At 63.0% G+C, this 55,730-nt stretch carries 55 protein-coding genes, 1 pseudogene and 1 riboswitch (1 of these 57 running past the window's edge); of the genes and pseudogenes, 36 read left to right on the forward strand and 20 right to left on the reverse strand.

What is annotated here, in order from left to right:
* The first annotated feature begins 136 nt into the window (after positions 1 to 136).
* The 13 genes and pseudogenes from tpiA (at position 137) to AAF563_15185 (ending at position 12,691) form a co-directional block, all read left to right on the forward strand.
* On the forward strand, positions 137 to 892 hold the full coding sequence (tpiA, locus tag AAF563_15125; GenBank protein ID MEM7122613.1) for a triose-phosphate isomerase: 756 nt from the start codon (positions 137 to 139) through the stop codon (positions 890 to 892).
* A gap of 122 nt (positions 893 to 1,014) precedes the next feature.
* Positions 1,015 to 1,365 carry a preprotein translocase subunit SecG gene (secG, locus tag AAF563_15130; GenBank protein MEM7122614.1) on the forward strand — a complete coding sequence of 117 codons (351 nt, stop codon included), beginning with the start codon at positions 1,015 to 1,017 and terminating at the stop codon, positions 1,363 to 1,365.
* Between the two features lie 95 nt (positions 1,366 to 1,460).
* Positions 1,461 to 3,089 carry a CTP synthase gene (locus tag AAF563_15135; GenBank protein ID MEM7122615.1) on the forward strand — a complete coding sequence of 543 codons (1,629 nt, stop codon included), beginning with the start codon at positions 1,461 to 1,463 and terminating at the stop codon, positions 3,087 to 3,089.
* Positions 3,090 to 3,091: 2 nt separating this feature from the next.
* Positions 3,092 to 3,931 (forward strand): 3-deoxy-8-phosphooctulonate synthase, encoded by an 840-nt coding sequence (kdsA, locus tag AAF563_15140; protein ID MEM7122616.1) that lies wholly within the window; start codon positions 3,092 to 3,094, stop codon positions 3,929 to 3,931.
* A gap of 51 nt (positions 3,932 to 3,982) precedes the next feature.
* The gene (gene eno / locus AAF563_15145) at positions 3,983 to 5,263 is read left to right on the forward strand and encodes a phosphopyruvate hydratase (protein MEM7122617.1); all 1,281 of its coding nucleotides are present in this window, start codon (positions 3,983 to 3,985) and stop codon (positions 5,261 to 5,263) included.
* A gap of 98 nt (positions 5,264 to 5,361) precedes the next feature.
* Complete coding sequence (locus AAF563_15150; protein ID MEM7122618.1) at positions 5,362 to 5,679, forward strand: septum formation initiator family protein; 318 nt, start codon at positions 5,362 to 5,364, stop codon at positions 5,677 to 5,679.
* 155 nt (positions 5,680 to 5,834) lie between these two features.
* Entirely contained in the window at positions 5,835 to 6,878 is a 1,044-nt protein-coding gene (gene pdhA, locus AAF563_15155; protein ID MEM7122619.1) for a pyruvate dehydrogenase (acetyl-transferring) E1 component subunit alpha, read from the forward strand.
* Between the two features lie 15 nt (positions 6,879 to 6,893).
* A pseudogene (locus tag AAF563_15160) lies at positions 6,894 to 7,877 on the forward strand (pyruvate dehydrogenase complex E1 component subunit beta).
* 20 nt (positions 7,878 to 7,897) lie between these two features.
* Positions 7,898 to 9,184 (forward strand): pyruvate dehydrogenase complex dihydrolipoamide acetyltransferase, encoded by a 1,287-nt coding sequence (locus tag AAF563_15165; GenBank protein ID MEM7122620.1) that lies wholly within the window; start codon positions 7,898 to 7,900, stop codon positions 9,182 to 9,184.
* Positions 9,185 to 9,195: 11 nt separating this feature from the next.
* Positions 9,196 to 10,599, forward strand: coding sequence for a dihydrolipoyl dehydrogenase (gene lpdA / locus AAF563_15170; GenBank protein ID MEM7122621.1), 1,404 nt, complete (start codon positions 9,196 to 9,198; stop codon positions 10,597 to 10,599).
* A gap of 39 nt (positions 10,600 to 10,638) precedes the next feature.
* Positions 10,639 to 11,604: a lipoyl synthase gene (lipA, locus tag AAF563_15175; protein MEM7122622.1), complete on the forward strand. Its 966-nt coding sequence runs from the start codon at positions 10,639 to 10,641 to the stop codon at positions 11,602 to 11,604.
* Positions 11,604 to 12,086, forward strand: coding sequence for a type II toxin-antitoxin system RatA family toxin (locus AAF563_15180; protein MEM7122623.1), 483 nt, complete (start codon positions 11,604 to 11,606; stop codon positions 12,084 to 12,086). Before lipA ends, AAF563_15180 begins: the two co-directional genes overlap by 1 nt.
* Before the next feature lie 14 nt (positions 12,087 to 12,100).
* Positions 12,101 to 12,691 (forward strand): urea carboxylase-associated family protein, encoded by a 591-nt coding sequence (locus AAF563_15185; GenBank protein MEM7122624.1) that lies wholly within the window; start codon positions 12,101 to 12,103, stop codon positions 12,689 to 12,691.
* On the opposite strand, the gene AAF563_15190 is transcribed toward AAF563_15185, so the two are convergent.
* The 3 genes from AAF563_15190 to AAF563_15200 are packed head-to-tail and all read right to left on the reverse strand — an operon-like array spanning position 12,688 to position 14,841.
* Positions 12,688 to 13,176 (reverse strand): CinA family protein, encoded by a 489-nt coding sequence (locus AAF563_15190; GenBank protein ID MEM7122625.1) that lies wholly within the window; start codon positions 13,174 to 13,176, stop codon positions 12,688 to 12,690. The two genes, AAF563_15185 and AAF563_15190, sit on opposite strands and share 4 nt — an antisense overlap.
* Entirely contained in the window at positions 13,169 to 13,693 is a 525-nt protein-coding gene (locus AAF563_15195) for a phosphatidylglycerophosphatase A (GenBank protein ID MEM7122626.1), read from the reverse strand. Before AAF563_15195 ends, AAF563_15190 begins: the two co-directional genes overlap by 8 nt.
* A complete protein-coding gene (locus AAF563_15200) occupies positions 13,690 to 14,841 on the reverse strand; it encodes a bifunctional 2-C-methyl-D-erythritol 4-phosphate cytidylyltransferase/2-C-methyl-D-erythritol 2,4-cyclodiphosphate synthase (GenBank protein ID MEM7122627.1) in 1,152 nt (383 codons plus the stop codon). The genes AAF563_15195 and AAF563_15200 overlap by 4 nt, the downstream gene beginning before the upstream one ends.
* Before the next feature lie 101 nt (positions 14,842 to 14,942).
* Between AAF563_15200 and ccsA the strand changes: the two genes are divergently transcribed.
* From ccsA to hflX, 10 genes are all read left to right on the forward strand, one after another.
* Positions 14,943 to 15,740: a cytochrome c biogenesis protein CcsA gene (gene ccsA / locus AAF563_15205; protein MEM7122628.1), complete on the forward strand. Its 798-nt coding sequence runs from the start codon at positions 14,943 to 14,945 to the stop codon at positions 15,738 to 15,740.
* A gap of 104 nt (positions 15,741 to 15,844) precedes the next feature.
* Complete coding sequence (dusB, locus tag AAF563_15210; GenBank protein ID MEM7122629.1) at positions 15,845 to 16,834, forward strand: tRNA dihydrouridine synthase DusB; 990 nt, start codon at positions 15,845 to 15,847, stop codon at positions 16,832 to 16,834.
* The gene (locus AAF563_15215; protein MEM7122630.1) at positions 16,831 to 17,937 is read left to right on the forward strand and encodes an ATP-binding protein; all 1,107 of its coding nucleotides are present in this window, start codon (positions 16,831 to 16,833) and stop codon (positions 17,935 to 17,937) included. The genes dusB and AAF563_15215 overlap by 4 nt, the downstream gene beginning before the upstream one ends.
* Entirely contained in the window at positions 17,934 to 19,382 is a 1,449-nt protein-coding gene (gene ntrC, locus AAF563_15220) for a nitrogen regulation protein NR(I) (protein MEM7122631.1), read from the forward strand. The genes AAF563_15215 and ntrC overlap by 4 nt, the downstream gene beginning before the upstream one ends.
* Positions 19,372 to 21,669 carry a PAS domain-containing sensor histidine kinase gene (locus tag AAF563_15225; GenBank protein MEM7122632.1) on the forward strand — a complete coding sequence of 766 codons (2,298 nt, stop codon included), beginning with the start codon at positions 19,372 to 19,374 and terminating at the stop codon, positions 21,667 to 21,669. The genes ntrC and AAF563_15225 overlap by 11 nt, the downstream gene beginning before the upstream one ends.
* Complete coding sequence (locus AAF563_15230; GenBank protein ID MEM7122633.1) at positions 21,659 to 23,071, forward strand: sigma-54 dependent transcriptional regulator; 1,413 nt, start codon at positions 21,659 to 21,661, stop codon at positions 23,069 to 23,071. The genes AAF563_15225 and AAF563_15230 overlap by 11 nt, the downstream gene beginning before the upstream one ends.
* Positions 23,072 to 23,086: 15 nt before the next feature.
* Positions 23,087 to 24,463, forward strand: a complete 1,377-nt coding sequence (gene trkA, locus AAF563_15235; GenBank protein MEM7122634.1) for a Trk system potassium transporter TrkA — start codon at positions 23,087 to 23,089, stop codon at positions 24,461 to 24,463.
* Between the two features lie 82 nt (positions 24,464 to 24,545).
* Entirely contained in the window at positions 24,546 to 25,415 is an 870-nt protein-coding gene (locus AAF563_15240) for a D-amino-acid transaminase (GenBank protein ID MEM7122635.1), read from the forward strand.
* Positions 25,416 to 25,574: 159 nt separating this feature from the next.
* Positions 25,575 to 25,832: an RNA chaperone Hfq gene (hfq, locus tag AAF563_15245; GenBank protein ID MEM7122636.1), complete on the forward strand. Its 258-nt coding sequence runs from the start codon at positions 25,575 to 25,577 to the stop codon at positions 25,830 to 25,832.
* Between the two features lie 34 nt (positions 25,833 to 25,866).
* A complete protein-coding gene (gene hflX, locus AAF563_15250; protein ID MEM7122637.1) occupies positions 25,867 to 27,126 on the forward strand; it encodes a GTPase HflX in 1,260 nt (419 codons plus the stop codon).
* 3 nt (positions 27,127 to 27,129) lie between these two features.
* Here hflX and mazG read toward each other — a convergent pair whose 3' ends face one another.
* Positions 27,130 to 27,942, reverse strand: a complete 813-nt coding sequence (mazG, locus tag AAF563_15255; GenBank protein MEM7122638.1) for a nucleoside triphosphate pyrophosphohydrolase — start codon at positions 27,940 to 27,942, stop codon at positions 27,130 to 27,132.
* A gap of 217 nt (positions 27,943 to 28,159) precedes the next feature.
* Between mazG and AAF563_15260 the strand changes: the two genes are divergently transcribed.
* The 3 genes from AAF563_15260 (at position 28,160) to AAF563_15270 (ending at position 31,229) form a co-directional block, all read left to right on the forward strand.
* Positions 28,160 to 28,813, forward strand: coding sequence for a CPBP family intramembrane glutamic endopeptidase (locus AAF563_15260; GenBank protein ID MEM7122639.1), 654 nt, complete (start codon positions 28,160 to 28,162; stop codon positions 28,811 to 28,813).
* 106 nt (positions 28,814 to 28,919) lie between these two features.
* Positions 28,920 to 29,609: a ceramidase domain-containing protein gene (locus AAF563_15265; GenBank protein ID MEM7122640.1), complete on the forward strand. Its 690-nt coding sequence runs from the start codon at positions 28,920 to 28,922 to the stop codon at positions 29,607 to 29,609.
* Positions 29,610 to 29,756: 147 nt separating this feature from the next.
* Positions 29,757 to 31,229 (forward strand): aldehyde dehydrogenase family protein, encoded by a 1,473-nt coding sequence (locus tag AAF563_15270; GenBank protein ID MEM7122641.1) that lies wholly within the window; start codon positions 29,757 to 29,759, stop codon positions 31,227 to 31,229.
* A 124-nt stretch (positions 31,230 to 31,353) separates the two neighbouring features.
* On the opposite strand, the gene AAF563_15275 is transcribed toward AAF563_15270, so the two are convergent.
* The 8 genes from AAF563_15275 to AAF563_15310 form a co-directional block, all read right to left on the reverse strand.
* The gene (locus AAF563_15275) at positions 31,354 to 32,133 is read right to left on the reverse strand and encodes an MBL fold metallo-hydrolase (GenBank protein MEM7122642.1); all 780 of its coding nucleotides are present in this window, start codon (positions 32,131 to 32,133) and stop codon (positions 31,354 to 31,356) included.
* Between the two features lies 1 nt (position 32,134).
* The gene (locus AAF563_15280; GenBank protein MEM7122643.1) at positions 32,135 to 32,920 is read right to left on the reverse strand and encodes a TatD family hydrolase; all 786 of its coding nucleotides are present in this window, start codon (positions 32,918 to 32,920) and stop codon (positions 32,135 to 32,137) included.
* Positions 32,920 to 34,479 (reverse strand): methionine--tRNA ligase, encoded by a 1,560-nt coding sequence (metG, locus tag AAF563_15285; GenBank protein MEM7122644.1) that lies wholly within the window; start codon positions 34,477 to 34,479, stop codon positions 32,920 to 32,922. Before metG ends, AAF563_15280 begins: the two co-directional genes overlap by 1 nt.
* 48 nt (positions 34,480 to 34,527) lie before the next feature.
* Positions 34,528 to 35,634 carry a DNA polymerase III subunit delta' gene (locus tag AAF563_15290; protein MEM7122645.1) on the reverse strand — a complete coding sequence of 369 codons (1,107 nt, stop codon included), beginning with the start codon at positions 35,632 to 35,634 and terminating at the stop codon, positions 34,528 to 34,530.
* Entirely contained in the window at positions 35,631 to 36,260 is a 630-nt protein-coding gene (gene tmk, locus AAF563_15295) for a dTMP kinase (protein ID MEM7122646.1), read from the reverse strand. Before tmk ends, AAF563_15290 begins: the two co-directional genes overlap by 4 nt.
* Positions 36,257 to 37,396: a D-alanyl-D-alanine carboxypeptidase family protein gene (locus AAF563_15300; GenBank protein ID MEM7122647.1), complete on the reverse strand. Its 1,140-nt coding sequence runs from the start codon at positions 37,394 to 37,396 to the stop codon at positions 36,257 to 36,259. Before AAF563_15300 ends, tmk begins: the two co-directional genes overlap by 4 nt.
* 72 nt (positions 37,397 to 37,468) lie before the next feature.
* Positions 37,469 to 38,197 carry a septal ring lytic transglycosylase RlpA family protein gene (locus AAF563_15305; GenBank protein MEM7122648.1) on the reverse strand — a complete coding sequence of 243 codons (729 nt, stop codon included), beginning with the start codon at positions 38,195 to 38,197 and terminating at the stop codon, positions 37,469 to 37,471.
* 123 nt (positions 38,198 to 38,320) lie between these two features.
* Entirely contained in the window at positions 38,321 to 39,301 is a 981-nt protein-coding gene (locus AAF563_15310; protein MEM7122649.1) for a lytic murein transglycosylase, read from the reverse strand.
* A gap of 94 nt (positions 39,302 to 39,395) precedes the next feature.
* Here AAF563_15310 and AAF563_15315 point away from each other — a divergent pair, with 94 nt between their 5' ends.
* A complete protein-coding gene (locus AAF563_15315) occupies positions 39,396 to 39,659 on the forward strand; it encodes a hypothetical protein (protein ID MEM7122650.1) in 264 nt (87 codons plus the stop codon).
* A gap of 36 nt (positions 39,660 to 39,695) precedes the next feature.
* Here AAF563_15315 and AAF563_15320 read toward each other — a convergent pair whose 3' ends face one another.
* Complete coding sequence (locus AAF563_15320; protein MEM7122651.1) at positions 39,696 to 39,953, reverse strand: hypothetical protein; 258 nt, start codon at positions 39,951 to 39,953, stop codon at positions 39,696 to 39,698.
* 161 nt (positions 39,954 to 40,114) lie between these two features.
* A riboswitch (cyclic di-GMP riboswitch) is annotated at positions 40,115 to 40,205 on the forward strand.
* Between the two features lie 171 nt (positions 40,206 to 40,376).
* Between AAF563_15320 and AAF563_15325 the strand changes: the two genes are divergently transcribed.
* Both AAF563_15325 and AAF563_15330 read left to right on the forward strand, forming a co-directional pair.
* Positions 40,377 to 41,135, forward strand: coding sequence for a ParA family protein (locus tag AAF563_15325; GenBank protein ID MEM7122652.1), 759 nt, complete (start codon positions 40,377 to 40,379; stop codon positions 41,133 to 41,135).
* Between the two features lie 19 nt (positions 41,136 to 41,154).
* Positions 41,155 to 41,619 (forward strand): hypothetical protein, encoded by a 465-nt coding sequence (locus AAF563_15330; GenBank protein ID MEM7122653.1) that lies wholly within the window; start codon positions 41,155 to 41,157, stop codon positions 41,617 to 41,619.
* A gap of 152 nt (positions 41,620 to 41,771) precedes the next feature.
* Here the strand turns inward: AAF563_15330 and AAF563_15335 are convergent, their stop codons facing one another.
* From AAF563_15335 to AAF563_15350, 4 genes are all read right to left on the reverse strand, one after another.
* The gene (locus AAF563_15335) at positions 41,772 to 42,662 is read right to left on the reverse strand and encodes an alpha/beta hydrolase (GenBank protein ID MEM7122654.1); all 891 of its coding nucleotides are present in this window, start codon (positions 42,660 to 42,662) and stop codon (positions 41,772 to 41,774) included.
* A gap of 2 nt (positions 42,663 to 42,664) precedes the next feature.
* Positions 42,665 to 43,564, reverse strand: a complete 900-nt coding sequence (locus tag AAF563_15340) for an alpha/beta hydrolase (GenBank protein ID MEM7122655.1) — start codon at positions 43,562 to 43,564, stop codon at positions 42,665 to 42,667.
* A 63-nt stretch (positions 43,565 to 43,627) separates the two neighbouring features.
* Complete coding sequence (locus AAF563_15345) at positions 43,628 to 43,978, reverse strand: hypothetical protein (GenBank protein ID MEM7122656.1); 351 nt, start codon at positions 43,976 to 43,978, stop codon at positions 43,628 to 43,630.
* A 1-nt stretch (position 43,979) separates the two neighbouring features.
* Positions 43,980 to 44,645, reverse strand: a complete 666-nt coding sequence (locus AAF563_15350) for an aspartate/glutamate racemase family protein (GenBank protein MEM7122657.1) — start codon at positions 44,643 to 44,645, stop codon at positions 43,980 to 43,982.
* 85 nt (positions 44,646 to 44,730) lie between these two features.
* Between AAF563_15350 and AAF563_15355 the strand changes: the two genes are divergently transcribed.
* Complete coding sequence (locus AAF563_15355; protein MEM7122658.1) at positions 44,731 to 45,669, forward strand: N-carbamoyl-D-amino-acid hydrolase; 939 nt, start codon at positions 44,731 to 44,733, stop codon at positions 45,667 to 45,669.
* A 28-nt stretch (positions 45,670 to 45,697) separates the two neighbouring features.
* Here AAF563_15355 and AAF563_15360 read toward each other — a convergent pair whose 3' ends face one another.
* Complete coding sequence (locus AAF563_15360) at positions 45,698 to 47,011, reverse strand: serine hydrolase (protein MEM7122659.1); 1,314 nt, start codon at positions 47,009 to 47,011, stop codon at positions 45,698 to 45,700.
* Between the two features lie 191 nt (positions 47,012 to 47,202).
* On the reverse strand, positions 47,203 to 48,642 hold the full coding sequence (lysA, locus tag AAF563_15365; GenBank protein ID MEM7122660.1) for a diaminopimelate decarboxylase: 1,440 nt from the start codon (positions 48,640 to 48,642) through the stop codon (positions 47,203 to 47,205).
* Between the two features lie 59 nt (positions 48,643 to 48,701).
* On the opposite strand from lysA, the gene hydA reads away from it, so the two are divergent.
* Genes hydA through AAF563_15385 form a run of 4 tightly spaced genes read left to right on the forward strand, consistent with a single transcriptional unit; the run spans position 48,702 to position 52,651 of the window.
* Positions 48,702 to 50,135, forward strand: a complete 1,434-nt coding sequence (gene hydA / locus AAF563_15370) for a dihydropyrimidinase (protein MEM7122661.1) — start codon at positions 48,702 to 48,704, stop codon at positions 50,133 to 50,135.
* Between the two features lie 57 nt (positions 50,136 to 50,192).
* Positions 50,193 to 50,939: a FecR domain-containing protein gene (locus AAF563_15375; GenBank protein MEM7122662.1), complete on the forward strand. Its 747-nt coding sequence runs from the start codon at positions 50,193 to 50,195 to the stop codon at positions 50,937 to 50,939.
* Positions 50,940 to 50,984: 45 nt separating this feature from the next.
* Positions 50,985 to 51,764 carry a creatininase family protein gene (locus AAF563_15380; GenBank protein ID MEM7122663.1) on the forward strand — a complete coding sequence of 260 codons (780 nt, stop codon included), beginning with the start codon at positions 50,985 to 50,987 and terminating at the stop codon, positions 51,762 to 51,764.
* Positions 51,761 to 52,651, forward strand: coding sequence for an alpha/beta hydrolase (locus AAF563_15385; protein ID MEM7122664.1), 891 nt, complete (start codon positions 51,761 to 51,763; stop codon positions 52,649 to 52,651). The genes AAF563_15380 and AAF563_15385 overlap by 4 nt, the downstream gene beginning before the upstream one ends.
* Here the strand turns inward: AAF563_15385 and AAF563_15390 are convergent.
* A complete protein-coding gene (locus AAF563_15390; GenBank protein ID MEM7122665.1) occupies positions 52,639 to 53,232 on the reverse strand; it encodes a TetR/AcrR family transcriptional regulator in 594 nt (197 codons plus the stop codon). The two genes, AAF563_15385 and AAF563_15390, sit on opposite strands and share 13 nt — an antisense overlap.
* 94 nt (positions 53,233 to 53,326) lie before the next feature.
* Here AAF563_15390 and AAF563_15395 point away from each other — a divergent pair, with 94 nt between their 5' ends.
* Both AAF563_15395 and AAF563_15400 read left to right on the forward strand, forming a co-directional pair.
* The gene (locus AAF563_15395) at positions 53,327 to 54,490 is read left to right on the forward strand and encodes an acyl-CoA dehydrogenase family protein (GenBank protein MEM7122666.1); all 1,164 of its coding nucleotides are present in this window, start codon (positions 53,327 to 53,329) and stop codon (positions 54,488 to 54,490) included.
* An 88-nt stretch (positions 54,491 to 54,578) separates the two neighbouring features.
* Positions 54,579 to 55,730: the 5' portion of an acyl-CoA dehydrogenase family protein gene (locus tag AAF563_15400; protein MEM7122667.1), read on the forward strand. It continues 21 nt past the right edge of the window; only the first 1,152 of its 1,173 coding nucleotides appear in the window; the start codon lies at positions 54,579 to 54,581; its stop codon lies beyond the right edge, outside the window.

Raw genomic sequence — 55,730 nt, forward strand, 5'->3', positions numbered from 1 at the left:
GAACAGGCTGAAGGAAACGCATCTTAATGGACTGCCGCCGTGATCGGCAAACAGGCATGCGGCCCTTCACGAACGGTGCTTTTTCCTCCGTCGGCACCGTGTTAGCAAGGCAAAATCTGTTCATCAGGGGAGCACCATGAGACGTCACCTCGTTGCCGGGAACTGGAAAATGAATGGCCAGGTGGCCGATGGCGTGGCCCGTGTCGAGGAGCTGGCAAGCCTGGCCTCATCGCAGCCTGCCGCGTGTGACGTGCTGATCTGCCCGCCGGCGACATTGATCGTGCCGCTCAGGGGCTATGTCAGCGCTGGCGGTATGGCGCTGGGTGGTCAGGACTGCCACCACGAGGATAGTGGCGCCTTCACCGGCGATGTTGCTGCGCCGATGTTGGCGGATATTGGCTGCAGTCACGTCATTGTTGGCCATTCCGAGCGTCGCCGGGACCACGGCGAAACCAACGAACTCGTGGCGGCCAAGGCGTCGGCGGCCCATCGTGCTGGGCTGCAGGCCATCATTTGCGTCGGCGAAACCAAGGCGGAGCGCGACGCCGGTGACGCCATCGGCGTTGTCACGCGACAGGTGCGCGAGAGCGTGCCGGGCGGGGCCGGCGCGGAGAACACGGTCATCGCCTATGAGCCGGTTTGGGCCATCGGCACCGGCGATACCGCCATGCCGGCCGATGTCGAGGCGATGCACGGCACGATCCGCAGCACCCTGGCAGAGATGATCGGCGCGGACTCCGAACGCCTGCGGCTTCTCTATGGTGGCTCGGTCAAGCCGGACAACGCCGTCGAACTCATGGCGATCGACGATGTCGATGGTGCGCTGGTCGGCGGTGCCAGCCTGAAGCCCGCCGACTTCTGGGCCATTGTCCAGGCTTGCCCACGCGCCTGATCGAACCCACATAAGGGCTCGACTTTCTGCGCTGGCATAGGTCTGGCAGCTATGATAAACGCTGCCGCGCTGTGCCGGGCACAGCGATCCGGTCCCTTGTTTAACGAATAGGTCCTGGTGTCATGGAGACGGTACTCGTCCTCCTGCATGTGTGTTTTGCCATTGCGATCGTTGCCTTGGTGCTGCTGCAGCGCAGCGAGGGCGGCGGTCTAGGCCTTGGCGGTGGTGGCGGCGGCGGTGGCGGCGCCGGGTCGATGGGCGGCCTGATGTCGTCGCGCGGCACCGCTAACCTCTTGACCCGCGCGACGGCGATTGTCGCGGCGCTGTTCTTCGCCACCAGCATGGCGCTGAGCATTTGGGTCGCCAATACCAGCGGACCGACATCGATCGTCGATGACATTCCCGCATCGACCGGCACCACGGCGCCGGCCGAAGACGAGACCGGCGTGCCGAGCGTGCCGGTCGGCGAATGATCTCGTCGGGCGTTTCGAAATCATCCACACTTCATAGTCGACGTGCCTTCGAAGCCCTCTTGGGCAGCGATGCTCTTGTGATAGGGTGATCGCCCATGGCCCGGTACATATTTGTCACCGGCGGCGTGGTCTCCTCCCTTGGTAAGGGCCTGACAACGGCCGCATTAGGCGCGTTGCTGCAAGCGCGGGGTTACCGCGTGCGGCTGCGCAAGTTCGACCCGTATCTGAACGTCGATCCCGGCACCATGAGCCCCTATCAGCATGGTGAGGTCTACGTCACCGACGACGGTGCGGAGACCGATCTGGACCTCGGCCACTATGAAAGGTTCACCGGTGTACCGGCGCGCCAAAGCGACACGGTGACCAGCGGCAAAGTATACTCAGACGTCATCACCCACGAGCGGCGCGGCGACTATCTGGGCGGCACGGTCCAGGTCATTCCCCATGTGACCGATGCCATCAAGGACTATGTCGGCGCGCAGACCGACGACGCCGACTTTGTGCTGTGCGAGATCGGCGGCACCATCGGTGACATTGAAAGCCTGCCGTTCCTGGAAGCGATCCGCCAGATGGCGCAGGAGATGCCGCACCGTCACGCGATCTTCATCCATCATACCCTGGTGCCGTATCTGAAGGCGGCCGGCGAACTGAAGACCAAGCCGACCCAGCACTCGGTCAAGGAAATGCGCTCGATTGGCCTGCAGCCCGACATCCTGGTGTGCCGCAGCGAGCATCCGATTCCCGACAGCGAGCGGCGCAAGATCGCCCAGTTCTGCAACGTTCCGGTCGCCGCCGTGATCCCGGCGCTGGACGTTGACACGATCTATCAGGTGCCGATCAGCTATCATGACGCCGGCCTGGACCGCGAAGTGCTGCAGGCCTTCGGCATCACAGACCAACGCGGCCCCGATCTGTCGTCGTGGCGGCGCATTGTCAGCGATGTGCGCCAGCCCGATGGCGAGGTCTCAATCGCCGTGGTCGGCAAGTACACCGGCCTGAAAGACGCCTATAAGTCGCTCTCCGAAGCGCTGACCCATGGCGGCATCGCCAACAAGGTCTCGGTCAAGCTGACATGGATCGATTCGGAGATCTTCGAGCAGGAAGACGCGGTCAATCGTTTGGACGATGTCGATGGTATCCTGGTGCCCGGCGGATTTGGCGAGCGTGGCGCCGAGGGCAAGATTGCCGCCGCCACCTTCGCGCGCCAGCACAAGGTGCCGTACTTCGGCATCTGCTTCGGCATGCAGATGGCCGTGATCGAAGCGGCCCGCAGCCTGGTTGGTTTGCCGGGCGCGTCGTCGACGGAGTTCGGGCCCTGCGAAGACGCGGTCGTCGGCCTTTTGACCGAGTGGTCACGCGGCAACACGGTCGAGCGACGCGAGGCCGACGGCGACATGGGCGGCACCATGCGGCTGGGCGCCTATGACTGCGACCTCATTGCGAACACAAAGGTTGCCGATATCTACGGCCAGAGCCACATCTCGGAACGTCATCGGCACCGCTACGAGGTCAACATCAACTACCGCGATCGCCTGGAGAAAGCCGGCATGGTGTTTTCCGGTCTGTCGCCCGACGGGGCGCTGCCGGAGATCATTGAGTTGGCGGATCACCCCTGGTTTGTCGGCGTACAGTTCCACCCGGAGCTGAAGTCCAAGCCGTTTGAGCCGCATCCGCTGTTCGCCTCGTTCATCCGCGCCGCGGTCGAGCAATCAAGGTTGGTCTAACCATGACGCCCAAACACGTCCAGATTGGGCCGGTCAGTGTCGGCAACGATCTCGGTCTCACCATCATCGCCGGGCCGTGTGCCATCGAAGGCCGCGACCACGCGCTCAAGACGGCTGAGCGGCTGGTCAGAATCACCGAGCAGGCCGGTGTCGGTTTCATCTACAAGAGCTCGTTCGACAAGGCCAATCGCACCAGCATCGACAGTGGCCGGGGCATTGGCATGGAGGAGGGGCTCCAGGTCCTGGCCGATGTCAGGGAAAATCACGGGTGTCCGGTGCTGACCGATGTCCACGAACGCGAGCAGTGCGCGCCGGCGGCTGATGCGGTCGATGTTCTTCAGATACCGGCCTACCTCTGCCGCCAGACCGATCTTTTGGTTGCCGCCGGCAAGACCGGCAAGGCCGTCAACGTCAAGAAGGGCCAGTTCCTGGCGCCGTGGGATATGAAGCACGTGGCGGCCAAGGTCGCTTCGACGGGCAATGAGAACATCCTGTTGACCGAGCGTGGCGCCAGCTTTGGCTACAACACCCTGGTCTCCGACATGCGCGCGCTGCCGATCATGGCCGAAGAGGGCTATCCATTAGTCTTTGACGCCACTCATTCCGTCCAGCAGCCCGGCGGCCAGGGCGGCACGAGCGGCGGTCAGCGAGAGTTTGTGCCGGTTCTGGCCCGCGCCGCTGTCGCGGTCGGAACGGCGGCTGTCTTCATGGAAACCCATGAGGATCCCGACAGCGCGCCCAGCGACGGCCCCAACATGGTGCCGCTGGACGACATGCCGGAACTGCTGGCGACGCTTGTCGCCCTTGACGGCTTGGTCAAGAAACGGGCAAACACCGCCTGACCTCGCGCTTCTCGCGCACTCGTCATCACAAGAACCAAGGGGGAGGCGGCCATGTCGGCCATCCTGGACATTCATGCGCGTGAAATTCTCGACAGCCGTGGCAACCCCACGGTCGAGGTCGAGGTGCTTCTTGAATCCGGTGCCCACGGATTGGCCGCCGTGCCTTCGGGCGCATCGACCGGCGCCCACGAGGCGGTCGAACGGCGTGATGGCGATGCGGCGCGCTACGGCGGCAAAGGCGTGTTGGGCGCGATCGGTGCCGTTGATGGCGAGATATTCGATGCGCTCTCCGGCATGGACGCCACCGATCAGGAATCGATTGACCGCACGCTGATCGACCTCGACGGCACGCCCAACAAGAGTCGTCTGGGTGCCAACGCGACACTGGGTGTCAGCCTGGCGATCGCACGCGCCGCCGCCGAGGATTGCGTGATGCCGCTCTACCGTTACATCGGCGGTACGCTCGCGCACACCCTGCCTGTGCCGATGATGAACGTGATCAACGGCGGTGCGCATGCGGATAATGCTCTTGATTTCCAGGAGCTTATGATCGTTCCCGTAGGTGCCTCAAGTTTTGCTGAAGGTTTGCGCGCGGGCGCCGAAGTGTTCCAGGCGCTTAAGAAAAACCTGTCGGACCAAGGGCTCAGCACGAATGTCGGCGACGAGGGCGGTTTTGCGCCGGATATTGCCGATGCCAACGCCGCCCTAGACCTGCTGCTTCGCGCAATCGAGGCGACCGGTCGCACGCCCGGCGACGACGTCGCGCTCGCCCTTGATGCGGCCTCGACCGAGTTCTTTGCTGACGGCGTTTACACCGTGGCTGAAGTTGGGCGCGATTCGGATGCCATGATCGAGGTTTACGTCGGCATGCTGGATTCCTATCCGATCGTTTCCATCGAAGACGGTCTGGCCGAAGACGATTGGGCGGGCTGGGCGAAGCTGACCGAAGCGCTTGGCGACCGGGTGCAGCTTGTCGGTGACGATCTCTTCGTCACCAACGTCGAGCGTGTCCGCATGGGGCTCGATCAGGCCGCGGCCAACGCGGTGCTGGTCAAGGTCAACCAGATCGGCACCTTGAGCGAAACCCTTGAAACCGTTCAGCTTTCCCACCGCGGCGGTTTCGCGACGGTGATGTCCCATCGCTCCGGCGAGACCGAGGATACGACCATTGCGGACCTCGCGGTCGCGGCGGCCTGCGGTCAGATCAAGACCGGGTCTTTGTCGCGCTCGGACCGGACGGCCAAGTACAACCGGCTGCTCAGAATCGAAGAGGAACTGGGCGATAGCGCAGTCTACCCAGGTCGTCGTGCCTTCCATCAACTGAACGGTTAGCCGTCGTTGCTGCCTTCCGGCCTTCGAAAGTCGGGGCAAATTGCTGATTTACAGCGTTTTTTCTTGACCTCTTAAGAGGCCGGTGATTCACTGCGCCCATGGTTCGACTTCGCGAACGTCTTCGCCGCTCTGCTAAGCACCTGCCGGGTCTGGTTGGCATGTGCGCCGTCGTCTACTTCGGCTACCACGCCATCCAGGGCGATCGCGGCCTGCTGACCCTGATCACGCTCGACAACCGGGTCGCCTCGGTGAGCCATCAGGTTGACGTTGTCAAAAGCGAGCAGATGGTGTTGGCGCAGCGTGTTTCCCTGATGCGTCCGGCGAGCCTCGACCGTGACATGCTGGAAGAGCAGGTTCGTCTGGTCCTGAACTACACCCACCCCAACGACGTCGTCATCCAGGTCGACGAGCGCTAAGGCGTAGCTGGAAAAATCCCCCGAGGGGGATAAATCCATCGACTTTCATGCATTTGTAACGGTGCGGTGCTTGCAAGCGGGCCGGCGCGTCCCTAGTTTGCTGCTAAGCGAACGGCGCAATCGTTCGCGCGAGGCGCTTTCATCTAGGGGGACGCATGGCCCGCACCACAGCGAGCAAGACCCGAGCCGGTGGACGCAAAGCAGCGCCGGCCAAAGCAGCAGACAGTCAAATTCCCGGTGACGAACTCCTGAACTGCTACCAGCAGATGCTGCTGGTGCGCCGTTTCGAGGAAAAGGTCGGCCAGATGTACGGCATGGGCCTGATCGGCGGTTTTTGCCACCTCTATATCGGTCAGGAAGCCGTCGTCGTCGGGATGGATCATGCATGCCGGCCCGACGATACGGTGATCACCAGCTATCGTTGCCATGCCCACGCGCTGATCCGGGGCGTCCCTGCCAAGACCGTCATGGCCGAACTGACCGGCCGCGCCGCCGGTATCTCGAGAGGCAAGGGCGGCTCGATGCACATGTTCGACCGTTCGCTCGGTTTTTATGGCGGTCACGGCATTGTCGCGGCCCAGGTTCCGCTTGGCGCCGGCATCGCGTTCGCCATGAAGTACCGCGAGCAGGATACGGTCTCGCTCGACTACTTCGGCGAAGGCGCGGCCAACCAGGGCCAGGTCTATGAAACCTTCAACATGGCGAGCCTGTGGAAGCTGCCGGTCGTCTTCATTGTCGAAAACAATCAATACGCCATGGGCACGTCGATCGAGCGGTCAAAAGCGGGCACGGAACTCTACCGCCGTGGCGAGGCGTTCGGCATCCCCGGCATCGAGGTCGACGGCATGGATGTCGAGGCGGTGTGCAAGGGCGGTGCTGAGGCGATCGCTCACTGCCGGGCCGGTGAGGGACCGATCCTGGTCGAGATGAAGACCTATCGCTATCGCGGCCACTCCATGTCAGACCCCGCGAAGTACCGGTCAAAGGACGAGGTCAAGAAGATGCGCGCCGAGCACGACCCGATCGATCACATCCGCGCCGTCTTGATCGAGCGTGGCGAGGCCGATGACGACAAGCTGAAAGAGATCGACCGGGAGGTGAAGTCGGAGGTCGCCGAGGCCGCCGAATTCGCCCAGAACGCGTCCGAGCCCGAGCTCGAGGAGCTCTACACCGACGTCTACGCCGAAACAGCGGCTTAAGGGGGCGCGCAGATGGTCGAGATTACCGTACGCGATGCGTTGCGCGATGCCATGGCCGAGGAGATGCGCCGCGATCCCGATGTTTTCCTGATCGGCGAAGAGGTCGCGGAGTATCAGGGCGCCTACAAGGTGAGCCAGGGATTGCTTGAGGAGTTCGGCGCGCGCCGGGTCGTGGATACGCCGATTACCGAACACGGGTTCGCCGGGCTGAGTGTCGGCGCGGCCTTCGCAGGCCTCAGGCCGATCACCGAGTTCATGACCTTTAACTTCGCGATGCAGGCGATGGACCACCTGATCAATTCAGCGGCCAAGACCCTCTATATGTCGGCTGGCCAGATCAACGTGCCCATTGTGTTTCGCGGGCCCAATGGGGCGGCCGCGCGCGTGGCGGCCCAGCACTCGCAAAGCTACGCGAGCTGGTATAGCCATGTGCCCGGCTTGAAGGTCGTCGCGCCGTACTCCGCTGAGGATGCGAAAGGCCTTTTGAAGTCGGCCATCCGCGATCCCAATCCGGTCGTCGTTTTGGAGAACGAACTGCTCTATGGCGAGACCTTCGACCTGCCCGACGATGACGAGCTTCTGGTGCCGATTGGCAAGGCGAAGATCGAACGCGAAGGCAGCGACGTGACGATCGTGTCGTTCTCGATTGTTCTGGGTCAGGCCCTGCAGGCCGCCGAGATCCTGGCCGGCGAGGGTATCGAGGCGGAGGTGATCAACTTGCGAAGCCTGCGGCCTATGGATACCGACGCCATTCTGACATCGCTCGCCAAAACCAACCGTCTGGTGTGCGCCGAGGAAGGCTGGCCGCAGTCCGGCATTGGCGCGGAAGTCGCGGCCGTTTGCATGGAGCAGGGTTTCGACCTGTTGGATGCTCCGGTCAGGCGCGTCTGCGGCGCCGACGTGCCGTTGCCTTATGCCGCCAACCTCGAGCATGCGGCCCATCCGCAAGCCGAGCAGATTGTCGAGGCGGCCCGGGCCGTCTGCTACGCGGACGAATGAGCGAATAGGGGAAAGCCGAGATGACCATCAACATCACCATGCCCCAACTGTCGCCGACCATGACCGACGGCACGCTCTCGAAGTGGCTCGTCAAGGAAGGCGATAGCGTGACCTCCGGCGACGTGCTGGCGGAGATCGAGACCGACAAGGCGACGATGGAGGTCGAGTCGATCGACGAAGGCACCGTCGGCAAGATCCTTGTCGCCGAAGGCACCGACAACGTGCCGGTCAACAATGTCATCGCCGTGCTGTTGGAGGAGGGCGAAGACGCCTCCGCGCTTGACGGAGTTGATACTGCGCCGGCCGCGCCTGCGCCGGCGGCGGAGCCTGCGGCTGCTGAACCTGCCGCGCCTGAAGCTGAGGCACCAGCTGCTGCGGCGCCGGCACCGCAGCCGGCGGCAGCGCCCGCGCCCGCGCCCGCTGGCGGCGGCGAGCGGGTTAAGGCGAGCCCGTTGGCGCGTAGCATGGCCAAACAGGCCGGCATCGATCTGACCCAGTTGACCGGCAGTGGTCCCCATGGCCGTATCGTCAAGCGCGATGTCGAGGCCGCGGCGGCCGGCGGGGTCGCCACGGCGGCGTCACCGATCACAGCGACCATAGCGGCACCGGTGATGGCGCCCGGCGCGGCCTATGAGGACGTGAAACTCTCGAACATGCGGAAGGTCATCGCCGAACGTCTGCAGGAAGCCAAGCAGACGATCCCGCACTTTTATCTGACCGTCGATTGCGAACTCGACCGGTTGCTCGAGTTGCGCAAGGAGCTGAATGGCCGCTCCGATGACTACAAGCTCAGCGTCAATGACTTCGTCATCAAGGCGCTTGGCGTCGCGCTGCGCAAGGTGCCTGACGCCAACGCGGCTTGGGGCGGCGATGTCTTGCGCCGGTTCACGACGGTCGACGTCTCGGTTGCCGTGGCGATCGATGGCGGCCTGATCACGCCGATTATCCGCAACGCCGACGCCAAGGGCCTGGTCGAGATTTCCGAGGAGATGAAGGAACTCGCCGGGCGCGCGCGCGAAGGCAAGCTGATGCCCGAGGAGTATCAGGGCGGCACCTTCAGCCTCTCTAATCTCGGCATGTTCGGCATCAAGCAGTTCGACGCCGTCATCAACCCGCCACAGGCCGGCATCATTGCGGTCGGCGCGGGCGAGCAGCGGCCGGTGGTGAAGGACGGCGCGCTCAGTGTCGCCACCGTCATGAGCTGCACGTTGAGCTGCGATCACCGTGTCATCGACGGCGCCGTCGGTGCGCGTCTGCTGACCGCCTTCAAGGGGCTGATCGAAGAACCGCTGACCATGCTTCTCTAAAGGAGAACACGATGGCCGAAACCAAGTTCGACCTTGTCGTCGTCGGCGGTGGGCCCGGTGGCTATGTCGCCGCCATTCGCGCCGCTCAGCTCGGCATGAAGGTCGCCTGCGTCGAGCGCGAGCACCTGGGCGGCATCTGCCTCAACTGGGGCTGCATCCCGACCAAGGCGTTGCTGCGTTCGTCGGAGATCTTTCATCACCTGAACAACGCCGGCGACTTCGGCCTGACCGTCGGCGATGTCGGTTACGACGCCGGCAAGATCGTCGAGCGCAGCCGTCAGGTTGCCGGGCGTCTCTCAAAAGGTGTCGGGTTCCTCTTGAAGAAGAACAAGGTCACGGTGTTCGACGGCGAGGGCAAGCTGGCCGGCAAGGGCAAGCTGGCGGTCACCAAAGATGGCAAGGATGTCGCGACCCTGGAGGCTAAGCACATCATCCTGGCGACCGGCGCGCGCGCGCGCGATCTGCCGGACATCAAGGCCGACGGCAAGCTGATCTGGTCCTACAAGGAAGCCATGGTCCCGGACGCCATGCCGAAGTCTGTGCTGGTCATCGGTTCAGGCGCGATCGGTATCGAGTTCGCCAGCTTCTATCACGACATGGGTGCCGAAGTGACCGTGGTCGAAGTCGTCGACCGCATCCTGCCCGCCGAGGACGAGGAGATTTCAGACCTCGCGCTGAAGGCGTTCCAGAAGCAGGGTCTGACCATCCACACCGGCGCCAAGGTCAAGGGCGCCAAGCCAGCCCAGAAGACGGTTGCCGTGACCTTTGAGACGTCAGACGGCAAGGAGCAGAAGAAAACCGTCGACCGGGTCGTGCTGGCCGTCGGCATCACCGGCAATGTCGAAGACATCGGGCTGGACGGCACCAAGGTTCAGGTCGACCGTGGCCACATCGTCGTTGATGAGTGGCTGGCGACCGGCGAACCCGGCGTCTATGCCATCGGCGACGTCGTCGGACCGCCGTGGCTGGCGCACAAGGCAAGCCACGAAGGCGTCATCTGCGTCGAGAAGATCGCTGGCGTCGAGCACGTTCAGCCGATGATCAAGACCAATATTCCCGGCTGCACCTATTGCCGGCCCCAGGTTGCCAGCGTTGGCCTGACCGAGGCGGCCGCCAAGGAGCAGGGTCACAAGCTGAAAGTCGGCCGCTTCCCGTTCATCGGCAACGGCAAGGCGATCGCACTGGGTGACGATCAGGGTTTGGTGAAGACCATCTTCGATGCCGATACGGGCGAGCTTCTGGGCGCCCACATGATCGGTGCCGAGGTGACCGAGCTGATTCAGGGTTTCTGCATCGCCAAGACGCTCGAAACGACCGAGGTCGAGCTGATGGAGACCATTTTCCCGCATCCCACGCTGTCTGAGATGATGCACGAGTCGGTCCTTGCGGCTTATGACCGCGTCATCCACATATAGGCGCGGGAACGTGCGGCGCTTAGGAGAGCCAGCCGAACCATGACCAAGATCGCCCTTGTCGAGCGGCCGGCGGCGGAAACGCAACGGCCGCGCCATCCGGAAAAGGCCTGGAAACCGGCCAAGCCGGTGTCGCGCAAGCCGCCGTGGATCCGGGTCAAGGCACCGACATCGCCGGCCTTCAACGAGACCCGCAAGCTGATCCGCGAGAACGGTCTGACGACCGTGTGCGAGGAGGCCGCGTGCCCCAACATCGGCGAGTGCTGGGCCAACCAGCACGCGACCGTGATGATCCTGGGTGGCACCTGCACGCGCGCCTGCGCCTTCTGCAACGTGGCAACGGGTAAGCCGCTGGCGGTCGATCACGAAGAGCCGGCGAAACTGGCGCGCGCGGTCCAGGGGCTCGGCCTGAAGCATGTCGTCATTACCTCGGTCGACCGCGACGACCTGGCCGATGGCGGCGCCGATCAATTTGTCCAGTGCATCCTGGCGCTGCGCGATGCGACACCGGATACGACCATCGAGATCCTGACGCCCGACTTCCTGCGCAAGGAGGGCGCCATCGAGGCGGTGGTGGCGGCCAGGCCCGATGTCTACAACCACAATCTGGAGACCGTGCCGCGGCTCTATCACAGCGTGCGGCCTGGCTCGCGCTACTTTGCCTCGCTGAACCTCTTGTGGCGGGTGAAGCTGAATGATCCGACGATCTTCACCAAGTCCGGCCTGATGGTCGGGCTCGGCGAAAGCCGCGATGAGGTTCAGCAAGTCATGGACGATCTGCGCGAGGCCGATGTCGACTTTCTTACCATCGGCCAATACCTGCAGCCGACGCCCCATCACCACGCCGTCGACCGCTTCTGGACGCCCGAAGAGTTCGCCGAGCTCGAGAAGATCGCCTATGCCAAGGGCTTTCTTATGGTGTCGGCGAGCCCGCTGACCCGCTCGTCCTATCACGCCGACGCGGACTTCGCGCAGATGCGCGAGAACCGTTTGAAGGCGCTTGGCTAATGCCGACGCACGCCGAACAGCGACCGCTGCCCTATACGCCGGAGCAGATGTTTGAGCTGGTTGGCGCTGTCGAACGTTACCCTGAATTCCTGCCCTGGTGTACGGCGACGCGCATCAAGCGGCGTCAGGACAATATCCTGTGGGCCGATCTTGCTGTCGGCTTCAAGGTGTTCCGGGAGACCTTCACGTCCAAGGTGACGCTGGACCGCCCAGACCGTATCGATGTCGAGTATCTGGACGGGCCGTTTCGGTATCTGAACAATCACTGGAAGTTCCTGCGCCAGCCCGACAACTCGACCGTGGTCGATTTCTATGTCGACTTCGAGTTCCGCTCGCGGATTCTGCAGAAGGCAATCGGCGTGCTGTTCGAGGAGGCTGTCAGGCGCATGGTTGCGGCCTTCGAGAGCCGTGCGCGGCAGCTCTATGGCACCGATGTGGCTTCGGCACAGCCGGCTGAAACGCTGCCATCCAGTTCGCGTTGATCATGGTGTCGGGAGTGCCAAAACGAACTGTCGATGTGCCGGCCTATGCGGGCGCGTGGATCAATGTCGCGGCGGGCGAGGCCGTGCGCCTGATCGACATCGAGGGTTGTCAGGTCGGTGATCTCTTCGCAGTGGCGAGCGATGACCACAACGAGTTCCTGAGTCCCTCGGTGACCCGTCTGAACAACGGCAACATCTTCCCTCGGATTGGCGAGGGGTTCTTCTCCTGCGCCGACCGGCCCATCCTGACCTTTCTGGAGGATACGTCGCCGGGTCAGCACGACATGCTCTACGCCTCCTGCAATGACGCGTGGTATCAAAGCCGGGGCATGCCCGACCACAAGAACTGCCGCGACAACTACTTCGCGGCGGCGCGCGACGCCGGCATCAATCACTTCATTCAGCCCGACCCCGTCAACATCTTCCAGAACACGCCGCCGAAACCGGACGGTTCGTTCTTCGTCGGCGTGACGTTGAGCGGTCCGGGTGACTACGTGACAATGCGCGCGGAACTGGATTGCATCGTTATCGTCACGGCCTGCTCGTCGGACCGCATTCTGGGCGGCAAGTCGACGCCGATGCGCCTTGAGGTCTACGACAGCTAATCTTGCGTCGCGTCGAGCGCCAATTTGAGCGCCTCGACGACAGAGCGCCGCCGCACTTCCGTGCGGCCGATATCACCGAACTGATGGACCCGATGGGTGAGGCCGCTGTCGCGCGCGGCAGCCATGTGCACAAGCCCCGCCGGTTTGGCCTGGCTGTCGCTGCCCGGGCCGGCGACGCCGGTGATCGCCAGACTAACGTGATTGGGTGAGAGCAGGGCGCCCTCGGCCATCGCGCGCGCGACTGGTTCGCTCACGGCGCCGTGCTCCTCGATCATCGCCTCGGGTACGCCGAGCAGGGCCGTCTTGGCGGCGTAGGAATAGGTCACGAAACCGCGGTCGACCACATCGGAGGAGCCGGCGATGGCGGTGAGCGCGCCAGCGACGAGGCCGCCAGTGCACGACTCCGCGGTAACGATCATCAGGCGACGTTCTCGGCAGCGTTCCAATGTCTGCCGCGCCATGTCCAGGACTTCCTGATCAAACATAGTTCTGTATCAGAAACGCAACGATCCACACCGCGATGGCTGCAAACAGCCCGGCAAGAACATCGTCGAGCATAACTCCCCAGGCGCCGGGGATGCGCCGATCGATCCAGCCTATCGGCCATGGCTTGATGATGTCGAACAGACGGAAGAAGGCAAAACCCAGAACGAAGAGGAACGGACTAACTCCAGCCGTTGTAAGGGCCAGGAGCTGTCCTGCGACTTCGTCGACCACGATCGAGGGCTGATCGTCGCTCTCCGTCTCGTCGGTCATGCCACCGATCATGCGGTGACTGGCCCATAACCCGGCGACAAACACCAAAACGGCGCCGGCGAGTACCAGATAGGTCCCGCCGACGAGGGCAAGCACCAGACCAATCGGCACTGCCGCCATCGATCCCCAGGTCCCCGGTGCCGGGCGGATCAGTCCGACATGGAACCACGTGGCGACAAGCGTTGAGAGCGCGTTGCGCTCGACGCCGGCCGGTAGGCTGGCGCGGCGGCTCTGTTTTTCGGTCATGGGGCCGGCAGATCCATGGTGACGACCGCGCTACCGGCAATGCCTTCGCCGCGTCCGGCAAAACCCAATCCGTCGGTCGATGTTACTTTCACATTGATGCGCGACAGCGGGGCGTCCAGAAGACTGGCAACCCGTTCGCGCATGACCGGTTGATGACGCGCCAATCGCGGTCGTTCGCAGATCAGCGTGATGTCGGCGTTGATCAGGCGGGCATCGCGTTCTTTCATCATGGCAACCGCGACGGCAAGCAGGTCGCTTGATGGCCGGCCATGCCACGTGGTGTCGTTCGGCGGGAAATGGGTGCCCAGATCGCCTGTACCGAGCGCGCCGAAGATCGCGTCGATCAGGACGTGGAGCCCGACATCCGCGTCCGAGTTACCGGCGAGGCCGTGGGTATGGGGCACGTCGATGCCGCAAAGCGTCACGTGGGCGCCGTCCGTGAAGGCATGAACATCGAACCCCATACCGGTTCGGATCTCGCGCCGTCCAAGCGATGACCGGGCGCGTTCGAGGTCATCCGGTGTGGTGATCTTTGTGTTGTCCACGGCTCCCTCGATCATGCGTACGGTCATGCCCGCCGCCTCGGCAACCGCCGCATCGTCGGTCAAAGCCTGCCCTGTGGCTTGGCGGTGCGCCTCAAGAATGGCATCGAAGTGAAATCCCTGGGGGGTCTGGGCGGCCCAAAGGCCGTCACGCGGTTCCGTCGCAACGACGATGCCGGTCTCGCATCGCTTCAGGGTGTCGGGCACCGCGAGGCCCGGCAACACGGCACGATCGGTCGCCAGAGCGTCGACAACGCGTTGAATGAGGTTCGCCGATACGAACGGGCGGGCCGCGTCGTGGATCAGGACGTTACCGGGGGCATGGTCGGTCAGCGCCTCAAGGCCGGCGGCGACCGACGCTTGCCTCGTCGCGCCGCCATCGATGGGCGGACCCAGGTCAAGGCCGTCGACCGCACGGTCATACTGGTCCCGCCACGCGGGATCGATCACGACACGCACACCGTCAATCGCCGGGTGGTCGTGGAAGGCACCCAGCGTCCAGGAAAGCAGCGGTTTGCCGGCGATGTCGGCGTACTGTTTCGGCAGATCGGATCCCGCCCGTTCGCCGCGGCCGGCAGCGACAATCAGGGCAACAGTTGACGGCATGGCAGCGCTGTAGCGGTTGCGAAAATCGAGGCAGGCGACTTTAGGCCAAGCGCCGGATGGCGTCGATGGAAACGCATGCCCGGAACGGTTAGGTTGCCGCCATGACCACATTCACCGTCTACAACCTCGTGGCGCTGGTGTCGCTGCTGTCGGCCGCGCTGGTGCCGTGGCGTCGCAGTCAGGCGCCTGATACTTGCTTTTGGGCGGCGCTGGGTCTGGCGTTGCTCGTGTGCATGGCCTGGGCCGTCTTCCAGGTCGAGCCGGCATGGAGCACGGGGTTCGCGACGGCGCTGTGGCTGACGATCGCCGCCACGCTGTTTGCCTTTGTCATTCTGGTTCTGCTGGTCCACGATGCCTGGCGCTTGGCGCCGCTTCTGTTGCCCTACCTGCTTCTGCTGGGCCTGATTGCAACCTTGTGGAGCCAGACGGCGTCGGCATCGGTGCCGTCGGAGACGCCGTTCGGCTGGTTCGCCGTCCATGTCGCGGTCTCACTGGCAACCTATGTGCTGGTTACGTTGGCGGCGGTTGCCGGCGCGGCGGTCTTGGTGCAGGAAAGGGCGCTGAAACGTCGCGCGCCGGGCCGCGTTAGCCGCAGCCTACCGTCCATTGCCGATGCCGAGCGCCTGGAACACCGCCTCTTGATTGCCGCTGAAATCATCCTGGGCTTGGGGATCGTGACGGGCATGGCGGCCCAGTTCGCGGCCGACGGCAGCCTGATCAACATCGACCATAAGACCACCTTCGCGCTTGCCGCCTTCGTGGTGCTGGGCGGCCTGCTGATTGCCCAGCGTTTGTGGGGCCTGCGGGGCAGGCGCGCGGCCCGTTACGTGCTGGTCGTCTACCTGTTGCTGACGCTCGCCTATCCGGGCGTGAAGTTCGTGACCGACGTGATTCTCTAGATATGTGTGGGCGCCATGGCAGGCGCGTGTATGACATTGCCATACCGTCGGCGGACCGCTATAACCTGCCCAACTTTTAGGCAGGCGAGCCGCGTGCACGAAAAATGAGCATTCGCATTGGTCCCGTGACGCTGGACAATTCGGTCCTGCTGGCTCCCATGTCGGGGGTCACGGACAAGCCGTTTCGCCGTCTGGCCCGCCGCCTGGGCGCGGGGCTCGTGATGTCGGAAATGGTCGTCAGCCACGAGCTGATCACCGGTTCAAGGGAAGTCCTGCGGCGTATCGACCACGACAGTGACGCAGAAGCGCCGGTTGTCATCCAGCTTGCCGGAAACGATGCCGGCCTGATGGCCGAAGGCGCCCGTATTGCCGCCGACAAGGGCGCCGACATCGTCGACATCAACATGGGCTGCCCGGCCAAGAAAGTGTGTGGCGGTTTCGCTGGATCCGCGCTCATGAAAGACCTTAGGAAAGCGACTGATATTATTGAAAGAACTGTAAAATCAGTCGACGTTCCAGTGACACTCAAGATGCGGGCCGGCTGGGACGACAACAACCGCAACGCGCCGGAACTGGCGCGCGCCGCCGAAGATCTCGGCATCGCCATGGTGACGGTTCACGGTCGCACGCGCTGCCAGTTCTACAAGGGGCGGGCGGACTGGCGGTTTATCGGCGAGGTGAAGGAAGCCGTCAGCATTCCGGTCGTGGCGAATGGCGACGTCACGGGCTTTGATGAGGCCGAGGCGATCAAGGTGCAGTCGGGCGCCGACGGCATCATGGTCGGGCGTGCGTGCTACGGCCGGCCCTGGCTGCCTGGCAACCTGGCGGCCTTCATGGCGAGCGGGGAGCGCCGAGCCGAACCCAATCTGGATGCTCGCCAGGCGATTGTTTTGGAACACTTCGACGGCATGATCGACCACCATGGACCTGTCTACGGCGTCCGGTGCTTTCGCAAGCACTTCGCCTGGTATGCCTCGGACCTGCCTGACGGGGCGGTGTGGCGTTCCAAGGTCAACCGGTTGGACGAGGAAGACGCCGTTCGCCAGATCATCGTCGAAGCCTTCAACTCGGCGCAGGAGCGCCTGGCCGCATGAATGTCGTCCAGGCCAGCCTGCCGCGCCAAGCCGAGCAGTCTGTCGGCTATGACGCGCTTCTGGAACTGCTACCGGACGCCGTCGTCGCGGTTGATGGCGACGACGTCATCAGGTTCGCCAACAGCGCGGCTGAGCAATTCTTTGGCGTCAGCCGCCGGCACCTCCAAGGTGCGGCGCTGGTCGGCCTGTTGGACGCGGATGCCCCGGTTCTGCTGATGGCCGCGACAGCGCGTGAGCAACGCGGCATCGTCAGCGAGCGTGAAATGCAGGTCTCCGCCCGCAATGGTCAGCTGCGCCAGACTTGCGATGTCCAATGCGCAGCCGATCCCGATAACAGTGGCCTTGTGGTTATCACCTTCAGGCCTCAGCTTCTCTCCGATCAGCTGCGCCGCACCAGTCATACACGCGGCGCCGTACGGTCGGTCGCCGGCCTGGCGGCATCGCTGGCGCATGAGGTCAAGAACCCGCTTTCCGGTATCCGCGGGGCCGCGCAACTCCTGGAGCGCAATGTCGATGAGGCCGACCGAAGCCTGACGCGCCTGATTGCCGAGGAAGTCGACCGGGTCTGCGGCCTGCTGGATCGCATGGAGGTGTTTTCCGAGAACCACCCGATGCCGCGTCGCTTGGTCAATCTGCACGAAGTGCTCGATCACGTCGCCCAGCTCGCGCGCGCCGGGTTTGCCGAGAACTGCACTATCGTCGAGGATTACGATCCGTCGCTGCCGGCGGTCATGGCGAACCGCGACTCCATGATCCAGGTTGTCTTAAACCTGGTGAAGAATGCCGCTGAAGCTGGCGCCAACACCATCCGGTTGCGCACGGCCTACGACAGAAGCCTGCGCGCGGGCGAGGGTGCGTCGAACGGGGGCTCCTCCCTGCCGTTCACGCTGAACGTGGAGGATGACGGACCGGGCATCGCAAAGGATGTCGCCGATCATGTATTCGAGCCCTTTGTCACCAATCGGGTTGACGGTTCCGGCCTTGGATTGGCCCTGGTCGCCAAAATCGTCGACGACCACGGCGGCTTGGTGACCTTTGAAACCGAGCCCGGGAAGACCTGTTTCTCCATCGCCCTGCCGCTGGCGCCGGTCGAAGAGGCATGATGGACACCGGCAGCACCATTCTTGTGGCCGATGACGACCGCGCCATGCGCGCGGTGCTTGTCCAGGCGCTCGAACGCGAAGGCCACAACGTGCGTGCCACCGACAAGGCCGAAACCCTGTCGGATTGGGTTGCCGCCGGTGACGGCGATCTCGTGATCACCGACGTGGTGATGCCCGACGGCAACGGGCTTGACCTCTTGCCACGCATGCGCCAGCGCCGGCCCGAGCTGCCGGTGATCGTTATGAGCGCCCATGCGACGCTTCTGACGGCGGTCAAGGCGGCGCGCAGTGGCGCATACGACTACCTGGCCAAACCGTTCGATCTGGACAAGTTGATGACGCTGGTCGGGCGCGCCCTGACCGCACCTGAACCATCGGATGCTGCCACAGACGACGATGGCGACGCGCCGCTTCTGGTCGGTAACTCGCCGGCCATGCAGGAGATCTATCGGGCGATCGGGCGCCTGGCGATGACCGACCTGACGGTCACGATCGTCGGCGAGTCAGGGTCGGGCAAGGAGCTGGTGGCCCGCGCGCTCCATGAGTACGGCAACCGGCGCGATGGACCCTTTGTCGCCGTCAACGTGGCGGCCATACCGCGCGACCTGATCGAAAGCGAATTGTTCGGTCACGCGCGCGGCGCTTTCACCGGCGCCCATACCCGCCGTCAGGGCCGTTTTGAGCAGGCACAAGGCGGGACGCTGTTCCTGGACGAGATCGGCGATATGCCGGCCGATGCGCAAACGCGGCTGTTGCGGGTTCTCCAGGAGGGCGAGTTCAGCGCCGTCGGCAGCCAGACGCCGGTCCACAGCGACGTCCGGGTGATCGCGGCGACCCATCGCGACCTCAGGCAGTTGATCGATCAGGGCCGGTTCCGCGAGGACCTCTATTACCGTCTGAACGTCGTGCCGCTGCGGCTGCCGCCGTTGCGTGAGCGTCGCCAGGACATTCCAGTCCTGGCGCGCCATTTCCTGAAGACGGCGATCGATAACGGCCTGCCGCGCAAGACGTTCGACGAAGACGCCATCGATGCGCTGGTGGCGCATACCTGGCCCGGCAATGTGCGGGAACTCGAAAACGTCATCCGCCGGCTGGCGGTCCTGGTCGCCGACGACACCATTGGCGCGGCGGACATTCGCGCCCAGTTGGAGGATGCGTCGGCGCTAAAGCCAGTGGCGGGGTCTAACGGGCTTTCGGAAAGCGTCGAACAACATCTGCAGACTTACTTTGACGCCCATGGCGACGGCTTGCCGATCGCCGGCCTCTATGATCGCATCCTGCGGGAGGTCGAACGGCCGCTCATCTCCCTGACCCTGGCGGCAACCAACGGCAATCAGCTCCGCGCTGCCGACGTTTTGGGTATCAACCGCAACACGTTGCGCAAGAAGATCCGCGATCTCGACATCACGGTGGCGCGCGGTCACGGGGCCCAGGATGGCCGATAGCGCCGCGCGGGAGCCAAGCCGGTCATTCCTGGCCGCACCCTGGCTGTGGGTCCGCCGTCAGGCGCTGACCGGACGGCTGGCGTTCGCCCTGGTTATCGCCGCGGTGATTTCCGGTTTTGCGACCTATGGCGCCTTGACCCAGTCTGGACCGTTCGGGCCCGATATCGAAACCGTCATCATCCTGCTCAACATCGACCTGGTCATCCTGCTTCTGCTGGGTGTCGTGGTCGCGCGCCGCCTGGTTGCGCTATGGGCCGAAAGGCGACGAGGCAGCGCCGGGTCGAAGCTGCACTCGCGACTGGTCGCCATGTTCTCGATCGCGGCGATCACGCCGGCGATCCTGGTCGGTGTCTTCTCGGCGCTGTTCTTCACTTTGGGCCTGGAGGCCTGGTTCAGCGAACGGGTAAAGACGGCGCTGGACGACTCTCTTGAAGTCGCGGAGGCCTATTCCGAAGAGCATCGCGGCAACATTCGCGCCCATGTTCTCGCCATGGCGCGCGACCTGGACCTGGCCGGCCCCAATGTCTTATGGGATCAGCGCCAACTCAGTTTCTTCCTTGATGCCCAGGCGGCGCTGCGCGAGCTCTCCGAAGCGGTGGTCGTGCGCGGTGACGGCCGCGTGCTCGGGCAGACCAGGCTCAGCTTCTCGCTCGCGCTGCAGCCTCTCGACAGCGAACTCATCAACCTCGTTTCGCCGAACGAGGTTGTGATCATGACCAGCGATAGTGGCGACCGCGTCCGCGCCTTGACCGAACTGGACGCGTTGCCCGACACCTATCTGGTCGTCGGCCGTCTCGTTGACCCGCGGGTGACCGGCCATATCGACGAGGTCGTGCAGGCCGTCGGTGAATTCCAGGTGCTGGAAGGGCGGCGGTCGGATCTGCAGATCGTCTTCGCGCTCGTCTATGTCGTCTCGGCACTGCTGTTGCTGTTCGCCGCGATCTGGTTCGCGCTCAACTTCGCGACCCGGCTGGTTCGCCCCGTGATCGCGCTGGTCGCCGCGGCCGAGCGAGTCCGGGCCGGCGATCTGACCGCGCGGGTGCCCGATGCCGGTGCGTCCGATGAGCTGGGGACACTGAGCCGCGCTTTTAACCGGATGACCGGCCAGCTTTCGGCCCAGCGGCGGGATTTGATCGAGGCCAACCGCCAGATCGACTCAAGGCGCCGGTTCACCGAATCCGTGCTGTCGGGCGTCAGCGCCGGTGTGATCGGCCTGGATGCTGACGGCAATATCGAACTCCCCAACCGCTCATCGACCGATTTTTTGGGTCTGTCGCCCGATGAGATGATCGGTCGTTCGCTGGCAGAAGTACTGCCCGAGGTCGGCGGCTTGCTCGATGCGGTAATGCGCGATCACCTGTCGCGCGTTGACGGCGACGTTGAAATCGAACGACTGGGCATGACGCGCAACCTGACCGTCAGGATCACCGCGGAGTCGACGATCGATCAGGTCGGGGAGGGCGGCACGGAAGAGATTGAGCGCATGGGGTATGTCGTCACCTTCGACGACATCACGCCATTGATCGCCGCGCAGCGCAAGGCGGCCTGGGCCGATGTGGCGCGCCGGATCGCGCATGAAATCAAGAACCCGCTGACCCCGATCCAGTTGTCGGCCGAGCGGCTTAAGCGCAAGTACATGAGCGAAGTCAAAACGGACCCCGATGTCTTTGCCGCGTGCACCGATACCATCGTGCGTCAGGTCGGCGATCTCCGGCACATCGTCAACGAATTCTCGAACTTCGCGCGCATGCCGACGCCGGAGTTCGCGTCTGAAGACATGGTGCGGCTAATGGATAATGCCGTGACGTTGCAGGAAGTCGGCGACACCGGTATTACGTTCGTCAGAGAGCTGCCCGACGGACCCGTCGCGGTGCAGTGTGATGCCCGGCAGTTTGGGCAGGTCTTCAACAACTTGATCCAGAACGCGATCGATGCGATCGAAGCGCGCCAGGAAAAAGATCCTGCGGCGCCGGCCGGTCGGATCAGGGTCAAGGTTGCCGAAGACAACGACCACTGTATCATCGAGGTCCACGACAACGGCCGCGGCCTGCCAGCCGGATCGCGCGATAAACTGTTCGAGCCTTATGTGACGCACCGAGAAAAAGGTACTGGCCTGGGATTGGCGATCGCCCAACGCATTGTTGCCGAACATGGCGGCACGTTGACGCTCGGTGACAGCCCTGAAGGTGGCGCATGCGCGCGAATCAGTCTGTTGTCCCAGCGCGGCGATGCGCAGCGTTCACCGCAAGGCTCCGCGCTGCGGGAGGTGGCTGGCCATGGCGCATGACATTCTGATCGTCGACGACGAGGCCGATATCCGCACCGCGCTGGGCGGCCTGTTGGACGACGAAGGGTTTGTCACGCGCGGGGCCGCCGACAGCACGTCGGCTCTGGAGGCCCTCGCAGCCCGTCGTCCGTCGCTTCTGATCCTGGACATCTGGCTGCAGGGCAGCGAGATGGACGGGTTGGAGCTGCTCGATGTGGTCGTCGAGGAGTATCCCGGCCTACCGGTCATCATGATCAGCGGTCATGGCAATATCGAAACGGCTGTTTCGGCTATCAAAAAGGGTGCTTACGACTTCATCGAGAAGCCGTTTCAGGTCGACCGATTGCTGCTGGTGGTCGAACGGGCGATCGAAGCGGCTCGGCTGAAGCGCGAGGTCGCGGAGCTGCGGCAGCGCGCGGGAACCGAATTTGACCTGGTCGGCGATTCCGGCGAACTCAATCAGGTCCGTGCCGCAGTCAAGCGGGTGGCGCCCACAGGCAGCCGCGTCTTGATCACCGGTCCCGCCGGTTCCGGCAAGGAAGTCGTGGCGCGGTTACTGCATCGCCAGTCGACCCGCAGCGAGGGGCCTTTTGTCGTCATCAACGCGGCGACCATGGCGCCCGATCGCATGGAGATGGAACTGTTCGGTGTAGAACAGGGTGCGCTGGGCCCGGAGACGCCGAGCACGACCGGCACGTTTGAGCTGGCGCATGGCGGCACCTTGTTCCTGGATCAGGTCTCCGACATGCCGTTGGAAACCCAGGGCAAGATCCTGCGCGTTCTCCAGGAACAGACGTTTATGCGCGTCGGCGGCGGCGCACCGATCGAGGTCGATGTTCGCGTTATCGCTGCCTCGAACCGGGACCTGACGGCGGAGATCACGGCCGGGACGTTCCGCGAAGATCTTTATTACCGCCTCAATGTCGTGCCGCTTCGTGTGCCCGCGCTGACCGAACGGCGCGAGGATATTCCCCATCTCGCGCGCTATTTCCTGGAGCGCGCGGCCGAGAACCATGGGTTGCCGGTGCGCGAGATATCCGAGGACGCGATGGCTGCGCTTCGGGCAGCCGACTGGCCCGGTAATGTCCGGCAGCTGCGCAATGTCATGGACTGGCTCTTGATCATGGCGCCGGAAGATGAGCGTGGCCGGATCACCGCCGACATGCTGCCGCCGGAGATCGCGGCGGGATCGCCTCTCCCGATGCGCACCGAAGATGACGCGGAATTGATGACCATGCCGCTGCGCGAGGCGCGTGAGGTCTTCGAGCGGCAGTATCTCAACGCGCAGCTCGTTCGCTTCGGCGGCAACATTTCGCGGACCGCGACCTTTGTCGGCATGGAGCGGTCGGCCCTGCACCGTAAGCTCAAGGCGCTTGGCGTTGGTGATGAGCCGCGTGCCGTGGCTCAGTCGAACCGCGCCTGAAAGTAGGCAACGACCATGCAAGTTATCGTTTGCGGCGCCGGCCAGGTCGGCTTGAACATCGCGCGTTACCTGGCGAGCGAGGCCAACGACGTCACCGTCATCGACATGGACCCGAGCCGGGTTAAGAGCGTGACGGATACCATCGACGTCAAGGGGCTGGTCGGCTTTGCCTCTCATCCGCCGGTCTTGCAAGAGGCTGGCGCCGACGATGCCGACATGCTGATCGCCGTTACCCACGCGGACGAGGTCAACATGGTTGCCTGCCAGGTAGCCCATTCGCAGTTCAACGTGCCGACCAAGATCGCCCGGGTGCGCCATCAGTCCTATCTGGACCCGGCGTGGCGCAACATGTTCAGCCGCGACCACATGCCGATCGACGTCATCATCTCTCCGGAGGTCGAGGTGGCGCGGGCCATTATTCGCCGCCTGGAGGTGCCGGGCGCGCTGGATGTGATCCCGATGGCCGGCGACAAGGTGCGCGCGATCGCCGTGCGCTGCATGCCCGACTGCCCGGTGGTCGATACCCCGCTCTATGAGCTCACCGAACTCTTCCCGGATCTGCATATCTTCGTCGTCGGCATCATTCGCGACGACGAACTGATCGTGCCGCGTCCGGAAATGGAGATGCGCGAGGGCGATGAGGTCTATTTTGTCGCCGATACCGAACACGTGCGCCGCGGCATGGTGGCGTTCGGCCATGACGAACCGGAAGCGCGGCGCGTCATCATTGTCGGTGGCGGCAACATTGGGCTTTTCGTGGCCAGAGAGTTGGAAGACGGACATGGCGATGTCCGCGCCAAACTGATCGAGGTCGACGAGCACCGCGCGCGGAGCGTTGCCGACGCGCTTAACCGCACCACGGTCCTGTTGGGCGACGCGCTGGAACAGGAGATTCTGAGCGAAGCCAATGTCAGCCAGTCGGAAGCAGTGGTCGCCGTCTCGAACGACGACGAGGTGAACATTCTCTCGTCCCTTTTGGCCAAACGACTTGGCGCCGATTGGGCCATCACCCTGGTCAACAGCATGAGTTACGGGCCGCTGGTCGGCAATCTGGGTATCGACGTTGTCGTCAACCCGCGCGGCTCTACGGTGTCGACCATTCTGCAGCACGTGCGCCGAGGCCGTATCCGTGGCGTCCACAGCGTGCGCGAGGGCGCGGGCGAGTTTATCGAGGCCGAGGCCTTGGATACGTCAAGCATCGCCGGCAAGCGCATCCGGGATATCAAACTGCCCAAAGGTATTCTGATTGGCTCTATCGTGCGCGGTAGCGAGGTCATCATTCCGCGCGGCGACACCACTATCATGGCCAAGGACCGCGTTGTGCTGTTCACCAATGCCGATCTGGTGCGTAAGGTCGAAAAGCTCTTCTCGGTCGGATTGGAGTTCTTCTGATCCCGTCCGACCTCGGGTATAAAGGGGGTGGGGCTAGGCTCGGCATCAAGCAGAATCAAAACGAGCGAAGTGCGAGGACACAATGTCACGTGTGGCTTATGTGAATGGGCGGTATGTGCCGCACAACAAGGCGCAGGTCAGCATCGACGACCGCGGCCATGTGTTCGCCGATGGCGTCTATGAGGTGACGCTGGTCGTTGGCGGCCGCATGATCGACCTAGAAGGGCATGTGGTTCGGCTGGAGCGGTCATTGCGCGAGTTGGACATGCCCCAGCCGATGTCGAGCCGTGCGCTGATTCACATCATGAATCAGACGATCAAGCGGAACCGTGTGAAGGACGGCATGGTCTACTTGCAGGTGAACCGGGGCACGGCGCCGCGCAACCACGTCTATGACAACGGCGACCTGGAGCCTTCCGTCGTCTGCACGGCAAAGTCCGTCCCGCTTCCGAGCGACGCTGACGCGGTCGACGGGGTCAAGGTCATTTCCCAACCCGACATCCGCTGGGGCCGGGTCGACATCAAGACCGTGTCGCTGCTGCCCAACGCGCTCGCCAAGACCGCCGCTGCCAAAGAAGGGGCCTATGAAGCCTTCCTGGTCGATGATGACGGCTATGTCACCGAGTGTAGCGCGTCGAACGCCTGGATTGTTGACAAGGATGGCCGCGTCGTGACGCGACCGCTCAGCAACGAGATCCTGCCGGGCATCACTCGCGATCGTGTGATCAAGCTGGCAAAGGAACACGGGATCGAGGTTGTCGAACGTCCGTTCACCCTGGCCGAGGCCAAGAGCGCGCGCGAGGCGTTCTTGACCAGCACCACGTCGTTTGTGAAACCGGTCACACAGATCGATGACGTCACCATCGGCAACGGCCATCCGGGCACCGTGACAAGGACACTGTTGGGCGCGTATCTCAATTTCATTCGCGAAATCAGACAACCGGCAACTTAACCGTTGGATTCTCGGGTATTCGCAACCATGTGTTTTGGGGGGTTGTACGGATCGGGGTCCCCGGCCTAGGCTAGCCCGCCAACGATAGATCGGTCCGAAGGCAACGCAGCCAACAACAACATCGGAACCGACAAAAAAAAGAGGGGGAGGTGGCACGGCATGTCAAACGACAAGCCTCAGAATTTGCAAGACACGTTTCTCAACAACGTACGCAAGAACAAGCTGCCGGTGACGATTTTCCTCGTCAACGGTGTCAAGCTTCAGGGTGTGATCACCTGGTTCGATAACTTCTGTATGCTGCTGCGCCGCGACGGCCATTCGCAGTTGGTCTACAAACACGCGGTCTCGACCGTCATGCCTTCAGCACCGGTTCGCCTGTTCGATCAGGAAGAGGCCGAGGAGACCGCCAACGCCTGAGTCCAACCAGCCGAAGCAAGCGGCCACCCGCACGCTGATCCTGTGCCCGCTGCTGCCTGGCAACCAGCGCAGCGAGACCCAGCGATTGGAGGAGGCCGCCGGACTGGCGCGCGCCATCGACCTTGAGGTTGTTGAGGCGCGCGCTGTTGCCGTGCGCACGCCCAAGCCCGGCACCTTGTTCGGCAAGGGACAGGTCGAGGGACTGGCTGGTGACATCGCAGCCGATGAAATCGGTCTGGTCGTGGTGGACTGGTCACTGTCGCCGGTTCAGCAACGCAATCTGGAAAAGGCCTGGAACGCCAAGGTCATCGACCGAACCGGGCTGATTCTGGATATCTTCGGCGAGCGCGCGCGCACCAAGGAAGGCGTGCTGCAGGTCGAAATGGCGGCGCTCAGCTATCAGCGCAGCCGCCTGGTCCGCTCATGGACTCATTTGGAGCGCCAACGCGGCGGGTTGGGTTTTGTCGGCGGCCCCGGCGAATCCCAGCTTGAGGTCGACCGGCGCCTGATTGATGAACGTTTGGCGCGGATCCGGCGCGAACTGGAGACGGTCGTGCGCACCCGCGAACAGCACCGCCAGGCGCGCCGCAAGGTGCCGTACCCGATCGTCGCCCTGGTCGGCTACACCAATGCCGGCAAGTCGACTCTGTTCAACCGTCTGACCGGCGCGACCGTCTATGCCGACGACCAAGTCTTCGCGACGCTTGATCCGACCATGCGCGGTATCACGCTGCCGTCCGGCCGCAAGGTCATCGCCTCCGACACCGTCGGGTTCATTTCGGATCTGCCGACCATGCTGGTTGCCGCGTTCCGCGCGACCCTTGAGGAGGTCATCGAGGCCGACGTGATTGTGCATGTGCGCGATATCAGCGACCCCGACACGGAAGCCCAGAAACAGGACGTGCTTGATGTCATGTCCCAGTTGGGTCTGGACGATAAAATTCAGGCTGACGGCTTGGTCGAGGTGCAGAACAAGATCGACCTGTTGGATGCGGAAGAGCGCGAGCGCGTCGACGCCGTGGTGCGCCGTCGCTCGGACACGGTGGCGATATCGGCGGTCACAGGTGAGGGGACCGAGCACCTGATGGCGGTCCTCGACGAGCGGTTGATTGACGGGCGCCGGGTTGTCGATCTGGTCGTGCCGGTCGAGGATGGCCGCGCGATGGCGTTTCTCTACAGCCACGGCGAGGTCTTGGAGCGGCGCGACGACGAAGCCGCCATCCGCGTGAAGGTTGGCCTCGACCCAAAGGACCTGGCCCGCTACGAGCGAATGGTTGCCGGCCGAGACGGTTAGGCGTTACTCGGCCGCCTGGTGCTCGGCGTCCTTGGCCTCGTGCCAAAGCTGGTCCATCTCCTCCAGCGTGCTCGTTTCTGGAGCACGACCATCGGCCTCCAGGCGTGACTCAACATAGCGGAAGCGGCGCTGAAACTTGGCGTTGGTGCGCCTCAGTGCAGCCTCGGCGTCGACCTCCAGATGCCGCGCCAGGTTGACGATGGTGAAGAGCAGGTCGCCCAACTCGTCCTCGAGCCTGTCGTTGGGTGCCGTGGCGGCGATCTCTTCCTTTAGCTCATCGAGTTCCTCGTCGACGTCGACAAGAACGCGCGTTGCGTCGGGCCAGTCGAAGCCGACGCGGGCGACGCGTTTCTGGATCTTCTCGGCCCGCGTCAGAGCGGGTAGGGCGGCGCTCACGCCATCCAGCACGCTGGCGCGCCGGCCGTCGCGTTCGGCGCGTTCGGCGCGCTCTGCCGCCTTCATGTCTTCCCAGGCGGCGGTCTGCTGATCCGCGCCGTCGATGCTCGTCTTGTCACCGAAGACATGAGGGTGGCGGCGCACCATCTTGTCGCTGATTTCGGTGACGACATCGCCGAAGTCGAAGTGGCCGGCCTCTTCGGCCATGCGCGCGTGAAACACGACCTGGAACAGCAGGTCGCCCAGCTCGCCCCGAAGCGCCACCCAATCCTCGTTCTCGATCGCCTCGGCGACCTCATAGGATTCCTCGATCGTATAGGGAGCAATGGTGCGGAAGTCCTGGGCGACATCCCAGGGGCATCCGCCATCGGGGTTGCGCAGGCTTGCCATGATATCAAGTAGGCGTTGGATGTCGCTCATGCGGTGACGTTTCCGTCGCTGGGGGAAGGGAGGTTCCGTGCTTTTGCTACAGCGATGTGTGCGCTATGACCAGCCCGTGTATCATGACGACACACTGGGGTCTTTGAACCGGCGCGCGCATCACCACGTATAGGGCCCAGCGGGCCGATAGTTTCTGGTAAATCTATCCAAGAAGGGCATTCCCATAAAATCTCGTAGTGAAGGCCAGGCGGTTGCCATGGCGCCGCCGACGGGCAGAAATCTGCGGCTTTGGGCCGAGTTGCTGCTGCTGTTCATAGCCGCGCCAGTCATCATGGCAACTGAGCTGCCCAGCAGCTTCATGTGGCCCGCCCTGGCCACGGTCGCCGTCATCGGTATTGTGCTGCTCAGCATCACGCCCGGGTTTCGCTGGCGCGATCTGGTGTCGCGCCGGGGGCTGCGCATCGACTGGGTCGTGGTGGCGGTCTTTGTCGTCATCGCGATCGCCGTCTGTATTGCGCTGACGGTCTGGCTGGTGCCGGAGCGGTTGTTCGGCTTTCCCCAGGGCAAGACAAAGATGTGGCTTGTCGTGATGGTCGCCTATCCGCTGGTCTCGGCGATCCCCCAGGAGCTCGTCTTTCGGGTGTTGTTCTTTGAGCGCTACGGCCATCTGTTCCCCAACATCGGCGTTGCGATCGCGTTGAACGCCGGTCTCTTCGGCCTGGCGCATCTGTTCTACTGGAACTGGCCCGCGGTCGTGCTGACGACGGCCGCCGGCGCCATCTTCGCCTGGGCCTATGCCAGCCGGCAGTCATTCGGCATGGCCTGCCTGCTGCACGCCTTGGGCGGCCAGATCGTCTTCACTGTCGGCATGGGGATCTACTTCTTCCACGGCGCCGTCGGGCGCGTTTAGGGCGGATCATGGTTATGAGTCGAGCAGATTCACCTGCCTTGACGGAATCGCGAAGCGATTCCATCAAAACATGATCTGCTCTAGCGCAGGGAGCCGGTAGCGCGCCATGGACGACAAGATCTTTAACTATTGCGAGCGTGGCCTGGATCCGGGCTTCTGGGCCGAGCCGATCAACGCGGTCACCAACGCGGCCTTTGTCATCGCCGGGTTGGCCGCATTTTACCTCTTGGCGCGCCAGCCGGCCGGCAGTCGGCGCCTGGTCGACTATTGGCTGGCGGCGCTGGTCTGTATCATCGGCATCGGCAGCTTCCTGTTCCACACCTACGCGACACCTTGGGCGGGTCTGGCCGACGTCCTGCCGATCGCCATCATGATGCTTAGCTATCTGACTGTCGCGCTGCGCCGGTATCTGGGCGCCACCTGGCTGTGGACCGGTGTCGGGCTCGTCGTCTTCGTCGTGGCCTATGTGCTCGCCGGCCAAATCCTGTGCGACGGCGAACGCTGTCTGAACGGGTCGCTCGGCTACTTCCCGGCGTTCATCGCGCTGATGTTGATCGGTGGCTGGCTGGTCGCGCGCGGCGACAAGCCAACCGGTTGGGGTTTGTTGGCCGCGGCCGGCGTGTTCGCGGTCTCTCTGGCGTTCCGCAGCGTCGACTTCCACGTCTGCGACCACACCCATGTCGGCCATGACCACGGGCCGCTGGGCACGCACTTCATGTGGCACGTGCTGAACGCCGTCATGCTCTACATCCTGGTGCGTGTGGCGATCCGTTTCGAGCGGCCGAAAACCGCTTAACGGCGTCGCGTACGCCTTAGCACGGCAAAGCAAAGCAAAAACCGTCATCGGCCTTGTCGACAAGGCCGGTATCGCTAGGATGTGCCCGGCAAAGGGGCGTCTCGAACACGATGATCAAGGGGGAGGGACGAGACTTTGCGCACGGACATGCTGATTGAGAACACCTGGAAAGGTGCCGCGACCGGTCGGACCATCGACTGCACCAACCCGGCCGATGAGTCGGTCATAGCGTCGATTCCTGCGGCAAACGCCGAGGACGTCGAACAGGCGGTCGATGCGGCGCGGCGCGCCTTCGACGGCGGCTGGAAACAGACGGACGGCAAGACGCGTGCCGCGCATCTGCGCCGGTTCGCCGAGGGCATCAAGTCTCGCCGCGACGACCTCGCTCAACTGGAGACCAAGGACAACGGCAAGCCGCTGCCGGAATCCTATTTCGACGTGGATACGGCCACCCAGATTTACGAAATGTATGCCGACCTTGCCGATCAGCTCGATGAGAACGGTGAGGAAGCAGTCGATCTGCCGGACGATTTTCTGCGCACGACCGTCGCCTATCGCCCGGTTGGCGCCATCGGCATGATCACGCCGTGGAACTATCCGATTGAGCAGTTCACGTGGAAGGTCGCCGCAGCCATCGCCGCCGGCTGCACCTGTGTCGTCAAGCCTTCGGAGTTCACCTCACTGACGGCTCTGATGCTGGGTGAGATTGCTGTCGATGCCGGCATGCCCGCCGGTGTCATCAACATTGTCACGGGAACCGGCCCGGACGCCGGCGAGGCGCTCGTTACCAATCCCGGCATCGACAAGATTTCGTTTACCGGCAGCACGGTGACGGGACGGCGCGTCATGGCAATGGCGGCTGCGGACCTGAAGCGGGTCAGTCTTGAGCTGGGCGGCAAGAACCCAATCATCGTCTTCGACGACGTCGACCTTGATCGCGCCGTCGAATGGACCGCCTTCGGCGCGTTCGTCAATCAAGGGCAGGTCTGCACATCGACATCGCGCTTGCTGATCCAAGACAGGATTGCCGACGATTTTCTCGGACGGCTCAAGTCGCTTGCCGGATCGATCGTCGTCGGCGATGGCACGCGCGATGGCGTGCAGATGGGCCCCTTGGTTAATGCCGCGCAGTACGACAAGGTGACAGGGTACGTCGCAGCCGCGCAAACGGAAGGCGCCACGGTGTTCGCGGGCGGCGGCCGGCCCGACGGCCTGAACACCGGCTATTTCCTGCAGCCGACAATACTGACCGACGTGACACCGGATATGTCGGTATGGCGCGAGGAGATCTTCGGTCCCGTTCTGAGCGTCATGGCGTTCTCCGACGAGGACGAGGCCGTCAGGCTCGCCAACGACACGCCTTACGGTCTGGCGGCGACCGTTCTTTCAGAGGACACGGAGCGCGCCGAACGCGTCGCCGATCAGCTGGACGCCGGGATTACCTGGCAAAACTGCAATCAGGTGGTCGTCATTCAAGCGCCTTGGGGTGGTGTCAAGAAGAGCGGCATGGGCCGCGAGCTCGGCAAATGGGGCATGCAGAACTTCCTGGAGCCAAAGCAGAAGACGCGCTGGCTGCCCGACGCTGGGATCGGATGGTACGACCCGTCAACGGCGGCCTGACAACACCGAGGGCAGTACGTTCGAGAGGCGATGTTTTCAGCGCGGGGACACCGTCAGACATCGCACATATAAGTCGCATAATATATATTATGGAAAATAGAGGGTGTGTTAAAGCCAGCCTTGCTTAGAGGCTGATCTCCAACCCGTCATAACCCGGCTGTACGTGCCCTGGCGTCAGGCCGTCCACCGTCGCGTAGTCGATGTCGTCGGACATGTGACTGAGCACTGCGCGGCGTGGTTTGGCGCGCTCGATCCAGGCAAGCGTGCGCTTGAGGTCGGAATGGATCGGGTTTTCTTCCATGTTCTGGCAGTCGACGACCCACAGGTCGACGCCGTTGATGATGTCGAACGCCGCATCGTCCAGGTGCTTGAGGTCAATGGAATACGCTGCGCTTTGACCGTCTGCATCAAAGCGGAAACCCAGGGTCTCCATGACAACGTGGTCCTGTGCGAATGGCGTGACGCGGATCGGCCCGATATCAAATGGTTCGGTCGTGATCACGTTTTCCAGCAAATGCGGCTTGTACCAGCCAAAATTGGCGTTCATCGGCTCAAATATGTAGCCGAACCGCTCCTTCAGCGCGCTCATCGCCTGGCGGTTGCCATAGGCAGGCAGAGCTTTGTCGGCCGACCGGCACACGCGTTTCAGGTCATCGATGCCGTGACTATGGTCGGCGTGGGCATGGGTGTAGAGAACCGCGTCGACGCTTGTGACGCCTTGGCGCAGCAACTGTTGGCGAAGATCCGGCGACGTGTCGACGAGGATTCGCGTTCCCGCGTGTTCAATCAGGAGTGACGACCGGGTCCTGTGATTACGCGGATCCGCCAGATAAGCATCGTCATACACCGCGCCGATCTGCGGTACACCCGCCGATGGACCGCAGCCCAAGATTATTACTTTCATATCAAAGGCGTGGATCAGACGCTTTAGAGAACAGATTAAAGAAATTATCGGTCGTCGCCGTTGCCAACGCGTCTTCCGATACGCCTTTTAATTCTGCCAGTAACGATGCGGTTTTATTGATATAAGACGGCTCGTTACGTTTGCCGCGATAAGGCATTGGCGCCAGGTACGGCGCATCGGTCTCGACCAGCAGCCGGTCGAGTGGCACGGCCTGTGCGGTCTCGCGCAGCTCCTCGGCCTTCTTGAAGGTCAGGATCCCGGACAGCGAAATGGAGAGCCCGATGGCCAAGCTCCTCTCGGCCAGTTCGCGTGAGGTGCTGAAGCAGTGGATGAGGCCGCGATAGGCACCCTTCCCCATTTCGTCTTCCAGGATCGCCATGGTGTCGTCGTCGGCATCGCGCGTGTGCACGATCAGCGGCAGGCCGGTCTCGCGCGCCGCGGCAATATGAGCGCGGAAACTCTCACGCTGTTCCTCACGCGGGCTGTGGTCATAGAAGTAGTCGAGGCCGGTCTCGCCGATGCCGATAACCTTAGGATGGTCGGCCAGGCTGATGATGGTCTCGGGGTCTGCGATGCCTTCGCTTTCGACGTTGTGCGGATGGACGCCAACTGAGCACCACATATTGTCGTAACGCTCAGCAATGGCGCGGACCTGCTCGAACTTGGTCAGCCGCGTGCAGATCGTCTGCATCACGCCGACGCCGGTTTCGTGAGCGCGTGCCACGATGGCGTCGAGCTCGTCGGCGAAATCGGGAAAATCCAGATGGCAGTGGCTGTCGACCAGCATCAGGCGGCGCCCTCCTCCGGCTCCACGTAACGCGGGAAAACGGGCTCCGGTTTGGGCAGGACCGTGCCCGGCACCAGGCGATGGTGGGGGCTGAGCGCGATGAAGCCGCGCCTGTCGTCAGACACGCCCAACTGGTCGAGCATGCGCGACGCGGCATCCGGCACGAAGGGCTGGGTCAGGAGCGCCAGGTGGCGGATCGTCTCTGAGAGCACGTAGAGCACGGTCGCCATACGCGCAGGATCGGTCTTGCGCAGTGCCCACGGCGCCTGTTCGTCGACATAGCGGTTGGCCTCGCCGACCACCTTCCAAATCGCCGTCAGCGCCAGGTGGAAGGCCTGGACGTCCAGGTGGCCGCGCACCTCGTCCAACAACCCGTCGGCGGCCCCCAGCAGCGCGGTGTCGTCGTCGCTGTAGTCGCCGGGGTCGGGCACCGAGCCGCCGCAGTTTTTGGCGACCATGGAAAGCACGCGTTGGGCCAGATTGCCGAAGTCGTTGGCCAGGTCGCCGTTGGCGCGATGGATCATGGCGGCGTGGGAAAAGTCGCCGTCATTGCCGAACGGCACCTCGCGCAGCAGGAAGTAGCGGACCTGGTCGAGGCCGTACTCCTCGACGATCTGGTGCGGGTCGATGATGTTGCCCAGCGACTTCGAGATCTTCTGGCCCTCGTTGGTCCACCAGCCGTGGGCATAGATGCGCTTGGGCGGTTCGATGCCGGCGGCCATCAGAAAGGCCGGCCAGTAAACCGCGTGAAAACGCAGGATGTCCTTACCCACCATGTGCACGTCGGCGGGCCAGAACTTTTTGAAGAGCGCGCTTTCCTCATCGGGAAAACCGACGGCGGTGATGTAGTTGGTCAGGGCGTCGAGCCAGACATACATAACGTGGTCGTCGTCGTCGGGCACCGGGATGCCCCACTTGAAGCTGGTTCGGCTGACCGAGAGATCCTGAAGTCCGCCTTTAACGAAGCTGATGACCTCGTTGCGACGCGTCGCCGGCAGGATCATGTCGGGATGGGCGTCATAGAGTGCGAGCAACCGGTCCTGCCACTCAGAAAGCTTGAAGAAGTAGCTGGGCTCCTCGACCCATTCGACCGGAGCGCCCGACGGGGCGATCTTCCCGCCGTCGGGACCGTCAACGAGCTCGCTTTCCGTATAGAACGCCTCGTCGCGCACCGAATACCAGCCCGCATACTTGCCCAGATAGATTTCGCCGGCATCTAACAGACGCGTCCACAGCGCCTGGACCGAGGCCTTGTGGCGCGGCTCGGTCGTGCGGATGAAGTCATCGTTGGTGTAACCGAACAAATGTTCGAGGTCGCGGAAGCGCTGAGACACGCGGTCGCAAAACGCCTGCGGGTCGACGCCGGCGTCATGGGCCGACTTCTCGACCTTCTGGCCATGCTCGTCGGTGCCGGTCAGAAACATCACGTCATAGCCGTCCAGCCGCTTGAACCGCGCCATGACATCGCAGGCCAGTGTCGTATAGGCGTGGCCGATATGCGGGTTGTCGTTGACGTAATAGATCGGCGTCGTGATGTAGTAGCTGCGGTCCCCGGTCATCCGAGACTCCCGTGCTGGCGTTTGTTCTTCCGGCAAAACATAGGGCGGTTAAGAGCGGGCGGCCTGTTCCATCGCGTCAAACGTGCTCAGAACAACCTGTTTACGGTCCAGATTGACGCTGATGGCCCGCTCCTGGAGCCGGCCCACCTTTTCCCACACGTCTATCCAGCGTTCAAGACCGTGGGACGCGTTCAACCGGGCCATCAACTCCCGTTCGCCGTCGGGTACCGCGGCCGCGTTCTCACCGCTGGCGCCGAAGCGGACGAGGTTCGCCAGCCACCAACGCAAGAGATCGAGCGTGGTGCGGAAGGCCAGATCATTGGTCGGGCGACCCAGTCGGTCGGCCAGGCCGTGCACGTCGAGAGCACGCGGCTTCGGCAGCTGGGCGAGCAGGCCCAGCAGGTCCCGGTAAAGACCGAGCCCGCCAAGGTCGGCCAGTCTGAGTGCCCTGCCCGGGCTGCCGTCCGCCAGACGGGAAAGCGGCGCCAGGTCAGCGGCATCAAGGTCAGGGCGATAACGTTCCAGCAACAGGGCGACCTGTTCGGTCTTCAACGGTTTCAGAGCGACGGAACGGCAGCGCGAGCGGATGGTCGGCAACAACCGCGCGGGTGCGTGGCTGACCAGAAGGACCAATGACTTGGCCGGTGGTTCCTCGATCATCTTCAACGCCGCGTTGGCTGCGCTGGCGTTCATCAGTTCAGCGCCGTCAATGACGGAAATGCGCCAACCCCCCTCGCCCGCCGACGTCCGGAAGAACGGCGTCATGCGGCGGACATCGTCGACCACGATTTCACTGCGCATCCGGCCGGTTTTCGGGTTGGGTACGCGCTCAACGGTCAAGAGATCGCTGTGGCCTTCGGCGGCGACGCGCTGGAACACCGGGTCATCTGCCTCGATGTTCAGGCTTTCCGGTGTCCCGAAGAGATCCTGACCGGCGCCGTCAGCCAGCACGAAACGCGCCAGCCGATAGGCCAAGGTTGCCTTGCCAATACCTTCCGGACCGGTCAGCAGCCAGGCGCCGGCAAGCGTGTTGGCCATTACGGCATCCAGGAACAGGCGTTCGGCGTCCTGGTGGCCGATCAGCTCGGCATTGGCCCGGGGCGACGGCGCCAGGTCGTCGTCGACGTTGGTGTCGGTTTTTGGCGGCTTGCTCATGGCAGGTCGAATTTGGCGGCGACCTCGCCCAAGATCAACGCCGCGACGTCATCCTCGCTGCCGGTGGCGTCGATCAGGCGGCAGCGGTCGGGATTGTCGGCGACGATATCCAGGAACGCCTGGCGCAGGCGCTCATGATAGGCCGGGCCCATGCGCTCGTAGCGATCGGCGCCGCCCCGCTCGGCCGCCCGCGCCAAGCCGGTCTCGACGGGCAGGTCCAGTACCAGGGTGAGGTCGGGACGAAGGTCGCCGACGGCAATGGCGTAGAGCCGGTCGACGATGTCGGGCCCGGCGCCCTGCACGATGCCTTGATAGGCCATGGTCGAATCGGCGAAGCGATCGCAAATCACGCAGGCACCGCGTTCAAGCGCCGGCAGAATCGTCGCTGCCAAGTGATCGCGCCGCGCGGCGAAGTGCAACAATGCCTCGGTGACCGCGTCCCAGCGGTCGACATCGCCATCGACCAGGATGGCGCGGATGGCTTCAGCGCCCGGCGCGCCGCCGGGCTCGCGCGTTGTGACGATCTCGTCGGCGTGGCTACTCAGCGCCTCGGCAAGGCGGCGCACCTGTGTCGACTTGCCAGCCCCCTCGCCGCCCTCAAGCGTGATGAAGCGGCCGCCGATCACGATCCCGACGGACCAAACACCAGATAGCTGATCGCCGCACCCAATCGGCTGAACATGGAGAGCTCGCCGACATCGGCACCGGCGATGAGGGGCACCTCAATCGTTTCCATGTTGGGTGCTTCCAACACCAGCGTCGCAATCGGTGAGCCCGCGACGATGGGTGCGGGAATCGGGCCTTCGAAAACGGCCTTTGCGGTCATTTCACGGCGCGCCTCGCGCGACATGGTGATAACCAGATCTTCTTCGATGACCAGTGGCACGGTGTTCTCGTCGCCCAGCCAGACCTCGGCATCGGTCACGGTCTCGCCGGCCTCCAAGAGCGCATAGGCATCGAACTCGCGAAAGCCCCACTCGATCAGGCGCTCGGCTTCTCGGGCGCGCTCGGCGGAGCTTTCGACGCCGTTGATCACCAGAACGAGCCGGCGACCGTCACGTTCGGCAGAGGCCGTCAGCCCGTAGCCTGCGGCCTCTGTATGGCCGGTCTTCAGGCCGTCAGCACCGGAGGCCGTATAGAGCAGTGGGTTGCGGTTGCTCTGTTCGATGTCGCTGAACGTGAACGTCGTCTCGGCGTAGTACGGGTAGTACTCGGGAAAGTCCTCGATCGTCCTGATCGCCAGCGTCGCGAGGTCTCGTACGGTGGTAACGTGCTCAGGGTCGGGCCAGCCCGAGGCATTGCGGAAGTTTGAGCTTGTCATGCCCATCTCGTTGGCCTGGTCGGTCATGTCGATGGCAAAAGCCTCTTCCGATCCTGAAATGCCTTCGGCCAGGACGATGGTGGCGTCATTGCCTGATTGGATGACCACGCCGCGGATCAGGTCCTCGACCACGACGCGGGTGTCGACCTCGACAAACATCTTCGAACCGCCCATGCGCCAAGCCTTCTCGCTGACCGGCAGGGTCGCATCGAGACTAAGCCCGCCTTCGGCGAGTTTTTTGAAGACCAGATACATCGTCATCATTTTGGTCATGGACGACGGATAGGTCGGCTCGTCCGCGTTCTTCTGGAACAACACCGTGCCGGTCGACATGTCGATCAGAATCGCTTCGCGCGCCGAGGTCTCATTGGCGTATGCCGACGACCAGGTAACAAAAGCGGCAAGGGCAACAATCAGGCTGGCAAGGACACGACGGGGCATGGCGAGGTCACTATCCGTGGACGATTGGTGTTGCCGACGCTTAGCCGCCGAGTGGGGCAGAATTGCGCCGGGTTAGTCGATGACGATACGCGCTTCTTGATAGCCGGCCGCCATGACACGGTAGCGCATGTCGCCGGCCTGATCGAGATCGGCATAGGGGCCCAGGCGCACCCGGTAAAACGGCACGCCGTTCGACACCACGCGGTAAATCTGAACGTAGTCGAGCATGGCGAGCTGTCGGCCGACCTTTTGGGCGTTGTCGGCTTCGGTAAACGCGCCGATTTGGACATAGATCGCCCGGTCAGGTTCCTCGGAGATCAGGTCGATGGCGGCCGTCGTCACCTCGGGCTCTGGCGGCGCCTCGGGGTCCTGCGCGGCGTAGGCGGTGCCGGTGTCGGGATCGACGACTTGGACCCGGACCTGGGCCGTGCCGGCCGTCTCAAAGCCCAGAAGCTGGGCCGAGCGCCGTGAGACGTCGATGATGCGGCCGTGGGCGAACGGCCCCCGGTCGTTCACCTTCAGGACCAGCGAGCGGCCGTTGTCCAGATTGGTAACCCGGACATAGACCGGCATCGGCAGCGTCTTGTGGGCCGCTGTCAGCAGGTTCATGTCGTAAACTTCGCCGTTGGCCGTGCGCCTGCCGTGGAACGGCTCGCCGTACCAGGAGGCAATGCCGACCTCGTCGTAGTACGGATCTTCGGCCGGGTAATACCATTGCCCGTTGATCTGATAGGGGTTGCCGACCTTATAGGTGCCGCCGCTATCGGCGTCGCGCTGGGCTTCTTTGCTCAGCGTCGCCAAAAGCTCGGTTTCGGCACATCCCGCGACCAGCACGGCTACAAGAAACGATGAGAAAACTAGGACAAAACCGCGATATACGCCAAACACGCCAAGCCTGCCCGCTAGATCTAGTGGTGGCGAACTCTAACGGGTGACGATCTCGTCGGCAAGACGCACGACCGACATGGCGAAATAGTCTGACCGATTCCAGCGCAAAATGACCCGATAATTGCTGAAGACGAGGAAGGCCGGACCACCCTCGCCGGCCGGCATGGCGAGCGTGGTCGGTTCGTCCGCTGCGACCGCCGGACGTGCGCCGACAAAGGTCACGCCTTCGTCGAGCCAGGCCTGCAGTGGGCGCGGTGAATCGTGTCCGGATTGCGCGGCGCCCATGCCGGCCGGCAGGTTCACCGCCGCGCCCCACGGCTCGTCAAGCTCCCAGCCATAGCTAGAAAGGTAGTTGGAGGCCGATGCAAAGACGTCACCGCGCGTGGTCCAGATGTCGCGCCGGCCGTCCTTGTCCCAGTCGACGGCGTAACCCATGAAGCTTGACGGCATGAACTGGCTCTGGCCCATGGCACCGGCCCACGAACCAACCATTTTTTCTTTTGTTATATGGCCTTCATCCAAAATCTTGAGAGCGTGCATGAGCTCGCGACGAAAGAAATCGCTGCGTCTGGGGTCCCAGGCCAGGGTGGCCAGAGCGGCAATCACGTCAAAGCCGCCGGTATAGGTGCCGAAACGGGTTTCGTGGCCCCACAGCGCGATGACGGCTTCGGGGTCGACGCCATAGACGTCACTGACCGAGATCAGCAGCGGTAGATGTTCGTCGTAATTGCGGCGCGCCTCGGCGATCAACGCGGGCGGCATGCGGCTTGCCATGTATTCGGCGAACGTGACGGTCCCTTCCGGCTGCCGCCGGTCCAGCTCGATCACCCGGTCGATGGGCTCGATGCCGTTGAGCGCCACGTCGAGCGTCGCCTGGCTGACGCCTTGGCTCGACGCCTCGGCGCGGACGCTGTCGATGAAGCTGTTCCAGTCCGGCTGTGTCTCGGCCTGTGCCGGGACAATGAACGAGAGCAGGACAACGAGTTGAACGAGAATGCCGTGGGTTTTTGGGCGCATTGTTGGACACCGTCTCCCTTTTGTTCGTGTGTGTGGCACAGCCCGGCCAATCGTGCAATGGTCCGGGCAGCCTAAATGGCCGCGACCAGGAACCATGCGTATCGATAAAAAAGATGTCAGACGCTTCGCCGTCGTTGCGGCGGGGCTCTATGTCGCGGTTGGTCTCGCCGCGCTGGTCGCGCCCGGTCTGGGGCTGGCGCTCGTGATTGCGTTAAGCGCGCTCCTGGCACTGGTCGTCGTGCTGGTGCTGTTCCTGCGTGCGTGGCACTGGTTCATCAGCGAGAGCTTCAGCTTGATCGAAGAGCGCTCGCGCGAATTGCGGGAGCGCCCGCCCGGGCATCGCAACAATCGGCGCTAGGGTGGCTGTTCTCTCTCGTTTTGGTCGAGCCGCGTTCTATCCCCTCGTCTCGTCGTCCTCGGCCGTGTCGGTGCCGCCGCTGGCGCGATCGTCGTGGCCGTGCTGGTGGCTGTAATAGGACAGCCTCATCAAACCGACACCTAAACCCGTTACGAAGATCACGCACAAGACGATGGCGATGATACCGTGGACGCTCATCTCGACACCCTCGAGCGACAGCCAGACATCGACCGCATAATAGAGGGTGCCGCCGAGGATCATGAGGAGCACTATGGTGACGAGAGCGGTCTTCATTCCTGTATCGCTCCGGTGTTGTCGGCAGGGTGCATGACGCGTGCTCCAGAATCGTAGTGAGGACCGTCACAGATCGCGCGGGTCCGCTTGATTCCTCTGCGCAAGGTCTTAACATTGCGCGCATCGGCTGGAAACGCCGATATGGGCAGCCGGTAACGGCTCCCAGATAAAGGCAAACCGGTGGAAACACCGGGACGCAAAGCCACCGGCCTTCACCTCGGCAAGCGAGGATAAGGTAGCGGGGTTACCAAAGGGAAGTCGTACCATGTGTTGTGACAAGACAAAGCCGTCCGCTGCCATCTGGAAGACCTCAGGTCTCCCCACAACCGATAGCGCCTCCCCTTGTGCGGCCATCTTGGCGACACCGGGTTTTCTGCGCTGTCAATCCACTGTCGCCACGCGGGGTCCTTCATGCTGAGTTCCATGCGCGTTCTTGTTGTCGCCTCGCAAAAGGGCGGCTCCGGCAAGACGACCTTGTCTGGTCATCTTGGCGTCGAGGCCGAACGCGCGGGCCACGGTCCGGTCGCTCTGATCGACACCGATCCCCAGGGCAGCCTTTCTCAGTGGTGGAATGCCCGCGAGGCCGATACCCCGGCTTTCGTTCAGTCGAGCGGACAGACGCTGCGCGACGATTTGATGGCTCTCAGAGAACAAGGTTTCAAGCTGGTCGTCATCGATACGCCGCCTGCCGCGACACGCGAAATCTCTGAAGTCGCCGCGTTCGCCGATCTCGTCATTCTGCCGACCCGCCCGAGCCCCCATGACCTGCGCGCCGTCGCTTCGACGATCGAGATCCTGGAGCAGCGCGGCAAAGCCATGGTCTTCGTGCTCAATTCCGCGACCGCGCGGGCGCGCATCACCGGCGAGGCCGCCATTGCCCTGTCGCAGCACGGCACCGTCGCCCCGGTCACGGTTCATCACCGGGTCAATTTCGCCTCCAGCATGATCGACGGCCGCACGGTGGCCGAGATCGATGAGGAGAGCGCCTCGGCCAAGGAAGTGTCCGAACTGTGGGCCTATCTGTCCGATCGCATCAGCCGTAAGCACATGGTCGCCCTGCCCGGCGGCGTCGAAAAGGTCGAGCAGCCGACGCCTGCGGTTGCTCACCCCGTCGCACCGGAAGGCCTGAGGCCGAACCAGCCTTTCGGCCGGCGCGGTCGCGACGAAATCCACCTGACATGACCAAGGACGATAGAGCGTCATGAGCAAAGGCAAGGTAGCGGTTCTGCATAGCGGCCTGTTGGCACGCAAGGGCGAAGCCCGTCCGATGGCGGTGTTTGCCGCGCCGCCGCCGGCCGCGCCTGAAACGGTCGCGCCTGAAATGGCTTCATCGCCAACGCCGGCCGCGCCAACCGCCGAGGTTTATCCACAGGTGGCCAAATCCGGCCACAGCTCGGACACAATGGAGCCGCAGCCTGGCATCTCAAGTTCGGGCATCAAGCTGCCGCCTGAGTTAGAGCGCAACGGCAAGAAATCGAAATCAGGTCCGCGCACGGAACTTCACGCGCGATTGGCCAACGCGTCGCACAGGCGACTGAAGGTTGCGTCGGCCCGTCTCGGTCGTTCGCAGCAGGAGATCGTCTCCGCCGCGATCGACGTCTACCTCGACTACATCGAGGACGAAGTGCTGAAAGGTTGCCGCTGCATGAGGAACGCCCGGGGCTAGGGACTTACGCGCTCGACCCCTTGCCCTGGCGTCGCGGGCCGGTGAGATTCCAAGCATCTCACCGGCCCGCAACTTTTTTGGCCGCTAGCTAGAGCATTTTCCGTTATCTCGGAATCTGTGCCGGCCCGCTCCCCCTCCTGGCCGCTAATGCTCTAACCAGCATGCTGCGTGATGAACGCGCCGGCGCGTGTCAGTGCCGCGTTGGCTTCCGGCACCTCCGGTGCCAGATGATGCCAAACGTGTGGCGCCCCCTCTTCGATCTCCAGGACGACCGTGCCGCCGGCGGTCGTCATGCCGTTCGCCAGAGCGTGCGAGTCGTCTAGCAGCAACTCGGTATCGCCGACCTGGATCAAGACAGGCGGCAGACCTGAGAGATCGCCGTAATGGGGGGCGACATGAGGATGACGCAGGTTCTCGCCATTGAGATACGTCTCGACGAATGCCTCCAGCTCCTCGACGCTCAAGAAGACATCGCGATTGGGATCGCCGGCACGCCACGTGCCCTGACCTTCCATGTCACACCAAGGCGATATGGCGACCGCGCACGCGGGCAGCGGCAGGCCTTCATCGCGCAGACGCAACATGACGGCGAAGACCAGGCCCCCACCGGCCGAATCACCGGCGACGGCGATGCGTACGCTCTCGCCCACCTCCTGCGAGAGCGCACGGTAGGCCTCGACGCAGTCGTCGATAGCGGCGGGAAACAGGTGTTCCGGCGCCAGGCGGTACTCCGGGAAGTGGAGCCGGCATCCCGCCGCCGCAGCCAGGCGCGTGACGATCATGATGTGGCTCTTCGTCGAGCCCATGGCATAGCCGCCGCCGTGGAAATAAAGAATGGCGCGTTCGGGATCGGCGTTGGGTGGATCGAACCGCCACCCGGGCACGCCGCCCAGCGCTGCGCGCTCGGCCGCCACGGTTTCGTCGCCCGGGAAAGCGTCGCCCAGTTCGTCGTAAGACGCCCTTCGCTCGGCCATGGTCGCATCCTCCGGCAGCACAGCCTCGGCCAGGATCTTCTTGTAGCGTTCGAGTTCAGCGCTCGGCATAGTCAATCGTCCGTGTGTTGTTGAACAAAGGTGCCGATCCGGTCGATGGCCGCCATGGCTTCCGGCAGCAAGGGAACGGCGTGGTGCCAGACGTGAGGGGCGCCATCCTCGATTTCCAAGGTCGTGTCGACGCCGGCTGCCGTGGCGCGATCGGCGAGCCTTGTCGCATCGCTGAGCAGAATTTCCAGACTGCCAACCTGGATCAGGAGCGGCGGCAGGCCTGTCAGGTCGCCCAAGATGGGTGACGCCAGTGGGTTATGCAGATCACCACCTTTGACATAGTCGGCAGCGAAATCGCTCAGCGCCGCGGCATCGCAGATTGGATCGCAAGCTGGGTCGGCTTGGCGCCACGCGCCGCTGCCATCAAGGTCGACCCACGGCGAGATCGGAATGGCGCAAGCCGGTTGCGGCAAGCCTTCGCGGCGTAGCGCCAACAACAAGGCGACCGTCAGTCCGCCGCCCGCGGAGTCTCCCGCTACGGCAAGACGGCTGGTGTCATAGCCTTCGTCGCGTAACCAGCGATAGGCCGCGACGGCGTCTTCGACGGCGGCGGGGAAAGGGTGTTCGGGAGCCAGGCGATAGTCGAGCGCCAACACCTTGGCTTTCGCCGCGCCCGACAGACGTGACGTCATGCCGATATGGGTCGAGATGGAACCCGAGACGTAGCCGCCGCCGTGCAGGTACAGAAGCACGCTGTCTTGACGGGCGTTGCCAGCAGTCAGCCATTGGGCGGGAACACCGCCGGCGATCGTATCCGTCGTTGAGACACCCTTGGCGATCGGGAACATGCGACCGAACTCTTCGTACTGGTCTCGTATGTCCTTAAGGGACTGGTCGGGCGGCGTCTTGGCCTGCTCGCCATAGAGCGCCGCGACAAAGGTCTTCATCTGCTTGCTCGTCAAGACATCAACCCCACGACAGGGCCTCGATGATGTCGGTGCGCCATCGTTAACCATGATCGGTCTTCAGGGACCGTCATGATCGACAATCGCGACGTGGTGGTCGGTGACAGTAGGCATTGACGCCACAAGGCTGTTTTGACACCGCGCGATTGCGCGGACCGGTGCGACGGACCAGGTGGCAAATTCTGTGTCAGAATGTTGCGGGGGATCGTCAAAGATTGTCACAGTCGAAACCTCGGTAGCTGGCAGCTTTTGTTGCGGGCCGGCCAGCAACGCTTCCCGATTGAAGGGGTAGAGCACCAAACCTCCGTTCGCCTCCGCCGTCTTGCGCGTCAACAGCGTCGACACCGTTCCCCCGTGGCCGAGCAGCACTTTGTGCGTCAGGCGTACGCGCGTGGCCTCTGTTGCCGTCACATCAGCTTCCCGCTTGGAACGAACGTGCCGCTGTCATGGCGATACCGGTCGCGGCGTGTACCGGGTCGATCGTTCTTACCTCGACGGCCTGCTCGACGCCGGACGCGTAAGGCACCATGCCGGCGCAGCCAAGTATAACGACATCTGCGCCACGGTCCTTTAAGCGTTGGGCGGCGGCGGTGAGTTCCGATTGTGCGCGCTGAGTGTCGTTGAGCTCGGTTACGGCAATCCCGCATGCCTCGATCCCGGCAAGCCGGGCATCCAGGCCGAGACCGCGGATCTGGCGTAGCCCCGGGCCAATGTCAGCGGGCATATTGGTCAAGATACCGTAGTGTTCTCCGTGGTTTAGCGCCACCGTAACGCCGCCCTCACAGATGCCAATGACCGGTTTCTGCGTAGTCTCTCGCGCGGACGCCAAGCCGGGATCGCCAAAACAAGCGATGACGAAGGCGCTGGCCCGCTCGTCCTCGCGCGCGATGAGATCGCAGAGCGGGCCCACGACCTGATCGGCGTGGCGTGCGGTTTCGATGCCGGCCGGTGCGTCTTCCAATGTCTCACAGCAGATCTCGGGACCGCCAGAAAATCGTAGGCTGTCGAGGTTGCGGCTCATCGCCGCGGTCACAGCGCGGTCGCTGTTCGGATTGATGACAATGACCCGCTCGCCCATGGACTTTTCCGCCTGCGGCCTTCTCGACAAGTGCCAGAGTATGCCACGATGGCCGCCTGCGAACAGTATGGTCGAGGAGGATGGAATGACGCGGACGATTAAGGTGGCAGCGGCTCAGGTGGGACCGATCGCGCGCGACGAGGCACGTCAGAAGGTCGTGGCGCGCCTCTTGGAGATGATGCGCGAGGCGGCGGACTGGGGCGCCGACGTTGTGGTCTATCCGGAGTTGACACTGACCACGTTTTTTCCGCGCTGGGCGATTGATGACGAGGACGAGATCGACAGCTGGTACGAACGTGACATGCCGAACGCCGCGACGCAGCCGCTGTTCGACGAAGCCAAGAAACTCGGTATCGGGTTCCATCTGGGTTATGCCGAACTGGCTTTCGATGCCGATGGCACAAAACACCGCTACAACACCGCGATCATCGTCGACAAGGCCGGCGAGATTGCCGGCAAGTTCCGCAAGATACACATACCCGGCCATGCCGAGGTTCTGGACCGCCCGGGCCAGCACCTGGAGAAACGCTATTTCGAAGTCGGCGATCTTGGCTTTCCGGTGTTCCGCGCTTTCGACAGCATCGTCGGCATGTGCATCTGCAATGACCGGCGCTGGCCGGAAACGTGGCGCGTGATGGGCTTGCAGGGCGTGGAGATGGTGTTCTGCGGCTACAACACGCCGGTCGGTCTGGGCGACCCCTATGACCTTGATGCGCTGGAGCCGTTCCACAATCACTTGGTGTTCCAGGCCGGCTGTTATCAGAACGCGACCTGGGCGGTGGGTGTCGCGAAGTGCGGCAACGAAGAAGGTTTCAACATGGTCGGCCAAAGCTGCATCGTCGCGCCATCAGGCGAAATCGTCGCGCAGTGCGGTTCGATCGAGGATGAGGTCATCGTCCACAAATGTAATCTGGACGCCGCCCGTGAATACAAGAACGATACCTTCAACTTCGCCAATCACCGCCAGCCCCAGCACTACAGACTGATCGTCGAACGCACGGGCGCCGAACCGCCGCCAGTCTGAGGCCCGACGGCGTCCGACTACGAACAACCTACATCTCCGCGATCATTTTCATGGCCGCCATTTTGGCATGGTTCTCGGGCCGCGCCGCATTCGAGGCCGTCGGCGCGCTGGAGAACGTTGCGATAACCGTGTTCGTGTTGCGGTCAACGTAGAGAACCTGACCGAACACACCGCGGGCCGTGAAAACACCGAGATCGCGGTCGTGGATCCACCAGAAGTTCCGGTAGGCCTGCAAGAGATCATCGAAAAACGCCGAACCGTCTGCCTTGTAAGCCGAGCGATCGGTAAACAACAGCTCATCATCACTGGCCGCCGGGATCGCATGTGTATAGGCAGCTGGGAAGATCCGTACGCCGTTCAGTGTCCCGTCATCCAAGACAGCAAGTCCGAAGCGGGCGAAGTCGCGCAGTGTTGAGTTAAAGCCACCGGTGGCGACAGGCACGAAGGCGAGATCGGTCGTGAAAAATGCATCATGCTCAGCGCCGATCTTCGACCAGATGTTGGCTGCAACAAAGTCGTTCAGTGGCGTGCCGCTCACGCGGGCTATAATCCAGCCGATGACGTCGACATTCGGTGAGTGGTACTCAAACCTGTAGCTGGGTTCGAGATCGGGATTTGATTGAAACTCGGGAAGAAACTCAAGGGTTCCTCGCGGCGTTCCATCTTCTGCCGGATCAATCTGCATCAGGTCAAAAGCCGGCGTCAGGCCGATACGTCGAAAGTACTCATAGTGGACGGAGCCCGGGGTCAGGTTGGCATAGTCCTCGGAGTAATCGATTGCGCTCACCATGTTGAGGACCTCGCCTACGGTTAGGTCGGCAAAGGCGCCTTCGGCGAGTTCCGGAACATAGGTCGGGACCTTGGCCTCTGGATCGATCTTCCCTTCTTCAATCAGGATACCCACGGCCATCGAAACCAGGGACTTAGTCGATGAGGCCCACAAGTGGTGGCTGTGTTCCGTGAAGTCGCCGAAGTACCGTTCGTAGACGATCGCGCCGTCCTTAATGACGAGAAACCCGTCGGTGTTCTCCGCCTCGAGCGCTTCCAGAACCGTCATGGTTTGTCCGTCGTGCTCGAACGTCAGCAATTCAATCTCGATCGGCTCGCCATACGGAATCTCATAGATCGGTCCTGAACGCGGAACCATGACGGCCGGCTGCACGCTCATGTTGCGGAAACCCCAGCGCGAGAACGGCGGCAAGGCCTGGTTCATCAACGTTACCTGGGTTTCGGGCGCCGCGGGCACGCCGACCATAACGTCGTCTTCCGCGAATGAGACATGCACCTGGAAAGCCATCACGACGAGCACGACAAGCGTTAGGCATCGACCAGGGTGATGCATGGGAGGACTCCTTTCTGGCGCGTGGTCCATTTTTCTTTGCGCACGTCTATACGCCATCGTGTCACAATCGGGTCTGCTCCAGCAGCAAAAAGCCTTTACGCCATGTAACCCGTCACGATGACGGTTTTCGCGCGATGACACGAGGGCGTCCGCACGGCTGTCATTGACAGATTCAATGTCGCAACGGCGCCTTAACCCTCTTCGCCTCGCCACAGATCGGCCGGCGTCTCCGCGCGACGGATCGTCTTGACCGAACCGTCCTCGCAAACCATCACCGCACCAGGGCGTGGCCGCCCACAATAATGGTTGGTGAGTTCCATCTGGTAGGCGCCGGTATCGAGGAGCGCAAGGATGTCGCCGCTGGTCGTCGATGCCGGCAACTCGCGGTAGCCTGGTATGTGGACGAGTTTGTCTTCGAGCAGCGCGCGGTCGCCCGCCCAGTCCGGTTTCGCGTCGACCAGTGCCTGGACCTTCGCCTCGCCCTCCATATCGAAATAGACGTCGATGGAGTCGCACAGCGGCCCGACAACGCGGAACCGCTGGGTGTCCGTATCGCCGGTCCGGTTGGCGGTCACCATGTGAAAGTACCAGCCAAATGCTGACTCAGGGATGATGTTGTAGCCGGCATCCAGATAGAGCCAGGTCGTGCCGTCGCGCCGCTTCATGCCCTCTATCCGGGTCAGGAGGAGCGCGCTGTCGCTTGTCATAGCCCTGCCCGGTTCGGTCAGGATCTCGACATCCGCCCCCAGTTTGTCTTCCAGCACCGGCACGACCTTGGCCGCGATGTCACTCGGTTCGAGGTCGCTGTGGAAGTATCCGATGTCCGGCGATTGGTCATTGTACTTCACGTAGCTGATCGGGAACCCACCGCCGATATTGACGTGGCGGAAGTCGTCGCCAAAGCGCGCCTTGATGGCCGCCGCCTTCTCTGCCACGACCTTGGCCGCGGCGACATAAAGGCCGATGTCCGTCATCTGGGAGCCGATGTGGACGTGCAGTCCGGCAATCGCGACTTCGTCCGGATGATTGTCGGCGATTTCCAGGCAACGAGTGACTTCGTCCTCGACCATGCCAAACTTCGAACGCGTCGAGCCGGTCTCGATGCCCGCTGTGGACCCGCCCTCGACATGGGGCACCGCGCGCAACGCGACGTTGGCCCGCACGCCGCGCGCCTTTGCCACCTCGACGATACGTTCGAGCTCGTGGACGGAATCCACGTTGATTGCCTTGATCGGCGGATCCAGTGCATCGGCGATTTCTTGCCGGGACTTGGCGACACCGTTGAACACCATGCGGTCGGCGGTCAGGCCGGCGTGTTTCGCCTTGGCGATCTCGCCGCCGGAATTGACCTCGATCGCCACCCCCTCCTCCGCCATCAGGCGGAGTACGGTCAGATTGGCGCAGGCCTTGCTTGCAAAGCAGACGCTGGCGTTCTCATGGTGATCGCGAAATGCCGCGTTCAGCCGCCTGGCGTTTCGGCGCAGCCGTCGCTCGGAATAGACAAACAGGGGCGAGCCGTGTTCTTCGGCGATCGCCACCAGATCGACGCCATCCATATGCAGGTGACCGCCGCCATCCTCCAGGAATCCAGGTTCGGACCAGGGGTTCAGGTTGAATGCGTCTTTCATCATCGGCCTCCCTTCGGCAACTCTGCCGTGTATGGTAGGTATGGCGTGGCGGGAGGAGCCGGATGGCCGATTTTGACCTGATCGTCAAGGACGGGACCGTGGTAACGGCAAGCGACACCCATGTCGCGGATATCGGTGTGCTTGGCGGCCGCATTGCCGCGCTGGCCGATAACCTCCCGGCATCGCAAGCCGAGACTGTAATCGACGCGACTGGCAAGTTGGTCCTACCTGGCGGCGTCGAAGCCCATTGTCATATCGACGAGCCGATCTACGGCGGCGCGGTTTTGGCCGACGACTTCGCGTCGGGCTCCGTCGCGGCGGCGTGCGGCGGCACGACGACATTCATTCCGTTCGCGAACCAATTGCCCGGTCATACCCTGCGTCAAGCGGTCGACGACTATCACGCCAGGGCCCACGGCAAGTCGCTGATCGACTACAGCTTCCACATGATCGTGACCGACGCCAACGAACAGGTTCTGGGCCAGGAACTGCCCGGGCTGCTGCATGATGGCTACACGTCTTTCAAGGTCTTCATGACCTATGACGACTTCTGCCTCGACGACGGCGAGATACTGAACGTGCTGGCGACGGCAAAGCGTCACGGCGGCTTTGTCATGGTGCATGCGGAAAACGACCATTGCATCCGATGGCTCGCCGAGCAACTTGAGCGCGCGGGTCGAACGGAGCCGGCCTCTTTCTCCATCGCGCACGGACCGGTCGTCGAGCGAGAGGCGACCCATCGCGCTATCAGTCTGGCCGAGATTGTCGAGACACCCGTCTTCATTGTTCACGTCTCATCGGCCCAAGCGATGGAGCAGATCGCCTGGGCGCAATCGCGTGGCCTGCCGGTCTATGCGGAAACCTGTCCACAGTACCTCTTCCTGTCTGAGGAGGACTTCAAACGTGAGGGCTGGGAGGGCGCCAAGTATGTCTGCTCGCCCCCGCCCCGTGATCCAGGCAATCCCGACCATCTGTGGCGTGGCCTGAAGAATGGCACCTTTCAATTGGTCTCGTCGGATCACAGCCCTTTTCGCATGGAGGGGCCTGGCGGTCGGATCGAGTCAGCCGGAGAGCTTCATTTCCACAAAATCAGCCCGGGCATACCGGGCATCGAGGTGCGCCTGCCCTTGATGTTCTCGGAAGGCGTGAACAAGGGCCGGATTGATCTTAACCACTTTGTCGCGCTGACCGCGACCAACGCGGCGAAGCTCTATGGGCTTTACCCACAGAAGGGCACCATCGCGATCGGTAGCGACGCCGACATTGTTCTTTGGGACCCCGACCGTCGCGTGACCATTCGCCATGCGATGCTGCATGATGCCGCCGACTATACGCCGTATGAGGGCTTTGATGTGACGGGCTGGCCGGTTCTGACCCTGTCGCGCGGCGAGATCGTGTGGCGGGACGGTACGGTCCATGGTGAGCCCGGCCGCGGGCGGTACCTCAAACGTGGCGCGTCCTCGGCGATTCAATCATTCTCCGCACGGTCGACGTGACGCGCCAAACTGTTAGCATGGTGGCGAGCGCAGACGGGGAACAATCGGAGTTGTAACGTGAGTATCAGTCTTGGGCGCACGCTGTGGCTGGGTGTTTGCCTGATGGTGTTGGCGGGCACGGCACAGGCGCAAGCGCCGGAGAGTATCGGCAATGTCGATCTGGTAGAGGTCTGGGCCTATAGCACGCCGCCCGGCGGCGCACGCGATTCCATCTTCCGCGGTCATCAGGTCTTCACCGATGAGACCATCGAGACCGTAACGAATGCCTATGTGCACATGACGTTTGTCGATGGCACGACCCTGGCGATTGGTGAGAGCACGGTCCTGGTGCTCGATAACTTTGTCTATGATCCCAACGCGTCCGACAGCCTGGTCGCGGACTTCACAGGCGGGCTCTACCATCTAATCTCCGGCGACATCGACAAGCAGACCGTTCTGATCCGCACACCCGGCCTCGCAATTGGACTGCGTGGGACGGATATCGTCGTGCAGGTTGCGCAGAACGGTAAGACCGATCTCGCCGTGTTGGATGGCATAGCCACGGCAACGCCGACGGCCGGAGGCGAAACGGTTGATGTCAATGCCGGTCAGACGGCGACTGGTGAGCCCGGCGTACCCACCGTGATCTTGAGCAACGGCCTACCCGCCTTCGCGACCACGGATTTGCCGACAGGCACCAGAGGCACCCGGAACCTTGGCGGCGGCGCGGGCGAAGGACGCGACGGGATTGGCGGCGATGGTGATAGCGGCGACAGCAGCAGCGGCAGCTCGAGCAGCAGCGGCTCCAGCAGTGGCAACACGTAGCATGAGTGGCCTTGGGTCGATACTTGCGTGCTGTCGACGGTTTCGATGACGCATCGCTGGGCTGAACTGGCGACAACTGACTTCGCCGCGCTCGATGCAGCGCGAACGATCGCCTTGCTGCCGGTCGGCGCAATCGAGCAGCACGGCCCTCACCTGCCGCTTGGCACCGACAGCATGATCGCCGATGGGATCGTGACGGCGGCGCTTGAGGCCGTCGACGACAGTGTCAACGTCCTTGCGCTGCCGACACAGGCCGTCGGCGACAGCCTGGAACACGCTGATTTCGCGGGAACGCTGAGTCAGCAGGCCGAGACGTTGATCGCCTCGTGGATCGAACTGGGCCGGTCGGTTTACGCTGCGGGCTTGCGCAAGATGATGATCTTCAATGCCCATGGCGGGCAACCGCAGGTCGTCGACATTGTCGCCAAGCGGTTGCGGGTTGAGTTGGGCATGGTGGTGGGGCGTGTCACCTACTTTTCGTTCGGTTGTCCGGAAGGCTTGATAGCCCCCGACGAGCTTGCCTACGGTATCCACGGCGGCGACGTCGAAACATCGATCATGCTGCACTTGCACCCGGACCTCGTACGGCATGAGGCGGTCACTGACTTCCCGAATCGCATGCGCGGCCTGGCCTCTTCCATGCGGCGCATGGGCCATGGCGGTCGCACCGGTATCGGTTGGAAGGCGCAAGATATCAACCCACAGGGTGCCGTCGGTGATGCGACGGCCGCCACGGCGGAAAAAGGCCGCGCGCTTGTCGAGCATTTCGCCGGCGAGCTCGCCCTTCGCCTTGCCGACATGGCGGACTACGAGATCACTGATTGAGCACGGCATCTGACCTTCGGGTTGTGGCCGATGACGGCACAGAGCTCATGGTCCGCCGGTGCGGCAACACCTCCGGCCCGCGCCTTTTGGTCGGTCACGGTGTGGGATTTGCCGTCGATGGTTTCTGCCCCATGTGGCGCCACCTTGAGCCAGTTTGCGACCTGGTCCTGATGGACCTGCGCGGCCATGGCCGCAGCTCGCCGGTGACGCCGGAGAGTATCGACGGCCCGCGTGTCATGGAGGACACGAAGTCGGTCGTTCGCGCGATCAAGGAAACCTGGGGCGAAAGGCCGCTATGGGGTGTCTTCCATTCCTATTCCGGCCTGACCGCACTGCGGTTGGAAGCGATCGATCCCGGCTGGTTTGCCGGGCTCTTCTTGATGGAACCGCCCGCCATGCCACCACCTGACCATCCCGCCCACGCCGCTTTCGATCAGGGTCGGCAAGGCCTTGCTGAGCGGACACTCAAACGCCAGGCGACGTTTGGATCGGTCGGCGAACTCGTCGAGAAATATGCCGGGCGCAAACAGTTCTCTCGCTTTGCACCGGGCTCGACCGAAGCGCTGGCGGCCTCGCTTTTGGTCCCGGACGGCGATGGTCTGCGGCTGGCGTGTGCGCCTGCGGTCGAGGCGCAATTCTATGCGACGAACCGCGATGACGGATTGTGGCAGCGGCTCGACACCGTCGCCTGCCCGATCATGATGTTGGCGGGCGGCGACGATATGCGTGATGGCGTACCGCCTGCCCTGACCGCCCGCGACCTCGCCCATGCCGGCGGTTTCGACTTCGTCGAGGTCGCCGGTACGACGCATATGATGGTGCTGGAACGGCCCCGCTTTATCGCCGAGCTCGCGCGGGCCTTCGTCATGGCCCATCAGGACGGCTGAACGAGGATCTTGTCGAGATAGGCGTCGAGATGGGCGAGCTGGCGTTCGGCAGGCCATTCCTTGGCATCGAGAACAGACCGCAATCCGATGCCATTGACCAAAGCGGCGATGGTTTCGGCTTCGAACGCAATGTCGACATCTGGCTTCAGGCGGTCGGCATCCGCCACCAGGGTTAGCCGTTCGACAAGGCGATCATACCAGCGGATGTGCATGTCACGCTGGCGCCTGGTCAGCGCGGCACTTGAGAAGGTGCGCGTCCAGAAACTGTACCAGACCTTGATGCCTTCCCTGCTCTCCCGGCGGATCGGCAGCGATTCGGCCAGGAACGCGCGCAGGTCGACCGGATCGTGCTCGATTGCGCGCGCCATACGGTCGTTGAGGCGCTTAATGACCAGATCAAGCGCTGCCAGCAACACGGCATCCTTGTCGGCAAAGTAGTGGGTAATGGCGCCCGTCGTGCAATCAGCCTGATCGCCAATATCGCCCAACGTCACCGCATCGATCCCCTGGCGGGCGATTGCTTTGCAGGCAGCGGCCGCAATGGTTTCGCGGCGTTGGTCGTGGTCGACAAGACGGGGCATGATGTTACAGAATCTCGGTTACATAATGGAGATTATATTATAGATTTTGTCGCGAATCGCAATGCGGAGATGACACGGGAGCCCTCTCATGGACATGGCACTCAGCAAAGACGACCTGGATGTTCGTGAGCGCGCCCGCGCCTTAACGAGAGTCTATCTCTTCCCCGTGGAAGAAGAGCTTGATGAATTCGAACGCCTGGCGCCGGAGCAGGAGGCAACCATCCGCGAAGGCGTGCGCGATCACGGGCTGAACGCCATCAACCACAGCCGCGAGCACGGCGGCCAGGGTATGACGATTGTGCAGCAATGCATCGTCAACGAAGAGGTCGGCCAATCGACGGGCGCCTTGTGGGGACGCGTCTGGCAGCCGCCGATGTGTCTGAAGGACGGCACGCCCGAGCAGATCGAAAAGTACCTGATCCCGGCTTGCGCGGGTGAACTCTCTACCGCTTTCTGTACCTCCGAACCGGGATCAGGGTCCGACGCCGCAGGCATCGAGACCAACGCGGTCGCCGACGGCAATCAGTACGTCATCAACGGCGAGAAGTGTTTTGCCAGCAATGCCGAGTTTGCCGATCTGTCGCTGCTCACGACCATCGTCGACGGCGACTCGTCGAAACCCACCCTGTTCCTAATCGACAAGGGAACCGACGGTTTCAATATCGCCCGCCTGCCCCGTTTTTCGCAGCGATCCGGCCACGGCCACCCTGAGCTCTCTATTCGCGACATGAAGGTGCCGGCGACTCAGATCCTGGGCGAGGTCGGTCAGGGGTTCGAGTTGACCAAGGACTGGTTTGTCGAGGCGCGGTTGGCGATCGCGGCGCGGAGCATCGGTATGGCTGTGCGCGCGACGGAACTGGCGAACGACTGGGCCAATGAGCGCGAACAGTTCGGCCAGAAGATCATCGGGTTTCAAGCGATCGAGTTCATGATTGCCGAGATGGCGACAGAGATCATGGCCGGCAAGAGCATGCTTTACCGCGTGGCGTCTGAGATCGACGCCGGCCTTGACCGCAAGCAGGCCCATGCCAAGGCGAGTGCCATCAAGCTCTTCTGTTCAGAGACCGGCTGGCGGGTCGTCGACAAGGCTGTCCAGATCTTCGGCGGTCGCGGCACCATGTGCGAGAACCCGGTCGAGCGGCTCTACCGTGATGTCCGCCTGGAGCGCATCTGGGAGGGCACGTCCGAGGTCCAGAAGGTCATCATGGGCGGGCAGATCGCCAAGCGCGGCCTCGACATGTATGTCGGCTGGGATTGACCATGACCTATCGTAACTTTGATTGACGGCGGGGCAGCGCTGTCCTCCCATACCACCGGCAACAACACCGTTTCGGACCCTCCCCTCCATGGACGAATTCTTCAACGATACCGACCGTGACATCCGCCGTCGCGCCGCCGAGTTTACGGACAATCATCTTATCCCGCTGGAGGATGCGACTGAGGAACGAGGCGGCCATTGGAGCTGGGCGGAAACACAGCATGTGCGCGACGCCGCAGTTGACTGCGGCCTCTCGGCGATCAACATCAAGAAAGAGCATGGCGGCCAGGAGTTTTCAGTCCTCCAGCAGATCCTGGTCCACGAGGAGATAGGTCGCGCGACCAACGGCCTCTTTGCTTTGCTCCCGTTCCCTCATGTGCCGCTGCAGCATGGCACCAAGGAACAGATAGACCGCTATCTGCGTCCGATGTGCGCGGGCAAGATCCGTTCGGCCTTTTTGGTGACTGAAGAAGGCGCCGGGTCCGACCCCCGCCAAGTGAAGACAAAGGCCATGCGCAAGGGCAATGGCTTTGTCGTGACGGGCGAGAAGTGGTTCGCGACCTCCGCCGACGTCTCCCAGGTCCAGATCGTCCATGCCCATGTCGATGACGATCCCGACCAGCCGACGCTGTTCCTGATCCCGACAGCGCGTGAAGGTGTCAGCATCAAGGAGCTGCCGACTTTCACCCACAACTACGTCTTCGGTCATCCAATGATGGCGTTCGACGAGGTCGAGGTGGGCGCCGACGAGATCCTGGGCGAAGTCGGTCAGGGATACGAACTGACCAAAGACTGGTTCGTCGAGGCTCGCCTGGAAATCTGTGCCCACTGCATCGGTCAGTCCCGGCGTGCGGCTCTCGTCGCCAATGCCTACGCCGGGGAGCGCGAGCAGTTCGGCCAGAGGATTCAGGATTTTCAAGCCATTCGATTCATGATTGCGGATATGGCGGTCGCAATCTATGCCATGCAGAGCATGGTCTATCGCTTGGCTGCTGATATCGACCGGGGCGTCGATCGTAAGACCGCCCACGCCCAGGCGAGTGCGGCCAAGCTGTTCTGCTCCGAACAGGCCGGCAAGGTGGTCGATAGCGCCGTCCAGGTCCTGGGCGGTCGCGGGTACATGCGCAAAAACCCGGTCGAGCGTCTCTACCGCGATGTCCGCGTCGAACGTATCTGGGAAGGCACCTCCGAGGTGCAGCGAGACATTATCGGCCGCATGGTCGCCAAGCGTGGCCTTGGT

It is taken from the genome of Pseudomonadota bacterium (genome assembly GCA_039028155.1).
Lineage (GTDB): Bacteria > Pseudomonadota > Alphaproteobacteria > SP197 > SP197 > JANQGO01.

What these genes read in the sequence shown, in the direction of transcription:
- tpiA (MEM7122613.1), top strand. Translation starts at nt 137, where the DNA reads ATGAGACGTCACCTCGTTGCCGGGAACTGGAAAATGAATGGCCAGGTG.
- secG (MEM7122614.1), top strand. Translation starts at nt 1,015, where the DNA reads ATGGAGACGGTACTCGTCCTCCTGCATGTGTGTTTTGCCATTGCGATC.
- AAF563_15135 (MEM7122615.1), top strand. Translation starts at nt 1,461, where the DNA reads ATGGCCCGGTACATATTTGTCACCGGCGGCGTGGTCTCCTCCCTTGGT.
- kdsA (MEM7122616.1), top strand. Translation starts at nt 3,092, where the DNA reads ATGACGCCCAAACACGTCCAGATTGGGCCGGTCAGTGTCGGCAACGAT.
- eno (MEM7122617.1), top strand. Translation starts at nt 3,983, where the DNA reads ATGTCGGCCATCCTGGACATTCATGCGCGTGAAATTCTCGACAGCCGT.
- AAF563_15150 (MEM7122618.1), top strand. Translation starts at nt 5,362, where the DNA reads ATGGTTCGACTTCGCGAACGTCTTCGCCGCTCTGCTAAGCACCTGCCG.
- pdhA (MEM7122619.1), top strand. Translation starts at nt 5,835, where the DNA reads ATGGCCCGCACCACAGCGAGCAAGACCCGAGCCGGTGGACGCAAAGCA.
- AAF563_15165 (MEM7122620.1), top strand. Translation starts at nt 7,898, where the DNA reads ATGACCATCAACATCACCATGCCCCAACTGTCGCCGACCATGACCGAC.
- lpdA (MEM7122621.1), top strand. Translation starts at nt 9,196, where the DNA reads ATGGCCGAAACCAAGTTCGACCTTGTCGTCGTCGGCGGTGGGCCCGGT.
- lipA (MEM7122622.1), top strand. Translation starts at nt 10,639, where the DNA reads ATGACCAAGATCGCCCTTGTCGAGCGGCCGGCGGCGGAAACGCAACGG.
- AAF563_15180 (MEM7122623.1), top strand. Translation starts at nt 11,604, where the DNA reads ATGCCGACGCACGCCGAACAGCGACCGCTGCCCTATACGCCGGAGCAG.
- AAF563_15190 (MEM7122625.1), bottom strand. Translation starts at nt 13,176, where the DNA reads ATGTTTGATCAGGAAGTCCTGGACATGGCGCGGCAGACATTGGAACGC.
- AAF563_15195 (MEM7122626.1), bottom strand. Translation starts at nt 13,693, where the DNA reads ATGACCGAAAAACAGAGCCGCCGCGCCAGCCTACCGGCCGGCGTCGAG.
- AAF563_15200 (MEM7122627.1), bottom strand. Translation starts at nt 14,841, where the DNA reads ATGCCGTCAACTGTTGCCCTGATTGTCGCTGCCGGCCGCGGCGAACGG.
- ccsA (MEM7122628.1), top strand. Translation starts at nt 14,943, where the DNA reads ATGACCACATTCACCGTCTACAACCTCGTGGCGCTGGTGTCGCTGCTG.
- dusB (MEM7122629.1), top strand. Translation starts at nt 15,845, where the DNA reads ATGAGCATTCGCATTGGTCCCGTGACGCTGGACAATTCGGTCCTGCTG.
- AAF563_15215 (MEM7122630.1), top strand. Translation starts at nt 16,831, where the DNA reads ATGAATGTCGTCCAGGCCAGCCTGCCGCGCCAAGCCGAGCAGTCTGTC.
- ntrC (MEM7122631.1), top strand. Translation starts at nt 17,934, where the DNA reads ATGATGGACACCGGCAGCACCATTCTTGTGGCCGATGACGACCGCGCC.
- AAF563_15225 (MEM7122632.1), top strand. Translation starts at nt 19,372, where the DNA reads ATGGCCGATAGCGCCGCGCGGGAGCCAAGCCGGTCATTCCTGGCCGCA.
- AAF563_15230 (MEM7122633.1), top strand. Translation starts at nt 21,659, where the DNA reads ATGGCGCATGACATTCTGATCGTCGACGACGAGGCCGATATCCGCACC.
- trkA (MEM7122634.1), top strand. Translation starts at nt 23,087, where the DNA reads ATGCAAGTTATCGTTTGCGGCGCCGGCCAGGTCGGCTTGAACATCGCG.
- AAF563_15240 (MEM7122635.1), top strand. Translation starts at nt 24,546, where the DNA reads ATGTCACGTGTGGCTTATGTGAATGGGCGGTATGTGCCGCACAACAAG.
- hfq (MEM7122636.1), top strand. Translation starts at nt 25,575, where the DNA reads ATGTCAAACGACAAGCCTCAGAATTTGCAAGACACGTTTCTCAACAAC.
- mazG (MEM7122638.1), bottom strand. Translation starts at nt 27,942, where the DNA reads ATGAGCGACATCCAACGCCTACTTGATATCATGGCAAGCCTGCGCAAC.
- AAF563_15260 (MEM7122639.1), top strand. Translation starts at nt 28,160, where the DNA reads ATGGCGCCGCCGACGGGCAGAAATCTGCGGCTTTGGGCCGAGTTGCTG.
- AAF563_15265 (MEM7122640.1), top strand. Translation starts at nt 28,920, where the DNA reads ATGGACGACAAGATCTTTAACTATTGCGAGCGTGGCCTGGATCCGGGC.
- AAF563_15270 (MEM7122641.1), top strand. Translation starts at nt 29,757, where the DNA reads ATGCTGATTGAGAACACCTGGAAAGGTGCCGCGACCGGTCGGACCATC.
- AAF563_15275 (MEM7122642.1), bottom strand. Translation starts at nt 32,133, where the DNA reads ATGAAAGTAATAATCTTGGGCTGCGGTCCATCGGCGGGTGTACCGCAG.
- AAF563_15280 (MEM7122643.1), bottom strand. Translation starts at nt 32,920, where the DNA reads ATGCTGGTCGACAGCCACTGCCATCTGGATTTTCCCGATTTCGCCGAC.
- metG (MEM7122644.1), bottom strand. Translation starts at nt 34,479, where the DNA reads ATGACCGGGGACCGCAGCTACTACATCACGACGCCGATCTATTACGTC.
- AAF563_15290 (MEM7122645.1), bottom strand. Translation starts at nt 35,634, where the DNA reads ATGAGCAAGCCGCCAAAAACCGACACCAACGTCGACGACGACCTGGCG.
- AAF563_15300 (MEM7122647.1), bottom strand. Translation starts at nt 37,396, where the DNA reads ATGCCCCGTCGTGTCCTTGCCAGCCTGATTGTTGCCCTTGCCGCTTTT.
- AAF563_15310 (MEM7122649.1), bottom strand. Translation starts at nt 39,301, where the DNA reads ATGCGCCCAAAAACCCACGGCATTCTCGTTCAACTCGTTGTCCTGCTC.
- AAF563_15315 (MEM7122650.1), top strand. Translation starts at nt 39,396, where the DNA reads ATGCGTATCGATAAAAAAGATGTCAGACGCTTCGCCGTCGTTGCGGCG.
- AAF563_15320 (MEM7122651.1), bottom strand. Translation starts at nt 39,953, where the DNA reads ATGAAGACCGCTCTCGTCACCATAGTGCTCCTCATGATCCTCGGCGGC.
- AAF563_15325 (MEM7122652.1), top strand. Translation starts at nt 40,377, where the DNA reads ATGCGCGTTCTTGTTGTCGCCTCGCAAAAGGGCGGCTCCGGCAAGACG.
- AAF563_15330 (MEM7122653.1), top strand. Translation starts at nt 41,155, where the DNA reads ATGAGCAAAGGCAAGGTAGCGGTTCTGCATAGCGGCCTGTTGGCACGC.
- AAF563_15335 (MEM7122654.1), bottom strand. Translation starts at nt 42,662, where the DNA reads ATGCCGAGCGCTGAACTCGAACGCTACAAGAAGATCCTGGCCGAGGCT.
- AAF563_15350 (MEM7122657.1), bottom strand. Translation starts at nt 44,645, where the DNA reads ATGGGCGAGCGGGTCATTGTCATCAATCCGAACAGCGACCGCGCTGTG.
- AAF563_15355 (MEM7122658.1), top strand. Translation starts at nt 44,731, where the DNA reads ATGACGCGGACGATTAAGGTGGCAGCGGCTCAGGTGGGACCGATCGCG.
- AAF563_15360 (MEM7122659.1), bottom strand. Translation starts at nt 47,011, where the DNA reads ATGCATCACCCTGGTCGATGCCTAACGCTTGTCGTGCTCGTCGTGATG.
- lysA (MEM7122660.1), bottom strand. Translation starts at nt 48,642, where the DNA reads ATGATGAAAGACGCATTCAACCTGAACCCCTGGTCCGAACCTGGATTC.
- hydA (MEM7122661.1), top strand. Translation starts at nt 48,702, where the DNA reads ATGGCCGATTTTGACCTGATCGTCAAGGACGGGACCGTGGTAACGGCA.
- AAF563_15380 (MEM7122663.1), top strand. Translation starts at nt 50,985, where the DNA reads ATGACGCATCGCTGGGCTGAACTGGCGACAACTGACTTCGCCGCGCTC.
- AAF563_15390 (MEM7122665.1), bottom strand. Translation starts at nt 53,232, where the DNA reads ATGCCCCGTCTTGTCGACCACGACCAACGCCGCGAAACCATTGCGGCC.
- AAF563_15395 (MEM7122666.1), top strand. Translation starts at nt 53,327, where the DNA reads ATGGCACTCAGCAAAGACGACCTGGATGTTCGTGAGCGCGCCCGCGCC.